Here is a 50,938-nt window from a genome sequence, read left to right on the forward strand (position 1 = left end):
GGCCAGGCGTTCGAGGCCGTAGGTGATTTCGCCGGTGACCGGGTAGCACTCGATGCCGCCCGCTTGCTGGAAGTAGGTGAACTGGGTCACTTCCATGCCGTTGAGCCAGACTTCCCAGCCCAGGCCCCAGGCGCCCAGGGTTGGCGACTCCCAGTTGTCTTCGACGAAACGGATGTCGTGCACCAGCGGGTCGAGGCCCACGTGCTTGAGGGAGCCGAGGTACAGCTCCTGGAAGTTTTCCGGGTTCGGCTTCAGCACGACCTGGAACTGGTAGTAGTGCTGCAGGCGGTTCGGGTTTTCGCCGTAGCGGCCGTCAGTCGGGCGGCGGCTGGGCTGCACATAAGCGGCGTTCCAGGTTTCCGGGCCGATGGCACGCAGAAACGTGGCAGTGTGGAAAGTGCCGGCGCCTACTTCCATATCGTAGGGCTGAAGTACCACGCAACCTTGCTCGGCCCAGTATTGCTGGAGGGCGAGGATCAAGTCTTGGAAGGTACGCACGGCTGGCGTAGGCTGGCTCACGAAATTCACCTGTTTCTTGGGCTGCGATTTAAAGAGCGGGAGTATACCCGATTCGTTCGTGCGCACGCCCCCTGGAGCCTTATGCCACGCTGCTTTTGGTGTTCCGAAGATCCTTTGTACATGGCTTATCACGACCAGGAGTGGGGCACGCCGCTGCGCGATGCGCAGGGTTTGTTCGAGTTGCTTTTGCTCGAAGGGTTCCAGGCCGGGCTATCCTGGATCACCGTTTTGCGCAAACGCGAGCGCTACCGGGAGGTGCTGTACGGCTTCGATGTGCAGCGGGTGGCGCAGATGAGCGACGCCGAAATCGATGAGCTGATGCTCGACCCCGGCATCATCCGCAACCGCCTCAAGCTCAAGGCCGCCCGCCGCAACGCCCAGGCCTGGCTGGCCCTGGAGGATCCGGTGGCGTTTCTCTGGTCGTTCGTCGGCGATAAACCCATCATCAACCATTTCAAGGACCGCAGCGAAGTGCCGGCCATCACGTCCGAGGCGCTGGCGATGAGCAAAGGCTTAAAAAAAGCCGGGTTCACCTTCGTCGGGCCGACCATTTGCTACGCCTTGATGCAAGCTTCGGGCATGGTCATGGACCACACCCAGGATTGCGACCGCTACGCCGAGTTGGTAAACGGCGGTTAGAATAGTCGGCTCGCAACACGGCCCATACATTCAGGAGTGACCTGTGGATAAGTTGAAAGGCGCCTTGCTGGTCGGCGCTCTGCGGTTGTTTGCGCTGCTGCCCTGGCGAGCGGTGCAGGCAGTGGGCTCGGCGATTGGCTGGCTCATGTGGAAATTTCCCAACCGTTCCCGCGACGTGGTGCGGATCAACCTCGCCAAGTGCTTTCCCGAGATGGACCCGACCGAGCGCGAACGCCTGGTGGGCCAGAGCCTCAAGGACATCGGCAAATCCCTGACCGAAAGCGCCTGCGCCTGGATCTGGCCGGCCCAGCGTTCCATCGAACTGGTGCGTGAAGTCGAAGGCCTGGAAGTGCTGAAAGAAGCCCTGGCTTCCGGCAAAGGTGTGGTGGGTATCACCAGCCACCTGGGCAACTGGGAAGTGCTCAACCACTTCTATTGCAGCCAGTGCAAACCGATCATTTTCTACCGCCCGCCCAAGCTCAAGGCGGTGGATGAATTGCTGCAAAAGCAACGCGTTCAGTTGGGCAACAAGGTCGCCGCATCGACCAAGGAAGGCATACTCAGTGTCATCAAGGAAGTGCGCAAAGGCGGCCAGGTAGGCATCCCCGCCGACCCGGAACCGGCCGAATCCGCCGGTATCTTCGTGCCTTTCTTCGCCACCCAGGCCTTGACCAGCAAGTTCGTGCCGAACATGCTCGCCGGCGGCAAAGCGGTCGGCGTCTTCCTCCACGCCCTGCGCCTGCCGGACGGCTCCGGCTACAAAGTCATCCTCGAAGCCGCGCCCGAGGCCATGTACAGCACCGACACCGAAACCGCCTGCGCGGCCATGAGCCAAGTGGTGGAGCGCTACGTGCGGGCTTACCCGAGCCAATACATGTGGAGCATGAAACGCTTCAAGAAACGCCCGCCGGGCGAGGCGCGGTGGTACTGAAGGCAAAGAAACCATTCTGGCAAGCGCCTTACTCGTGGCAAGGGTGCTGATTGTGGCGAGGGGATTTATCCCGCCGGGTTGCGCAGCAATCCTAAGCTCCTCGCCTCACCACTATCCACCGGCGAGCGCTTCGCGCTCGAACGGGGATAAATCCCCTCGCCACAGCTCTCCCTCCTAAAGCTCGGTCCCCTGCTGTCGATAACTCGATGTATCCGCCAATCATGGACCGATGAAATGGAACTCTCCCTCAGTGCTGCCTCGCTTGCACCCGCCAACACCCACCTCACCCGCTCCGATCAGAAGTTGGTCACTCATCCTCCAACAGGCTCTGTAAAGGAACTGGCAAGCGCTGGCCCAGCGGCTATCTACCACCCCAGTGAAGAAACCCAGACCGTGGAGCAGCCACTGGTGGCCATTACCACCTGGGTCGGTCGATCCCAATCGCCAGATTTTCCTCGCTATGTCGCGATCACCGAGAGCGCGAAAAACACGTTGAAAACCTCCTTCGAGGCATTCCAATCAACGCTGTCGACAACCGATCCGGACCTGGCCGGCAAGAAGTACGGCTTCACCGTCGAGGCCGATGGCAAGCTGAAAGTGCTCAACACCGCCGGCCAGCTCAGCACCTCGGAAACCCAGCGCCTCACCGATCTGCTCAATGAATCCAGTGACTTGAAAGCCGCGGCCAGCGCCTTCCGCGACGCCTCCATCGACATGGTGGATGCCGACTCGCCCTGGTCTGGCAGCTACCTGGGCCGCTACAACCTGACCAAGGAAAACTTCGCCAGCACCATCGACCTGGCACCGCTGCTCAAGCGCTCCGGCTCGGTGCCGCCCCAGGAGTTTTCGGACGGGTTGTTTTTCAACCAACTGGCGCGCAAAGGCGAACTGGCGACCCAAGAGACGGAAGCCGCGATGTTTGAACGGCGTGCTGCGCAGCGATTCAGCGCGCAGGCCTGAAAGGCTGTTCAACCAGGTCGAGTGCCGAATCCAGGACGAGATATTGAATGACGAGGGGGATTTATCCCCCGCTGGGCTGCTAAACCCGCCTAAAAAGGCTGGCCAAGCCTGTCGAAGCCAATAGTCGTCCCGCTCACTGCGTCAGCTATCGACATTCGCCAGCAGAAACGCCAGGCGAGGGTCCGCTTTCGATGGGCTCACTGCCACGATCTCGGCCTGCACGACATCTTCCATTACGAATGGGTCGTTGTTGAGTCGATCCTCAAGCTCCGCTAGCGTAACGCCACTGGCCAAAATCATTCCTCCTGCCTGTGGCTGGATGCTGCCAGCCAAGAGGAAAGCACCCTCGTCGAAACCGCACTGCAGCCAATCTTTATGGGCTTGCATCAACCGGCTTGCCTGATCACGTCCTGCTGAGAATCTTAGAAAAACGACGTACATGGTGTCCTCTCCCTGAAAAATCATTGTGTTATCGATTTAAATCCTTGCCTGCGCAGCGATGCCATCAAGCCATGTACACATGCGCTCGGCTTCACGTTGGATGAAGCGTTCGTCTTGAAATGCCTGGGCAAGCAACGCAACACCCTGACTGAATGCCAATACGTGCATCGCGAGTGCGTCCGCGTCCGTTTCGTGCCCGAGCAGAACGAACTGCTGGCATAACCAGGTGCGGAACAAGGCAAAAACCTGGTTGGATTGTGGTTGTGCTGGGTGCCCACTCTTGGCCAGCTCGCTGCACAACGTGCCGACTGGACAGCCATGGCGAATTATTTGCGCTCGGTTCGTGACCACGATGAGGATGAAACTTTTGATGCGCTCGGAGGGGGAATTACTTTGGTTCTCCCATGCGTCCAGCATCCCTGAAGTGCTCATCATGCGTTTTCCGATGACGGCATCGAGGATTTCGTCTTTGCTCTTGAAGTGGTAGTAAAAGTTGCCGCGGGAAATGCCAACGGCATCGGCGATGTCAGAGAAAGAGGTCAGCTCATAGCCTCGTTCATAGATCAGCCTGTCCGCCTCCGCGACAATGCGTTCGCGGGTAGTCATGTCAGCCATCCAGATGCGTCCGATTGCTTCGAATGGAAATTAGGACGGCTGCCCTAATCGTTGGATCGGATCGTAGGACGCTTATCCTAATCGGTCAAGGGCAGGAAAAAAGAGGAGTGCCATCCGGTACAAAAACGATGAACGAGCGCAAAGCCACAATTGTGTCCATGATTAAAGGCTTGCGATATCGATGACGTTGCGATGGCAAATCCATGCCTAAATCCTTCGGATAACCGTCCAGCCATATCGCACACCCTCTGGTTCATTCATAAGGAGTCCCTCCCATGAAAATCGACTTCACCGGCCGTCACGTCCTCGTCACCGGTTCCACCAGCGGTATCGGTTTTGCCACAGCCAAAGGCTTCCTCGAGGCCGGCGCCCACGTGGTTATCAACGGTCGCAGTGGGAGCAGCGTGGAGGACGCGTTGCAGCGCTTGGGCGCCCTCGCTTCAAGAGCCGATGGCTTTGTTGGCGATCTGAGCAACGCGCCGGGCTGCGAGGCACTGATCGCCAAATACCCACGCTTCGATATCGTCATCAACAATCTGGGCATTTTCAAACTGGAAGACTTTTTCGAAACGCCGGACAGCGAATGGCAGCGCTTCTTCGAAACCAACGTAATGTCCGGCGTGCGGGTTTCCAGGGCCTACGCGCCGGGCATGGTCGAGCGGGGTTGGGGGCGGATTGTGTTTGTTTCGTCGGAGTCGGGCGTGAACATTCCTGCCGACATGATTCACTACGGCTTCACCAAGACCGCCCAACTGTCCATCGCTCGTGGCCTGGCCAAGCGCCTGGCTGGTACAGGCGTTACGGTGAACTCGGTGCTGCCTGGGCCGACGCTGTCCGAAGGGGTTGCCCAGATGCTCCAGGCAGACGTCGAGCGCACCGGGGACAGCCTGGAAAAGGTCGCGGCGGATTTCGTCAATGAGCACCGCAGCACCTCGATCATCCAGCGCGCGGCACGCGTCGAGGAAGTCGCCAACATGATCATCTACGCCAGCTCGGAACAGGCCTCGGCCACCACTGGCGCCGCGTTGCGGGTTGATGGTGGGGTGGTGGATAGCATCATTTAGCGCAGTGCATTGCTAAAAGTGGGAGCCTGCTTCCAGGCAAATCGCGCAGGCCGATTGACGACGGCTGCGCCGCCGAGCGGGAGCAAGCTCCCTCGCCACGAGTTGCCGGGCAGCACGGGGCTCGATCGTTCCCGCGCGCCTGCGTGGGGATGCCGTCAGGGACGCTCCGCGTTCCGCTTCCGCAAGGTGACGCAGAGCGTCACGGGATGCATCGATCAAACTTCGTCTGATGATGAAAAGCAAACCCGACTAGGCAACAGCCACTCGATTACGCCCCAACGCCTTCGCCCGGTACAGGGCTTTATCCGCATCGTTCATCAAGCTGTGAAGATCCTTATTACAGGCCTCCGTCGACGCGACGCCGAGGCTGGCTGATATGCAGAGGACAGGCTCGATCATCAAGCCCGCAATCGTATCGATGAGCCGTTCTGCAATCTGGGTGGCAACCTCAATGGAAGTGTTCGGGAGCAGAATGGCGAACTCTTCGCCCCCGAGCCGACCGTGGATATCCGTTGCCCGAAATGACGAACTGATGATCGCCCCCATCTGGCGCAAAACCTGATCGCCGACCTGATGGCCGTAGGTGTCGTTGATGTGCTTGAAGTGATCCATGTCCAACATCACCGCGCACAACCCTTGCCGCTTGGCCTTACATTCGTCGTAAAGCTGCTGGGCATGCTCGAAAAACGCCCTTCGACTCTTCAGGCCGGTCAGTTCGTCGGTTTGAGCGGCGCGGGTTGAAATGCTATTCGCCTGTTCCACTTCACGGGTGAGTCGAAAGGCGATTTCCAGTGCCTGGGACATTTTGTGCGTGGCGCGGGCCGCAAATGCCGCGAACACCAGAATCGAAAGGGCCATGCCGACTTGAATCGGGGAGGGTTGAAACAGCAGCCAGATCGTGCACGGCAACAGCACCACGCCAATGGAGACCAGTGTCATATCGCGATAGGCCGAGTAGCAGGACACCGCACTAACGGACATGCCGACTGTAAAGAGCATGACCAACGCCTGTGACAACAGATCGTCCGCCGGCATGAGAACGAACGCCCCGCCACCCCAGATACTGGCGGATAGCACCAGTGTGACCCAGTATTTGCGCTCCCAATGTCGAGGCGTGCGCTGACTTTCGTCGCTGCGGAAATAGGCAACGAACATCGCGATACGCAACAGCGTCGATGCGGTCAGAATGGCCATCCACCAAAAAATAGCGTCGTGATCAAAACGATCCCAACACAGCCAACTCAGCATGATGGCAGCGAGGTAACTACCAAAAACCGCAGATACGGATTGGCGAAACAGCTGCTGCAATCGGTCGGTGCGCACCTGCTCGGCTATTACAAAATCCTGGCCATTGCGCAATCTTGGGCCATACATTTGAACCACCTGGTTATGACGCAACAAAGAAACGATTGTGGCACCCTGCTATTACCGTAAACAACTGAATTACTGTGGCGAGGGGATTTCTCCCCAAATGCTATGCAGGAACACCCCCGTGGCGAGGGAGCTTGCTCCCGCTGGGCTGAAGCAGCCCCAAGCATTCCAACAGACCAACCGTGTCATAGCCTAAGAAACGAGCAATCAGGCTGGAATCAACCCCGCTTCCCGGTAGCTCGATATCAAATCATCGAACAGACCGACATCCGCTCGAGTCCGCGCAATTAACTGAGCACCCGCAACAGCGGTATAAATGGCCCGCGCTCGGCGTTCACATTCTTCTGCGCTACCTGTTCCAGCATCTGCCAGTACCTGGGCGAGCCACGCCACGTTAACGTCCGCAAAAGCCCTGATCTCTCGCGATACTTCATCGGGAAGGTCTTCGTATTCGGCTGCCATGAAGCTGGACAGACAAAGCCTGTTGCCGTCCTCAAGCGACTTTCGAAAAAGGGATGGGTACAGCTGCAGGCACTTCTTTGGATCGACATTGGCGGCGCGTATCCCTTCAAGCACTCGCAGCGCGTCCTGCCAGTAGCGCTCAGCGACCGCCGCAGCCAGGCCTGCCTTGCTCGGAAAGTGGTAGTAAATGCTGGCGTTCTTGATACCCACCTGGTCGGCAATGCTACGGAAATTGATACCGCTGTAACCGTGCAGTTGGGCAGCGGATTTCGCTGCCGCCAAGATGGCTTCTCGAGCATTTTCGTTCACGTTGCAGCCTCATTTCGAGATTTCGATTCTCAGGTAACCGCGATTCTACGCCCAGAGCTGTTTACCTGCCAATTGACAGGTAGGGGATTGACAGCACCTGAGTGTCGGCTCAATCTTTGCCTACCAATTGACAGGCAGGTGATTGAATCATGACTTCTTCACAGCAGCGCGTTGACGTTTCCACTGTTCCTACGATGAAAATCTACGATTGGTTCAACGGCCCATACCCCGCCCGCGTCCGCATTGCGCTGGCGGAAAAAGGATTGCTGCCGAACATCGAATTCGTACCGGTGAATCTCTGGGCCGGCGAGCACAAGCAACCCGAGTTCCTGGCCATCAATTACTCCGGGACACTGCCCGTGCTGGAGCTGAACGATGGGACGCGGATCGCCGAGTGCACGGCGATCACCCAGTACCTGGATAGCCTGGACGGTCATCCGACGTTGACGGGCGAAACGGCTGTTGAGAAAGGCATCATCCACATGATGACCAAGCGTGCCGAGATCGAGTTTCTCGATGCCGTCAGCGCGTACTTCCACCATGCCACGCCGGGCCTCGGGCCCGATGTCGAGCTGTACCAGAATGCCGAGTGGGGCGCCCGGATGCGCGATAAGGCGATCAGGGGCATGCGCTATTTCGACAACCTTCTCAAAGACCGGCCCTTTGTGGCGGGCGACAAGTTTTCGATGGCCGACATTGCGGTACTGGGCGGCATGATCTTCGCCTCGTTGGTGCAACTCGCCGTGCCTGAAGAGTGCGTGGCGCTTCGAGCATGGCATGCCAGGATGGAGGAACGCTCCAGCGTCCAGGCATGGCGTGCCATGGTCGAGCGCGGTGCTGCGTAGCACTGATCATGACTCGCCTGCGCCAGGCATGAAAAAGGGCAAGGGCGAGTTGAGTTCGTTGCTGGCGAATCGGCTGTTGGATGACGGGTGAACACGCCAAAGAAAAACCCGACGCTTTACGTCGGGTTTTCGTGGGATACGACTGCAAGCCCGACGTTGTTTACGGGTTACTCGACTTGCGACAGCTTGGCGTCGTCGCAACCGGCAGCACGGCACTCACGCTCGACAGCCTTGAGTATGACGATACGCGCCTCGGTCTTCTCATTGGCACAGTCCAGGTAGAGCAGGCCATCGTTGGAACAGGCGCTGTCACGATTTTTGATCCACTGGATCTGAGCAGCTTTCACTTTTTTCTTTTGATCCGGGTTCAGGGCACTCATGGTCTTCTTGTACTGCTCGTTGATTTCCTGATCCGACTGAACCATTTTCAGCGACGCGCAATAGGTCCTGTCATAGGCGTTTCTAGGATTATCGCAACTCATCGCAGATGCCGATGCTGATGCCATTGCCAGCAATGTCCCAACCAACAAAGACTTGATCACTTACTTCTCTCCCTGAATGCCCTCTATTGATTAGAGGTCGCGGCGGGGAATTTATCATGGGGGTTGTAGAACAATGAAGCAGATCCTATGGTTCATTCGGTCCGGACAATGGGCGAATCCTGACAGGGGGTCGGGAGTAAGTAATTGCTGAAAAAGGCTGCATCGCATCCCCCGATGCGACTGCCCCCACTTCCTCTACCCCCCCAATCCCCGTGGCGAGGGAGCTTGCTCCCGCTGGGCTGCGCAGCAGCCCCAAACCAGCCAAACACATTCCTACAGACCAACCCCACCAGCCACGCCGCCCATTCGCAAGCCCCCCTCTATCCCCGAACTACAGGTAATAAACGCCGCCCGTTTATCCTCCAACCCCAACCCTTCCACCAGGCTACCCAACCTTGCGCCTTTGCCTACAACTACGCCAGAATCCGCCCGCTTGTGCGCCTTGTCCCCGGGTTCTATCGTTTCCCTGCCACTGCCCATCAGTGGTCGGGTTTAGTAGCCCGAGGTTTTCCGCAAGATGCATGAGCTCTCCACTCAGGCAGGTGTTCCAATTCCTGTCCTTGATGGTGGCTGTGCGCAGGGCGCTTCGGCGCGCCGGCAATGCTGGAATCCCCGGTCTACTAACCTGCGTACAGCCGCCACCCTTCTTTTAGTAGGGAAGAGGTCGCGGCCTAACTCGAGGATTCCAGCTTATGTTCAAAATAACTCCAAACCCTCCGGAAACGGACCAAGCCCCACCGCACATCAAATCCAAAGCCAAAAAGCACGACGAAGCCACCAAACGCGTCTTGGATCACTACCTGCTACCAAAACCGGAAAAATCCGAAGATGCGTCCCAACCGGGCCAACTCTTCACTGTCGCAAAAAACGCCGACAACGAATCCCTCCTCGCGAACCTCAGCGAAACCTTGGCGGCAGCCGACGCGATGGTCAGCAACCTGGCCTTCGACCTGGAAGGCCCTCGCCGTCATATTGCTCTCGGTATACAGCAATTGATCGAATTGAGTTCATTGCTGGCGAATCGGGTGTTGGATAACGTTGATCCGCGATAGCAGATAAACGTCCTCTCAAAAAGCACACCCGGCATCCTATGTTGGGTGTGCTTTATTTGTGCTCGTTTCAAGGGAACAAAAATCATGAGGGGCATAAGTAGATTGCGAACTTGCGGACTTCGGTAGCCGGCAGAATCAGGCCCGCAAACCCGAAAGCGGGAGGCGTTGTGTACCTTGGATGGTGGCATGAGACGTACTGGCCGAGGTGCCCGAATTCGTCCAGGTACGCGACGTAATGCGTCATAGCGACCGGATTCCTTGTCATAGAAACACGAAAGCCCGCAGAGATTTCTCTCAAGCGGGCCTCGGAAGGTAGGCACGAGAGTCACACCCTCATGCGTTGGGACAATCATTATTGCGGAACAATCGCTATGTCAATCACGGTGATGGATGCCCATGATCCTGAGGGCCTTTCCGTAACGCCGCATATTTCCAAGCAAAAAAAACGGGCCTGCATTCCCACGCAGCCCCGTTTTTTCACCACCCGATCAGATCAAAACGCCGGCAAAACCGCGCCTTTGTACTTCTCAAGAATAAAAGCCTTCACTTCCGGCGTGTGCAGCGCAGCAACCAACTTCTTCATCGCCTCACTGTCCTTGTCATCCTCACGAGCCACCAGAATATTCACATACGGCGAGTCGCTACCTTCGATAACCAGCGCATCCTTGGAAGGATCAAGCTTCGCCTCCAACGCGTAGTTGGTATTGATCAACGCCAGATCCACCTGGGTCAGCACCCGCGGAATGGTCGCCGCTTCCAGTTCACGGAATTTGAGATCCTTCGGGTTCTCAACGATGTCCTTGGTGGTCGACAGGATGTTGTTCGAATCCTTCAACTTGATCACCCCAGCCTTCGCCAGCAGCAACAGCGCACGGCCGCCATTGGTGGCGTCGTTCGGGATCACCACGTTGGCGCCGCCTGGCAATTCTGTAAGTGCCTTGTACTTGCTGGAGTACGCGCCCAGGGGTTCCAGGTGCACACCGGCCACGCTCACCAGGTGCGTGCCCTTGGCCTTGTTGAATTCATCCAGGTACGGCTGGTGCTGGAAGAAGTTGGCGTCCAGGCGCTTTTCCGCAACCTGTACGTTCGGCTGGATGTAGTCGGTGAAGACCTTGACCTTGAGGTCGACGCCTTCTTTGGCCAAGGCTGGTTTGACGAATTCGAGGATTTCCGCGTGCGGCACCGGTGTGGCCGCGACGGTCAGGGTGTCGGCGGCGTGGGCGGAAAACGCTGCGGCAGCAGCGAAGGCAACCAGTAGTTTCTTCATTCAGCTAACTCCTTTTGAGGCGCCTGCTCTCGGCGCCTGCCAGCGAATGGCCGGCTCGTGGTTTATTGGCGCGAGGCCTTATTTTCTAGAGAAATGCACAACCAGTTTGTCGCCCACGGTTTGCAGGACTTGGACCAGCACCAGCAGCAACACCACCGTGACCACCATGACGTCGGTCTGGAAACGCTGGTAGCCGAAGCGGATCGCCAGGTCGCCCAAACCACCGGCGCCGACCACACCGGCCATCGCCGTGTAGGACACCAGCGTAATCGCTGTCACCGTAATCGCGGCAAAAATGCCTGGACGGGCTTCCGGCAGCAAGGCATTGACGATGATCTGCCGCGTGGTGGCGCCCATGGCCTGGGTCGCTTCGATGATGCCGCGATCGACTTCGCGCAGGGCGGTTTCCACCAGGCGGGCGAAGAACGGTGTGGCGCCGACTACCAGTGGTGGGATCGCGCCGGCCACGCCCAGGGAGGTGCCGGTGATCAATACCGTGAACGGGATCATCACGATCAACAGGATGATGAACGGCAGCGAACGCAGGATGTTCACGATCAGCGACAGCAGCGCGTACACGCCGCGGGCTTCGAGCAACTGGCGCGGGCTGCAGAGGAACAGCAACACGCCCAGGGGCAGGCCGAGCAGCACGGTGAACAGCAGCGAACCGAACAGCATCAGGAAGGTGTCGCCGGTGGCCAGCCAGATTTCCAGCCAGTCGATGTTGGAGAAGAACGAACTCATCAGTTCCATTAGCGCAGCACCTCCATGTGGACATCGGCCGCGGTGAAGCGGGCGAACGCCGCCTCCATGTCACCGCCGGTGATGGCGAGGGTCAGTTGCCCGTAGGGGGTGTCTTTGATGCGGTCGATACGACCGGCCAGGATGCTGTAGTCCACGCCGGTTTCCCGGGCGACGGTGCCGAGCAATGGCGCGTAGGTCGCGTCGCCCTGGAACGTCAGACGCACGATGCGCCCGGGCACGTGGGCGAAATCGTCGCGCTGTTCGCTTTCGTCGATCTGCTCGTCTTCCTGGACAAAACGCTTGGTGGTCGGGTGCTTGGGGTGCAGGAACACCTCGGCCACCGGGCCTTGCTCGACGATCACGCCGGCATCCATCACCGCCACTTGATCGCAAACCCGGCGGATCACGTCCATTTCATGGGTGATCAGCACGATGGTCAGCTTCAGCTCGCGGTTGATTTCCGCCAGCAGTTGCAGCACCGAGGCGGTGGTCTGTGGGTCGAGGGCGCTGGTGGCTTCGTCGCACAGCAGGATCTTGGGTTTGGTCGCCAGGGCCCGGGCAATGCCGACGCGCTGCTTCTGGCCGCCGGACAGTTGCGCCGGGTATTTCCTGGCGTGGTCGGACAGGCCCACCCGCGCCAGCAACTCGGCGACGCGCTGGTCGATTTCGCTGCGGGATAATTCGCCGGCCAACGTCAGTGGCAGCGCCACGTTGTCGGCCACGGTCTTGGACGCCAGCAGGTTGAAGTGCTGGAAAATCATCCCGACTTGCTGGCGGAAGCGGCGCAGGCCGCTGGCGTCCAGGGCGGTGACTTCCTCGCCGTCGACGATGATCTTGCCGCCAGTGGAATCTTCCAGGCGATTGATCAGGCGCAGCAAGGTACTTTTTCCCGCACCGGAATGGCCAATCAGGCCGAAGACCTGACCGTTCTCAATCGTCAGACTGGTCGGATGCAGGGCGGGGATATCCCTACCGGCGACTCGGTAGGTTTTATGGACGTCTTGAAACTCGATCACGTAGCGAACCTTGTGGGGCGCGTTGGAAAAGGATCAGCGGTTAGCCGGGCGCGCATTTTAGCCTGTCCGTATAGAGGTTCTTAGCATTTATTTGCGATCAGACCTGTCATTTGGCAATAACGCGATCAAAGGCCATAAAAAAGGAACACGGCCAAACGGCATCGGTCACTCATTAAGCCACTCGAAATGCCGGGGTCATGCACCTGCGGTATCGAACTCAGATTCCTGGCCCCGGCGAGGAACGCAAAGAGGAGTCATGCCTGATGAGTATCAAAAAGCCCACGGTCAACAAGAGCCAACTGGCCGGGACCGACACGCTGGATCGCGGCAACACCAACGCCAAGCTCGAGAGCCTGGAACAGTTTCGCTCCGACGCCACCGAACAGGCGTTGCGCACCAACCAGGGCGTGAAGATCGCCGATAACCAGAACACCCTGCGCGCCGGCCCCCGCGGACCTTCGCTGCTGGAAGATTTCATCATGCGTGAAAAAATCACGCACTTTGACCATGAACGCATTCCGGAACGCATCGTCCACGCCCGCGGGACCGGCGCCCATGGTTATTTTCAGAGCTACGATGCGCATTCGGCATTGACCAAGGCCGGTTTCCTACAAGATCCGAGCAAGAAAACCCCAGTGTTCGTGCGTTTTTCCACTGTGCAAGGCCCACGCGGCTCCGGCGACACCGTGCGGGACGTGCGTGGCTTTGCGGTGAAGTTTTTCACCGACGAAGGCAACTTCGACCTGGTGGGCAACAACATGCCGGTGTTTTTCATTCAGGACGCGGTCAAGTTTCCGGACTTTGTCCACGCGGTAAAACCCGAGCCCCATAACGAAATTCCTACAGGCGGCTCGGCCCACGACACGTTCTGGGATTTTGTCTCGCTGGTGCCGGAATCGGCTCACATGGTGATCTGGGCGATGTCTGACCGGGCCATTCCAAAAAGCCTACGCACCATGCAGGGTTTCGGTGTGCACACCTTCCGCATGATCAACGCCGAAGGCAAAAGCAGCTTCGTCAAATTCCACTGGCGCCCTACGGTCGGCACCTGCTCGTTGGTATGGGACGAAGCCCAGAAGTTGGCGGGTAAGGATACCGACTACCACCGTCGCGATCTCTGGGAGTCGATCGAGATGGGTGACTACCCGGAATGGGAATTCGGCGTGCAGATCGTCGCCGAGGAAGACGAGCATAAATTCGACTTCGACCTGCTCGACCCGACCAAGATCATCCCTGAAGAGCTGGTGCCCATCACGCCCCTGGGCAAGATGGTGCTGAACCGTAACCCGGACAACTTCTTCGCCGAAGTCGAGCAGGTTGCGTTCTGCCCCGGGCACATCGTGCCGGGCATCGACTTTTCCAATGACCCGTTGCTGCAAGGGCGGCTGTTTTCCTACACCGATACGCAGATCAGCCGACTCGGTGGACCGAATTTTCATGAACTGCCGATCAACCGGGCGATCACGCCGGTGCACAACGGCCAGCGTGATGCGATGCACCGCACCACCATCGACAAGGGGCGTGCGTCCTACGAGCCGAATTCCATCGATGGCGGCTGGCCGAAGGAAACCCCGCCCGGCCCGGAAGACGGCGGCTTCGAAAGTTATCCAGAGCGCATCGATGCCTACAAGATCCGCCAACGCAGCGATTCGTTCGCCGACCATTTCTCCCAGGCGCGGCTGTTCTACAGAAGCATGAGTGCCCATGAAAAAGAGCACATCATCGCGGCCTACAGTTTCGAGCTGGGCAAGGTGGGGCGTGAGTTCATCCGGGCGCGGCAGGTCAATGAGATCCTCGCCAATATCGACCTGGAACTGGCCGGGCGAGTGGCGAAAAACCTCGGGTTGCCGGCGCCTACCGCGGGCACCGTCGATGTGCCAACGCCGTCGCTGGAGCAGTCTCCGGCCTTGAGCCAGGCGAATCTGCTGTCCGGAGACATCAAGACGCGAAAAGTGGCGGTGCTGGTGGCTAACGGTGTCGATGCAGCGATCATCGGTGCCCTCAAGAAGGCGCTGAAGGCCGAGGGCGCCCACGCCAAAGTGCTGGGGCCGACTTCCGCACCGGTGACCACGGCCGATGGGAAAACGTTGGCGGTGGATGCGTCCATGGAGGGGTTGCCGTCGATTGCCTTTGACGCGGTGTTCGTGCCGGGTGGGGCGGAGTCGATCAAGGCCTTGAGTCGCGACGGCGTGGCGTTGCATTACGTGCTGGAGGCCTACAAGCATCTGAAAGCCATTGGGCTTCATGGTGAGGCCCGGCAGTTGTTGGTGGAGTTGAAGCTGGAGGTGGATGCGGGATTGATCGAAGACGCGGATACGAGCGGTTTTTCGCGGTTTTTCGCGGCGATTGCTCAGCATCGGGTCTGGGCGCGGGAGGCTAAGGCTAAGGCGGTTCCAGCCTAAAGAGATTTGTTGTCTGGTAGGGCGCTATCGCCAGCAAGCTCGCTCCCACATGGGTTTAGTGATCGACACCTAGCCCTAGTGGAAGCGAGCTGCTCGCGATGCTTTTTAGGGCTTACGCGGTGTCAGCACCATCTGCGCCGGCACACTGCGCAAAATCTGCTTTTGCAGCTTCAAATCAAACCCCGGGTCCAGTTTCTTGACCCGCTTGGTCAGCAACGTCGCCAACCACGGATAATCATCGGTGCGCGGCGCCTGGATGCTGACGTCACACTGATAATTCACCACGTCGGCGGCGATGGCATCCAGTTGCCGACGCATTTGCTGTATATCGGCTAGGTTGAGCGCAACTGTGGTGCTGGGGGCGCTCGGGTCGATCACTTTGGCGACCGGTTTGGCTTCGGCGGCCTTGAGGTCGGCCTCGGCTTTATCCAGGTCGGCCTTGCGGGCTTCGGCAATGGCGCTGTTGACCTCGCCGGTGAGCGCTGGGGCCTTGGGCATCAAGGCTCGGGCACGACTCAGGGCGGTGGCGGCGGCGTTGACATCGCCTTTTTGCAGATCGATCTGGCTGCGGCGCAAATACGCCTCGGCCAGTTGCCGCTGATAGGGTTCCAGCGACCGGTCTTCGGGTGACTGGGCTTGCAAGGCGGCCAACTGGTCTTCGGCGGTGGCCAGCTCATTGCTGGCAAGGCTTTGCTCAAGCTGCGCGATGGCCGGGCCCCGGGTATCGGGAGCCTCGGTGACCGGCGGCGTACTCTGGCAGGCGCCCAGCAGCAGGGAAAACGCGACAAGGAGCAGATAACGGGAGGCGAACGGCTTCATTCCTGCGACTCTCTATTTGCGCAAAAAGCGAGCAAGTCTACACCCCTCGACGAGGTAGGACAAAACTCAGCAGAAACAGCGCGGCGGCGCTGACCACGATCGATGGGCCGGCCGGGGTGTCCTTGAACCAGGAAAGTGCCAGGCCGCCACACACCGCGAGCATGCCCAGCAGGCTCGCGCCCAGGGCCATTTGCTCGGGTGAGCGGGCGTGACGCTGTGCCGCAGCCGCCGGGATGATCAGCAATGACGTAATCAGCAACACCCCGACGATCTTCATCGCCACCGCGATGACCACCGCAATCAGCAGCATCAGTGCCAGTCGCAACCCCAGCACAGGCAGGCCTTCCACCCGGGCCAGCTCCTCGTGCACAGTGACGGCCAGCAAGGGACGCCAGAGTGCCACCAGCAACAGCAGCACCGCGGCGCTGCCGCCGAGGATCCACGACAGGTCCGTCGGACTGATCGCCAGCAGGTCGCCGAACAGATAGGCCATCAGGTCGATGCGCACGTCATGCATGAAGCTCAGCACCACCAGCCCGAGGGACAAGGTGCTCGGCGCGAGAATGCCCAACAACGTGTCGGACGCCAGCGGCTGGCGGTGTTGCAGGGTCACCAGGACCACCGCCAGCAACAGGCAACCGACGGTCACTGCTACCGCCGGGCTGACATCCAGCAGGAACCCCAAGGCCACGCCGAGCAATGCGGCGTGGGACAAGGTGTCGCCGAAATAGGCCATGCGCCGCCAGACCACGAACGAACCCAGGGGGCCGGCGACCAAGGCGAGTGCCAGGCCTGCGAGCAGGGCGTACAACAGAAAATCAGCCATGCTTGCAGCCATCTCCATGAACATGATTGGAAGCGGAAGGGGCGCTGACCACCGAGCCATGCAGGTCATGGGCGTGGTCATGGTGATGGTGATAAATCGCCAGGCTTTGTGCGTTTTTTCCGAATAACTCGACGAAAGCCGGATCGCCACTGACTTGCTCGGGATGCCCGGAACAGCAGACGTGGCGATTGAGGCAGACCACCTGGTCGGTGGTGCTCATCACCAGGTGCAGGTCGTGGGACACCATCAGCACGCCGCAGCCGTGGCGGTCGCGCAAGCGCGTGATCAGGCTGTACAGCTCGGCTTGCCCCGCCACATCGACGCCTTGCACCGGCTCGTCGAGCACCAGCAATTCAGGCTCACGCAGCAGGGCACGGGCCAACAGCACGCGTTGCATCTCGCCACCGGAGACGCTTTGCACCGGGCTGTCGATCACCTGTTCGGCGCCGACTTCGTTGAGCGCGGCCAAGGCGCGGGCGCGGTCCACGCCAGGCACCAGGCGCAGGAAGCGCAGCACGGACAGCGGCAGCGTCGGATCGACGTGAAGTTTTTGCGGCATATAGCCGACGCGCAACCTGGGCTTGCGCCAGACGCTGCCGCTGTCGGGCTTGAGCAAGCCCAGCACGGCGCGCACCAGGGTGGTCTTGCCGGCGCCGTTGGGACCGATCAAGGTCACGATCTGCCCCGGCTCGACGCTCAGGTGGATGTTGTCCAGCACGCTCTGCCCGGCGAACGTCACGGCCACCTGTTCGAGGCGGATCAACGCATTGCTCATCAGGCCCCCTGGCAGCCGGAGCAGAGACCGACCACTTCGACGGTCTGGGTGTCGACCACGAAGCCGACGTCCTTGGCGCTGGCGATGATGGCATCGCTGATGGACTTCTGTTCCAGCTCGATGGCGGCGTGGCATTGCCGACAGATCAGGAACTGGCCTTGGTGGGCGTGCTCCGGGTGGTTGCAGCCGACGAAGGCGTTCAGCGATGAAATGCGATGCACCAGGCCGTTTTCCAAGAGGAAATCCAGCGCCCGGTAGACCGTCGGCGGTGCGGCGCGGCGGCCGTCCTGCTCGCTGAGCACGGCGAGGATGTCGTAGGCGCCCAGTGGCTTGTGGCTTTGCCAGACCAATTCCAGCACGCGCCGACGCAGGGCGGTCAGGCGCAACCCTTGGCGCGCGCAGATGGCGTCGGCCTCGGACAGCGCGCTGTGCACGCAGTGGGAGTGATCGTGGGGACGACTGGCAAGGGGTGTAATAGGCATGGGCAGCGACGAGTTTAGTGAGAGACGTTATTATGTTACCCGTTCTCGCCTCTACGAGTGGTCATCGTGTCCCGATTTTTTTCGCTCTTTGTCGCTTTTGTCGCAAGTTTTCTACTGATTGGCCCGGCCCAGGCCGAGGTCAAGGTGCTCACCAGCATCAAGCCGCTGCAACTGATTGCCGCCGCTGTGCAGGATGGCGTAGCCGTTCCAGAGGTGTTGCTGCCGCCAGGGGCTTCGCCGCATCACTATGCGTTGCGGCCATCGGATGTTCGCAAGGTGCAGTCGGTGGACCTGCTTTATTGGATCGGCCCCGATATGGAAGGCTTTCTGCCGCGGGTGCTCAACGGTCGCACGCTGCCCTCCGTCGCCATCCAGGATTTGCCGGGGCTCAAGTTACGTCACTTCGCCCAGGACAGCGCGTCCCACGAGGACGATGGCCATGACGGCGACGAACACGATCACGACCATCGCCCTGGCACCGTGGATGCCCACTTGTGGCTCTCGCCGCTCAATGCGCGGGTGATCGCCGCCAAAATGGCGGCCGACCTGAGCGCGGCGGATCCGGCCAACGCGGCCCGTTATCAAAGCAACCTCAAGGGCTTCAACCAGCGTCTCGATGCTTTGGACACACGCCTCAAGGCGCGCCTGGTCGGGGTCGCGGGCAAGCCTTATTTCGTCTTCCACGAGGCGTTCGACTATTTCGAAGACAACTACGGCCTCAAGCACGCCGGGGTGTTCGCTGTGGCCGCCGAAGTCCAGCCTGGTGCCCAGCATGTGGCGGCAATGCGCACGCGCTTGCAGGCCGTGGGCAAGACCTGTGTGTTCAGCGAACCGCCCCTGCGCCCGCGCCTGGCCGAAACCCTGGTGGCCGGGTTGCCGGTGAAGCTGGCGGAGCTCGATGCACTGGGCGGCTATACCCCGGCGACGGCGCAGGGATATGAGCAGTTGTTGGAGAAGTTGGGCAATGATCTGGCGGGGTGCCTGGAGTCGCTATAACCCCGTCGATGCACAAACCTGTGGCGAGGGGATTTATCCCCGCTGGGGCGCGTAGCGGCCCCAAGAAATATCTTCCGCCGCGGTCCGTCAGATCCAAAGCATGGGGCTGCTTCGCAGCCCAGCGGGGATAAATCCCCTCGCCACAAGAGCAGCCCGCTTCGCGCTTGTCTGCTGTTACAGGGCGAACGGCAGCAACGCGTGAACCGTCTGCCGCTGCGCCAAGCGCTGCTGGAACTCCATCGGGTCGTGGATCAACACATCCTGCCCGGCAAAGGATTCAGCAGCGATCAACCGCGACAGCCAGAACCGCACGCACGCCACGCGCAGCATGGTCGGCCACAGTTGCGCCTCAGCGGCGGTAAACGGTCGCAGCGTCGCATAGGCGCCCAGCAGCGCTCGCGCCCTGGGTCCATCGAGCACGCCGTTGTCGTCCGAGCACCAGTCGTTCAAGGCAATGGCGACGTCATACAGCATCGGCCCGGAGCAGGCGTTGTAGAAGTCGATCAGCCCGGTCAGGTGCGTGCCTTCGAACATCGCGTTGTCGCGGAACAGATCGGCATGGATGTTGGCGCGCGGCAGCGCCAGGATGCCGACTTTCTGCAACGAGATTTCATTCAGCGCCGCTTCGAGCAACTGACGCGGCTCGGCGTCGAGGTGCGAGATCAGCTTGGCGCCCTCCTCCTGCATCCAGTCCAGGCCACGATCGGTCTTGCGCTTGATCATGTTGTCGCGGGTTGCCAGGTGCAGGTGCGCCAGCAACTCGCCGACCTGAGCGCAGTGCTGCGTGTTGGCCTGCTTGATGTGCTTGCCGGCCAGGCGCGGTTGCAGCAGCGCCGGCTTGCCCGCCAGCTCCCGCAACGCCACGCCGTCGGTGGTGCGCAAGGCGTAAGGCACCGGCAGGTCGGCGTCATGCAGCACGTCCAGCAGTTCGATGAAGAACGGCATTTCCTGCACCGGGCCGCGCTCGACCAGGGTCAGGACGAATTCGCCCTGCTCCAGGCTGATAAAGAAATTGGTGTTTTCGCTGCCGGCGGCGATCCCCTGGAAATCAAGCAGGCGGCCAAGCCCATAAGGGGCGAGAAAGGTTTCCAGCTCGGGCCGAGCCAGGGGCGTGAACACAGACATGGTTAAAACTGCCAGTACGGGCGCCCTTCAGCGGGCGCCGGTTGAAGTCGCGAGCGGTATTACCACTCAAAGATTTTCCACGACGGAATCAGCATATCCGGCTGATCCGAACGGATGAAGTTTGCATCGCTGCCGTCGGCCCGCACCAGGAAATAAGGCTTGCCGTTCTTGGGTGTGACCTTGATCGCGTACAAAAAGCCGTTTTGCCGGTACTCCTGAATGGTTTTATCGCCTTCGGTGCGGATGGTGACATCCGGGTCCGCCGAGGGTGCGTCGTCCGCCGCCATGACGGCCAACGGGGTGATTGCAAACAAGCCAGCCAGTAACAGGCGATTTAGTGTACGCATGATAACCTTGTCCCTTTGTCGTCAACGGTCCCGCTATTCTAGCCCCGGACCCGCCGAAAAGGTTGATCCTGCTCATGAGCCAAGCCCCCCTCGTCCTGGTGGACGGTTCTTCTTATCTGTACCGCGCCTTTCATGCGCTGCCACCGCTGACCACGTCCAAAGGCCTGCCGACCGGTGCGGTCAAGGGCGTGCTGAACATGCTCAAGAGCCTGCGCAAGCAGTATCCGGACAGTCCGTTTGCCGTCGTATTCGACGCCAAGGGTGGGACGTTTCGCGATGCGTTGTACGCCGAATACAAGGCCAACCGCCCGAGCATGCCCGACGACATGCGTGTGCAGATCGAGCCGCTGCATGCCAGCGTCAAGGCCCTGGGCTTCCCGCTGTTGTGCGTGGACAACGTCGAGGCCGATGACGTGATCGGCACCCTGGCCCGCAGTAGCGCGGCGGCCGACCGTCCGGTGGTGATCTCCACCGGCGACAAAGACATGGCGCAATTGGTCGATGGGCACATTACCTTGGTCAATACCATGACCGGTAGCGCCCTGGACGTGGCTGGCGTGAAGGAGAAGTTTGGCGTCGCTCCCGAGCAGATCATCGATTACCTGGCGTTGATGGGCGATTCTTCCGACAACATCCCGGGCGTTCCGGGTATCGGGCCGAAGACCGCTTCCGGCCTGCTGGTGGGCGTCAATGGCGGCCTGACCGAGCTGTACGCGCAACTGGACATCGTCGCCACCTTGCCGATCCGTGGCGCCAAGACCCTGGCCGCCAAGCTTGAAGAGCACAAGGAAATGGCGTTGCTTTCCTACGAGTTGGCAACCATCAAGACCGACGTACCGTTGGATGTCGGCCTCGACGACCTGCAAATGGGCCAACCGGATCACGAGAAGCTCGCCGAGCTGTACACGTTGTTGGAATTCAAGAGCTGGTTCGAAGAAAACCAGCGGGACGCCAAGCGTGCCGGTCAGGAGATCGTTGAAGTTGCCGAAGAACAGCCCGGCGCGGCCGAGGCCAAGTACGAGGTCATCCTCGATCAGGCGCGCTTCGACGCGTGGCTGGCCAAACTGGACAAAGCGCCGCTGTTTGCCTTCGTCACCGAAACCAACGGCGGCGATGCCCAGCATTCGCAACTCGTCGGCTTGTCGTTCGCCGTGGCCCCTTTCGAGGCTGCCTACATCCCGCTGACCCATTCCTACATGGGTGTGCCGGAGCAACTGGACCGCGACACGGTGCTCAAGGCCCTCAAGCCGCTGCTGGAAAACCCGAACAAGCTCAAGGTCGGCCAGCACGCCAAGTTCGAAACCAACATCCTGGCCAACTGCGCCATCGATGGCGATCAGAATAACGGTATCCTGGTCCAGGGCATCGCCTTCGACACCATGCTCGAATCCTACGTGCTGGACTCCACCGCGACCCGCCACGACATGGACAGCCTGGCGCTCAAGTACCTGGGCCAGAGCAAGACCGATTTCCAGGACATCGCGGGCAAAGGGGTCAAGCAACTGACCTTCGACCAGATATCCCTGGAACTGGCCGGCCCTTACGCCGCCGAAGACGCCGACGTGACCTTCCGCCTGCACCAGGCCCTGCAGGAAAAACTGGCGGCCACGCCAAGCTTGGGCACCGTGCTCAATGACATCGAAATGCCGCTGATGCCGGTCCTGGCGCGCATCGAGCGCCAGGGGGCGCTGGTCGATGCCAACCTGCTGGGTGTGCAAAGTGTCGAGCTGGGAGAAAAACTGGTGGCGCTGGAGCGTGAGGCGTTTGCCATCGCCGGCGAGGAGTTCAACCTGGGTTCGCCGAAGCAATTGGGCGTGATCCTGTACGAAAAACTTGGCTTGCCGGTGCTCAGCAAAACCGCCAAGGGCCAGGCGTCCACCGCCGAAGCGGTGCTCGCCGAGCTGGCGGAGCAGGATTACCCGCTGCCCAAGGTGCTGATGCAGTATCGCTCGCTGAGCAAGCTCAAGAGCACCTACACCGATCGTTTGCCGGAGCAGATCAATAGCCGCACCGGCCGTGTCCATACCAATTATCAACAGGCCGTCGCCGCGACCGGGCGCCTGTCGTCCATCGACCCGAACCTGCAGAACATTCCGATCCGCACGGCCGAAGGTCGACGTATTCGCCAGGCCTTCATCGCGCCGAAAGGTTACAAGCTGCTGGCGGCGGACTACTCGCAGATCGAACTGCGGATCATGGCGCACCTGGCCAAGGATGAAGGTCTGCTCCATGCGTTTCGCAATGATCTGGACGTGCACCGGGCCACGGCCGCCGAGGTGTTCGGCGTCGACTTGGACGCGGTCACCCATGACCAGCGCCGTAGCGCCAAGGCGATCAACTTCGGCTTGATCTACGGCATGAGTGCGTTCGGCCTGGCCAAGCAGATCGGCGTCGATCGCAAACAGTCCCAGGCTTATATCGACCGCTACTTCGCCCGCTACCCGGGTGTGCTGGCGTACATGGAACGCACCCGCGCCCAGGCGGCCGAGCAAGGTTTTGTCGAAACCATTTTCGGTCGCCGGTTGTACCTGCCGGACATCAACGCGAAAAACCCGGCCCTGCGCAAAGGCGCCGAGCGCACGGCCATCAACGCGCCGATGCAGGGCACGGCGGCTGACATCATCAAGAAAGCCATGGTCGCCGTGGATCGCTGGCTGAGCGCGTCAGGGTTGGATGCCAAAGTCATCCTGCAGGTACACGACGAATTGGTGCTGGAAGTGCGTGAAGACCTGGTCGACCAGGTGCGCGAGGAAATCCGCCAGCACATGAGCGCCGCCGCCACGCTGGACGTGCCGCTGCTGGTGGAAGTGGGCGTGGGCAATAACTGGGATGAGGCGCATTGAGTCGTAACAACTGGAATTGAACGGACCTGTCTGGAGCGGGGACAGGTTGAACCCTGTGGCGAGGGGATTCATCCCCGCTGGGCTGCGCAGCAGCCCTAAGACCCTTGGCCTTGGTGTGTCAGGCTGATTGCTTTCAGCCTTTTTGGGGCTGCTGCGCAGCCCAACGGGGATAAATCCCCTCGCCACATCGGATCATCCGGTTCGTTAGTTCGGAAAATTCCTAAGGCTATTTCCAAAAATAATCTGAACTAAACCCGTCAAATGCCACTCAGAGATTTTGAATGGCTGGTGAAGCCCTTCAATGCTCCTATGTTGTGTTAAGTGTTGGCAGATATCTGGACCCCGCCCTAGCGGTCCGGAACTTGGACCCCGAACTTCCCCCTCCCCATAAGAAGTCCGGGGTTTTTTTTGCCTGCGATCTGGCTTATTCGGCCTCTTCGCTGCCCTTGTCCGCCAATTCCATCCAGTCGGCCAGCACCGTGTAGGCTTCTTCCAGGCCCATGCGCTTGGGCGCCGAGAACAGCTGGATGGTGATCGCGTCACCCCAGCCTTTGCGAATTTCCGACTGCACTTTGAGCAGGGTATTTTTGGCCGCGCCGTAGGTGAGCTTGTCGGCCTTGGTCAACAGGATGTGCATCGGCATGCCGCTGGCGACCGCCCAATCGAGCATCAACAGGTCGAAGTCGGTCATCGGATGGCGAATGTCCATCATCAGGATCAGGCCTTTCAAACTTTCGCGGCTGCCCAGATAGGCTTCCAGGTGACGCTGCCAGTGTTGCTTGAGCGGGATCGGTACCTTGGCGTAGCCGTAGCCGGGCAGGTCGACCAAACGCCGTTCATCGTCTAGCTTGAAGAAGTTCAAGAGTTGCGTGCGACCCGGGGTTTTCGAGGTGCGTGCCAGGCTTGCATGGGTCAAGGTGTTCAGCGCGCTGGATTTGCCGGCATTGGAGCGCCCGGCAAAAGCCACTTCGAAGCCTTCGTCGTCTGGGCATTGATCGACTTTGGCGGCGCTGAGCATGAAGGTGGACTGTTGGCACAGGCCGAGGATGGGGTTCTTCAGTTGCATGGGATTTCCGATGTGGGCGGCGTCGGGAATGGACGCGGCAAGCTGTGTCGTTTCCGTTTCAGTGACGCCAGTATATAATGCCGCAGATTTTGTGTGCGCTTTGTCCCAGCGTAGGATGAAGCTCACGGGAGCGACCGACCGAAATTGCGCGTTAGAACGCAGCTCGTTCCCAACCCTGAAAAGGTCGTTTTATGACGAAATGGCTGCTAGCTGCCGGTGTCTTGATGCCGCTTTACAGCGCTCAGGCTACACAGGATCCGGAAGCTGTGTACAACCGTGTTTGTGGTGCCTGTCATTCCGGCCAACTCCCCATGGCGCCCCGCAAGGGCGATCAGGAAGCTTGGACGCCGAGGTTGGCGAAAGGTATGGAGACGCTGGTGCAACACGTGACCCAGGGTTTCAAGGCGATGCCGCCGCGTGGTTTGTGCATGGACTGCAGTGCCGAGGATTACCGAGCCATCATCCAGTGGATGAGCGAGTGAACCCGGTCCATAACTCTTTAACCCTTAGCCGTAGTTGGATTAGCTGATGAACAAACTGATCGTGAGTCTGCTGTTGACCTTGGGGATATCCGGCGTAGCCCACGCCGCTGGCGATGCCGCTGCCGGTCAGGCGAAGGCGGCCGTATGCGGAGCCTGCCACGGCCCGGATGGCAATAGCATGGCGCCCAACTTTCCGAAACTGGCGGGCCAGGGCGAACGTTACCTGAACAAGCAACTGCACGACATCAAGTCCGGCAAGCGCACGGTGCTGGAAATGACCGGCCTGCTGACCAACCTGAGCGATCAGGACCTGGCGGACATCGCGGCGTATTTCGCCAGCCAGAAGGGCAGCGTCGGCGCTGCCGATCCGAAACTCGTGGCCCGTGGTGAAGCGCTCTTTCGCGGTGGCAACCTGGACAAAGGGCTTCCAGCCTGCACCGGCTGCCACTCGCCTGACGGCAAAGGCAACGCGGCAGCCGGCTTCCCACACTTGGGCGGCCAGCATGCCCAGTACGTAGGCAAGCAATTGACCGACTTCCGCAAAGAAGAGGGTGGCCGGACCAACGACGGCGATACCAAGCCGATGCAGAGCATTGCGAAAAAGCTGAGCGACGAAGATATCGCTGCGGTATCCAGCTACATCCAGGGCCTGCACTGAGGCCTTTGGCTGGCGTTGCAAGGGGCGTACATCCCTTGCAACGTTAACGCTCGATTAATCTGTCGATGCGAGCATCAAAAGGGTGGCTTTGGCCGCCCTTTTTTGTGGCCGCTGCCGTTACACTAGAGAACTTGAACCCGCCACGGTCTGTCTTAGAAGCAGGCCTCGCGAGGCCCCCTCATTGTCCAGGAGTAAAGCATGCGTAATCTGATCATCAGCGCCGCGCTCGTCGCCGCCAGCCTGTTCGGCGTAACTGCCCAAGCGGCTGAAAAGCCCGCCGCACCTTATGTCGAATTGACCAACCCCGTTCCGGTGGCGGCGCCTGGCAAGATCGAAGTCGTGGAGCTGTTCTGGTACGGCTGTCCGCATTGCTACGCTTTTGAACCGGTTATCAACCCATGGGTCGAGAAACTGCCTTCGGACGTTAACTTCGTGCGCATCCCCGCCATGTTCGGCGGCCCGTGGGATGCCCACGGCCAGATGTTCCTGACACTCGAGGCCATGGGCGTCGAGCACAAGGTCCACGCTGCCGTTTTCAACGCGATCCAGAAAGAACACAAAAAGCTGACCGACAAGGAAGACATGGCCGACTTCCTGGCGACCCAGGGTGTGGACAAGGAGAAATTCCTGGCCACCTTCGACTCCTTTGCCATCCAGGGTCAGATCAAGAAGGCCCGCGAGTTGGCGAAGAAATACGAGATCACAGGTGTACCGACCATGATCGTCAACGGCAAATACCGCTTTGACATCGGCTCCGCCGGTGGCGCAAATGAAGCCCTGCAACTGGCCGACCAGCTGATCGCCAAAGAGCGAGCGGCCACCAAGGCTGCTGCCAACTAAGCGCGGCCCACGCCCATGGCCCGCTGGAGCACCGAACGCATCGTTGGCCTGCATGAACCGCGGGTCAACGAGCATCATGTCATGTCCGCGGGCCTGCCTGGCGATAGCCGCTTGCGGCTGCTCAGCTTCAATATCCAGGTGGGCATCAGCACTGAGCGCTACCGGCATTACCTGACTCGCGGCTGGCAACATTTGCTGCCGCACACCGGGCGTGCCGGTAACCTGCAGAAAATCGGCGACCTGCTCAAGGACTTCGACCTGGTGGCCCTGCAAGAGGCCGACGGCGGAAGCTTGCGCTCAGGCTACGTCAATCAGGTGGAACACCTGGCCCAATTGGGCGCCTTTCCCTACTGGTACCAGCAACTCAATCGCAACCTCGGTCGCCTCGGCCAACACAGCAATGGCGTGTTGAGTCGCTTGCGTCCGTGGGCGATCGAAGATCACCCGTTGCCCGGCCCCAAGGGGCGCGGTGCGATCCTGGCGCGTTTTGGCGAAGGCCCGGAGGCGCTGGTCGTGGTCATGATGCACCTGGCGCTCGGGGCGCGTACCCGGACGATGCAGCTGGCGTACATTCGCGAATTGATCGGTGGCTACAAGCACCAGGTGTTGATGGGCGACATGAACACCCATGCCACCGATTTGCTGCAGACTTCGCCCCTGCGCGATCTCGGCCTGCTCGCTCCACAACTGGAAGCGACATTCCCCAGCTGGCGCCCCCAGCGCTGCCTGGACCATATCCTGTTGAGCCCGACCCTGACCCTCGAACGCGTCGAGGTGCTGGCCCAACCCATTTCCGATCACCTGCCGGTCGCGGTAGAAATTCGTTTGCCAGGTTCGCTCACGGCCGATGCATTCCCCGCGCTGAGTCCTGCACCTCGCGGATCCGATGAATGAGCGACGACGCCGAACGCTGGAGAGAGAAGTACCTCAAGAGTATCGAACAGCAGGAAAAGCTTGAGCGCCGTTGGGAGGCTCGGCTCGACTTGCTGCGTCGTGGCCTGGTGCGCAGCACCCTGGCCGCCGAGGGCACTGACAGGGCTGTCGATCAATGCATGAAAGAGATGCGCGAGGTGGTGCGCACCAATGACATGGATGCCGGCCTCGCTGCCCTGCTGCCGCGCCTGGAGAAAGCCGTACTCGATTCCGAGCAGCGCCGCGAGACCCGGGTCGAGCAGACGAGCGCCGCGTTGACCGCCCTGGTTGCCCAGTTGCAGAGCCTGCCGCTGCCCAAGGAAGTCAGGCGGCCGCTGAAGAAATTTGCCAAGCAACTGGAGGATCGGGCCGGCCAGGCTCGGGAGATTCCGCTGCTGCTCAGCGAACTGAGCGGCTTGCAAGGCAAGGCACTCAGTGCCCTGGATGCCCCTGTCGAACCGAGTCGCCCCGGCCTGCTGCAACGGCTGTTTGGTGGCCAGGGCCATGAGGACGCGACGCCCCAGCCCCACGACCCTGCCCAGGCCCGCGTGGCACCTGCGTCAGAAATGGCCCTGCCCGTAGCCGTGGCGCCGGCAACGGCCGCAGAACCCGTCGCACCGGCACCCTCGGTGGCGGAGCAAGCGCCCGCCTTGGAGACAACGCCCGAACCGGTTGCCCCGACTGCACCGCAGATCGAGATCGTTCCCGCGCCCGCTCCAGCACCGGCAGCCGAAGTGGTTCAGCCCGCCAGTGAATCGGACGACCAGGCAACCGAGCCCGCGCCGCTGCCGACGCCGCTCGCCGAATTACCCGCGATTGTGGCGCCCGCACTCGAGAATCCCGACGAGCTGATGCCCGAGGAGCCTACCCAGGCCCTGCCCGCCCCTTCGCTACCGCCTGCGGAGCTCGACGAGCCCCTGGAAGGCGCCGATGTGGCTGACGCCCAGTACGCCCTGCCCGACTCGCCGGAGCCGTCCTACAGTTCGGTCGCCAAGCATATCGAAGACACGCTGTTGGGCCTCTTGGGCGACCTGACCTTGCCCGAGCGTCATCGACCACAAGCCGAAGCCATGTGTGAGCGTCTGCGCAATGGCTTGAACTGGTACGAATTGCTGCCGATCCTCGATGACCTGGCCGTGCTGATGCTGGCCATCACGGACACCGGCCAGCATGAATTCGAGGCGTACTTGCAGCGCCTCAACGATCGGCTCGAGTCATTCCAGAGCAGCCTGCAGGCCGCCAGTGAAGACCACGCCGAAAACCTGTCGGCCTCCAGGGAAATGGACACCCAGATTCGTGAGCAAGTGGACGGCCTGCAAAGCAGCGTGAAGGAAGCCGATGACCTGGAAGGCCTCAAGCAGGTGCTCGAGGATCACCTCGAAGGCTTGCTCGGTACGATGAACCACCACCGCCAGCAACGTGATCAACGCGAGCAGGAGGTCTCGGCTCGCCTGAAAAGCCTGGCCGATCGCGTTGCGCTGATGGAGCAGGATGCCCAGGTCGTGCGGGAGAATCTCGAGGAACAGCGGCAAAAAGCCCTGATCGATCCGCTCACCGGGCTGCCCAATCGCGCCGCCTGGTCCGAGCGCCTGGAGCATGAAGTCGCCCAGTGGCAACAACACGGCAACAGCTTGCTGCTGGCCATGCTCGATCTCGATCATTTCAAGCGCATCAATGACAACTATGGCCATCTGGCCGGTGACCGGGTGTTGAAACTCATCGCCTCGGTCCTGCGTAAACGCCTGCGTAGCGGCGATTTCATTGCGCGTTTTGGGGGCGAGGAGTTTGTGCTGCTGGTGCCCAATACCTCCCTGGCTGCTGGCGCCAAGCTGGCCGAGGCGCTGCGCCTGGCCATCGAAGGCTGTCCGTTTCATTTCAAGGGCGAGCCGGTGACGGTGACGGTATCCATCGGCCTGACCGCTTTCAAACCCGGCGAACACAGCGACTTGGTGCTTAAAAGAGCCGATCAGGCGCTTTATCGGGCGAAAAGTTCCGGGCGCAACCATGTGGAATTGGGCTAGGGGGCTAATTGTTCCAATTTGTTTAATATCGCCGCGCGCACCGGATCATCGCGAGGCGATACGTTACACTGTTGCATTACTCCCAGTGCGTATTGCCTTCCGCCATGAAATTTTTCTCGCTCATTGTTTCTTTATTTATCCTGGCCGGCTGTGCGAGTGGCCCGCGACTCGACACCCGTCATCCTTCCGTCAACCATGACAACCGTATCCAATTCGTGGTGGTGCATTACACCTCGGCTTCCCTGGAGCGCTCGCTGGCCCTGCTGACCCATGGCGAAGTCAGTGCCCATTACCTGATCGGCGACGATAAAGGCGCGACCATTTACAAACTGGTGGATGAAAGCCAACGCGCCTGGCATGCCGGGGAAAGTGAATGGGAAGGCCGGACCTGGCTCAATTCCAGTTCCATCGGCATCGAAATCGTCAATCCGGGTTTTGTCGACACGCCTACCGGGCGCCTTTGGTATCCGTACAGCGAAGCCCAGGTCCAGGCCTTGATCGTATTGCTCAAGGACATCATCCAGCGCAACGGCATCAACCCGCGCAGCATCATCGGTCACAGCGACATCGCGCCCCTGCGCAAACTCGATCCGGGCCCGCTGTTCCCTTGGAAGCGCCTGGCGCAAGCGGGTTTAGGAGTCTGGCCAGACGAACAGGCCGTCGCCCGCCAGCAGGCCGTCTTCGCGCCGCAGCTGCCGCCTGCCGTTTGGTTCCAGGCCGAGCTGGCCCGCCTGGGCTACCCGACGCCGCAGACCGGCGAGTGGGACGTGGCCACCCACCATGTACTGGCCGCCTTCCAGATGCACTACCGACCGGCCCGCTTCGATGGCATGCCGGATGCGCAAAGCGCGGCGATTCTGCAGGTGCTCAACCAGACAAAATAATGACGCCCGTCTGACGAATCGGGTCAAATCCAAATCAGAAGCTATAACTCATTGGTAACTTTCGGATTACCCATGATGACGGCCACCCGCGAAACCCTACACAGCTGGCTCCATCGCCCCGTTTTCCTGGCGATGGTGGCAACTGCCCTAAGTACCGTCCTGCTGCTGGCGGGGAGTCTGTTCGTGGTCGTGCAGCAGATCCAGCAGCGCGAAAGCGACCAGATGAATGCCCAGGGCGAGCGCTTTCTGCAGCGCCTGGAACAGCTTTTCGGGCAACTGCGTGAAAGCCTCGACGACTTGCAAAACCAGCCGTTGCGCGGATGCAACGACGACATGATCGCCACATTGCGACAGGTCAGCTTCAACTACCGTTTTGTCTACGAGGCGGCGTATATCGATGGCAGCGGCGTCTGCTCCAATCGTCCACGCCAGGGCGGCTTGTCAGTGACCCGCCCGCCCGACATCCGCGGGCCGACCTACAATTACTGGCTCAACACCACCACCGAGCCTGACGAAGACCGCGCCGCATTGATGCTGGGCCGCGGCAACTTTCGGGTGGCCACGTCCCGCGGGCATTTGACCGATGTGGTCGATTTACCACCGGGCAGCAGCCTGCTGGTCGTCCTGGATAACGGTAAACGGGCCATTCCCGTGCTAGGGACGGACCAACACTGGCCGCCGGTCGAGCCTTGGCCGCCGAAAAGCCACAATGCCTTGCAAGTGACGCAGAACCGCTTGATCTATCGGATGCCGACCGACAGCCCGGTCTATCAACTGGTGCTTATCGCCCAGCGCAGCGGTTTTAGGGTTCCGGCCAATGCCTGGTGGATGCTGCCCATCAGCCTGATGCTGGGCCTGGGGATTGGTTTCCAGGTGTTTCTGCTGGCGCGTCAGCGCCAGTCCATGGACGCCGAACTGCATGGGGCTATCCGGCGTGGTGAATTGCAGGTGCTTTACCAGCCTATTTTCGACCTGAGCAGCCGTAACTGTGTCGGGGCGGAGGCCTTGCTGCGCTGGCGACGACCGGACGGCACCCTGACCAGCCCGGACCTGTTTATCCCGATGGCCGAGAACACGGGGCAGATCCGCCAGATCACCGATTTCGTGTTGCAGCGGCTGTTCGATCAATTGGGCCAGCTGTTGCGGGCCAATCCGCAGCTGTATATCTCGGTGAATCTGGCGGCCTGCGATGTGATGGTGCCGCGTATTGGCGAAGTGATCGCCCGCCTGCTGGCGCTGCATCGCGTGTCGGCGCACCAGATTGCCTTCGAAGTGACCGAGCGTGGGCTAGTCGATGTGTTGGTCGCCCGGGATAACCTGCAATCGCTGCGCGACGTCGGGCATCAGGTGTTGATCGACGATTTCGGCACCGGTTATTGCAGCCTGGCCTACCTGCAAACGCTGCCGGTAGACTGCCTGAAAATCGACAAGGCCTTCATCGACGCCTTGGGCCACGACGCCGCCAGCAGCGGCGTGGCCCCGCATATCATTCGCATGGCCCATGCGCTGCAACTCAAGGTGATAGCCGAAGGCATCGAGCATGAAGCCCAGGCTTCCTATTTGAGCAGCGAAGGGGTGAGGTTCGGCCAGGGCTGGCTGTTCGCCCATGCCCTCAGCGCGGTTCAGTTCATTGAACTGATTACCCGTGGCCGGCGCCTGCGTGGTCGGCGCCTCGATGACGAAGCCTGAGTCTCCTCAGGCCATGAGCTCAGACTGCTAGCGCCATGTAGAACTGCGTGCCCTGCCCCGGCCTTGAATAAACGCCCATGCGCCCGCCGTGGAGCTGGACGATCTCCTTGCACAGCGCCAGGCCGAGGCCCGCACCCCCCTTCTTGCGCCCGACCTGGACGAAAGGTTCGAAGATCCGTCCCTGCTGGCCGTAGGCAATGCCTTCACCGTTGTCTTCGACACTGATGATCACCCGCTCGCCATGACGTCGGGCCTGCAAGCGGATCTGGCCGTTTTCGGCGGTGTGGCGCATGGCGTTATCGATCAGGTTATCGAGTACGCGATCCAGTTGCGCAGCGTCTGCATGCAGGCGCGGGAGCGGGCCCTGGATCGCCACGAGCAGCTCGATACCCTTGGTTTGGGCCTGCTCGGCAAACCGCAGCCGGGCCGCTTCCAGTAGATCGTCGATGGAGCAAGGCGCCAGGGTCAGCTTCTGCAGGCCGTTCTGGTAGCGAGAGAAGTTCAGCAGGTCATTGATGAGTTGCATCAGTCGCTGCATTTCTTCTGTGACGGTGTTGAGCAGGTCGGCTTCGCGCGACTCTTCTGAAAAATGCAGGCGCTCCTGTAACAGGCCGAAGGCCATGTGCATGCCTGTCACGGGCGTGCGCAGTTCATGGGAGGCACGCAAGACGAACTCGCTGCGCACCCGTTCGAAGGCGCGCTGCTCGGTGACGTCATGCAGCACCATGACCGCGCCGAGAATGTGGCCCTGGGTATGGCTGACCGGGGTGAGGCTGTAGGTGAGCACCCGCGACTCGCCATCCACTTCGACGCTCAGGTCTTCCGGCGCGCGCTCCAGGCTTCCACCGCGCAGCACCAGGTGCAATTCTTCATCCAGTTCAAGGCGTCCCAGCGCCTCGCCCAGTCCTTGGCCGAGGCGTTCCTCATCCCAGCCCAATTGACGCTGGGCCACCGGGTTGAGGTGCTCCAGCTGACCTTTGCGGTCGATCATCAGCAAGCCGTCGTCGATGCTGTCGAGCACGGCTTGCAAACGTTGCTGACCGGCGAGCAGCTCATCGATGTTGGTGGCCTGATGCTCACGCAAGGCCTCGGCCATGACCCCGAAGCGACGGGTCAGCAGATTCAACTCAGCGGCCGAGGAAACGGGTAGCGTGACCTCGAATTTACCTTGGCCGATGTCGTCCGCCGCTGCGGCCAGTACCTCGATCGGCGCGCCGAAACGCCGGGCAATGCCATGGGCCGTGATAAACCCGATGATCAGCACCGCAAACCCCACCAACCCCAGCAGTCCGGAAATCCACATTGCGCGCTCACGGGCGCGATCCTGGGTTTCACTGATGTTGGTCAGGGCCCGGCGATAGCCCTCGATCAGTCCATTGCGCAGCACATTGAATTTTTCGGTGAGGTCCTTGATGTTCGCGAGCTGGCTCGGCTGCTGGCGAGACGCGGTGAAGGCTTCAAAAAACTCAATGTAGTCGGCCTTGGCCCTGCTGAAGCTGACTGCCGCTTCATCCAGCCCCTGTTCGTGGGCGATGCCTTCGTCGATCAGCGCCAGGTATTGCTGCTTGGAGGCCTCCAGCACAGCCAGGTCGGGCTTGTCGTCGAGCATGATCATCAACTGATCGCCGAGCGTCTGGCGCAGCTTGAGGCCCAGGTCCAGCAGGATGAAGTTGTCGCGTACCGATTGTTCCTGGGTATTGGCCATCTGCATCACACTGACCAGGCCAAGCACCAATCCCAGCAGGGCCACGGTGATCAGGGCCGAGATACTGAGAAACAGTCGTGTGCGCAGCTTCATCGCCAGTTTCATAAGGTGTCGCTCACAGGTTGTACTGCTTGCGTTTGCGGTACAGCGTGGAAGCATCGATACCCAAGGTCTTGGCCGCCTGGTCGAGGGTGTCGGCCGTGGCCAGCACCGCGCCGATGTGGGCTTTTTCCAATTCGTCGAGGCTCAGCGCGGCACCGATGCGTGGCGCATTGTTGACCGGTTGCTCGGCCATGCCCAAGTGACTGATTTCGACCTTTTCCTGAGGGCAGATGATGCTGGCGCGCTCGACCACATTGCGCAGTTCCCGGATGTTGCCCGGCCAGCGATAGCCTAGCAGCGCTTCGCGCGCTTCATCGCTGAAACCCCGGGCCGGGCGCGCGTACTCCTTGACGAAGCGGGCCAGGAAGCGGTCGGCCAGGGTCAGGATGTCTTCGGCACGCTCTCGCAATGGCGGCAGGTGCAGGGTGATGACGTTCAGGCGATACAGCAGGTCTTCGCGAAAGCGTCCGTCGCGCACCATGTCTTCGAGGTTGAGGTTGGTCGCTGCGAGAATCCGTACGTCGGCGCGACGGGTGACTGGATCTCCTACCCGCTCATATTCCTTGTCCTGGATGAAACGCAATAACTTGGGTTGCAATGTCAGAGGAAAATCGCCGATCTCGTCGAGAAACAGCGTGCCGCCGTCGGCCTGGTTGACCCGACCCAACGTACTCTCGCTGGCCCCGGTGAAAGCCCCACGGCTATGGCCGAACAATTCGCTTTCCATCAGTTCAGCGGTCAGCGACGGGCAATTGATGGTGACGCAGGACTTTTTCGCCCGCTTGCTCCAGCCATGGATCGCCTGGGCCAGCTCGCCCTTGCCGGTGCCGGACTCGCCGAGGATCAGGATGTTGGCGTCGGTGCTGGCGACCTGGCGCGCGGTTTCCAGGACGACTTTCATCGCTGGGCTGTGGGAGTCCAGGCCATCCTTGGGTTTGCGCACTTCCCCTTCAAGGGCTTCGAGCCTTGCCGACAGCTGGCGTACTTCCAGTTGCTTGGCGGTCGCCAGGCGCAATTGATCGGGGCTGCACGGCTTGACCAGATAATCGGCCGCCCCGGCCTGGATCGCATCGACCGCGGTATCGACTGCCGAGTGAGCGGTGACGATGACCACGCGCATCCAGGGTGCCTGGATACGCATTTGTGCCAGGACATCCAGGCCGTTGTCCTCCCCCAGGCGCAGGTCGAGGAAACACAGGTCGAACACCTGGCGTTGCAGCAGTGCGTCGGCCTGGGCGGCGCTGTTGGCGGTGGCGACGCTGTAGCCTTCGTCTTCCAGGCAGTATCGGAATGTACGCAGGATGGCGGACTCGTCGTCTACCAGCAGAATGCGGCCTTGGTGCTCAGTGGCGGATTCCATTTTTCCTACGCTCCTTTAATGAATGATGTTGGTTAGTGTCAGAAAAATCGGGCAAGTTGCATGGTCGATTCTGAGGGGATATTACTCATCAAGAATGGCCCTGTGGACGTCTGACTCCTAAAAGCCTGATTTGAGTTCCTTTTTTTACGAATCGTCCGGTTCGGACGGTTCGCATCGCTCATTCCGACAGCTGTGTCTGACAGCCAATTCAAAAACAATCTAACGACTTTTCCTGCTGATTCGTGCAATACGCACGACCGACGCCTGCGCCATCGTGCAGGATGCGCTCCCGGCATGTTGCACTTATTTATTAAATTATTGATTTTAAAGGTTTTTATCTGGCAAAAAATCCTGGCACGACGACTGCAATGCTCTGATCAACGTGGCGTAGCGCGCCTCAACCAGATCACCGCACTCGGGTGGGGAGGAATTTCAGGATGAATCGTCAAAGTGTCACTCAATTTGGCTCCGCCCACTTCAAAAGTGCCGCCCCATTGCGCCTCTCTTCCCTGCACGTCCAGCAGGGCGCATGGGCTGCCTTGGCGCTGCTGGTCACCCTCGTAACGGGCCAGCAATGGTCGCTCTGGTATCAGAGCCAACAGCCCCAAGCGCCGCAGGTTTCGATTCACCGTGCCCCACAGACCCATTTCAGTGCCGTCAGCAGCCTTGAAGAAGCGTCCGCTTCAATGCGCATGATGGATGTCGACCAGGCCCAGCCATTGAGCGCCATGCCGCGTGAAGAGCGCTGGGTGTTTTAACCCGATGAACCGGTCGTCCATTGCGCCGGAACCATCACCGCAAGACCTTCACTAAATAGAAAAGCGTAAGGAGAATCACCATGTTGAGCTGGGCAATTACCTTCCTGATCATTGCCATCATCGCCGCCGTACTGGGCTTCGGTGGTATCGCAGGCACCGCCACGGGCATCGCCAAGATTCTCTTTGTTGTGTTCCTGGTGATGTTCATCGCTTCCTTCTTCTTTGGCCGTCGTGGCCGAGGCTGACCATGAGCGTTTCACTCAAAGGACTGGCCGCCGCCCTGTTGCTGGGCGGCAGTGCCATGGCAATGGCTGCCAATGACGGGCAGATGCGCGTCAATCAGTTGCTGCAGGCCGACCCGCAATACCGCGAGACCTGGCAGCACGTCGTGAAAAAGGAAGAACGTCTACCCGAATGGGTGATGAACCTGTCGGGCGATTCGGACCAGATGAATGCTGTCGAAGAAGATGGCGACAAGTATTTGGTGGGGCCGCTGTGTGAAACCCAGGCTACGTGTCGCAGCAAGCGTCTGATCGTCGCCTTCAGTTTCGACAAGGACGAAGCCTATGCCATGTTGGTGGAAGTCCCTGCGGGGCTGCCAGCCGACAAGTCCCCGACGCGGCATGCCGACTACCGATTCCTCGGCAAGCCCGATGAAGGTATGCAGAAACTGTTAATGGAACAACTCAAGAAAGATCCGAACTGGTACTGATTCTGAAAATGGGAAAAGCAGCCCTGCTTTTCTCTGCTGCACAGCCCGAGGAGGGCCAGTGCATGACCAAGGGGCTGGGACGTTCTGACTGATGAGAGTTGGAGTGACCTACGGGCACAAGGGGTGCCTGCGAAAGGGCCGGGTCAGGTAAAAGCTGCGACGCAAGTTCGCAAAGCCATCGCGGCTTGGCGAACTTGCGTAGAGCTTCTTGTTCGCAAAATGCGTACGCCAGAGCGGTTGGTGGATTGGCCGCGGCAAGTCCTTCGGCGATGCGGCATTTTGTCTCCTTCCGCCGATTTATCCCCCTTTGCCCAACCGTATATCGGAGAATGCCGAGGTAATTTCTCCCATGGGCCGCGTCTTGAGCCGCTGCCGTTTCATCGGTTCCCCCCACTTGCGAGAGAAAGCCCAGCTACGCTGAAACGGCCGGTTCACGGCACTTATGCCTGCATAAATGTCGCATTCGAACCGCTTGGAAGGCGGGTTTCGTTTGAAAAATCTCATGCCGATTCGGCATGGGGTAGGCGTTTATGGCATTAGACGAGCCCCCCTTGCATCGCAATAGTTGCGCCTTTTTTCGCCTGCCAGTAAGCCGCTAACGCGCTCGGGGTGACCTTATACGGGGGCAGGGGCATGAGTGTTTTTCGTCATCGACGATCCATTCGCGCCACTGTCCGAGTCCAACTGAAGTAAGGGTAACAATATGAAGAAGGCACGACTAAGCCTCGCCTGGCAGATCCTCATCGGTCTGGTGCTCGGGATTGCATTGGGCGCGCTGCTCAACCATTTCAGTGCCGAGAAGGCCTGGTGGATCAGCAATGTGCTGCAACCGGCGGGCGATATCTTTATCCGTCTGATCAAGATGATCGTGATCCCGATCGTGATTTCCTCGCTGATCGTCGGCATCGCCGGGGTCGGTGATGCCAAGAAGCTCGGGCGCATCGGTCTCAAGACCATCCTTTACTTCGAAGTCGTCACCACCATCGCCATTGTCGTCGGCCTGCTGCTGGCCAACTTCTTCCAGCCGGGCAGCGGCATCGACATGAGCACCCTGGGTACGGTGGATATCTCCAAGTACCAGGCCACGGCCGCGGAAGTCCAGCATGAACATGCGTTCATCCAGACCATCCTCAACCTGATCCCGTCGAACATCTTCGCCGCCGTTGCGCGTGGCGAGATGCTGCCAATCATTTTCTTCTCCGTATTGTTCGGCCTGGGCCTGTCCAGCCTGCAATCGGACCTGCGCGATCCGCTGGTGAAAATGTTCCAGGGCGTGTCGGAAAGCATGTTCAAGGTCACCCACATGATCATGCAATACGCCCCCATCGGCGTGTTCGCCCTGATCGCGGTGACCGTCGCCAACTTCGGTTTCGCCTCGCTGCTGCCGCTGGCGAAGCTGGTGATCCTGGTTTACGTCGCCATCGCCTTCTTCGCCTTCGTGGTGCTGGGCCTGATCGCCCGCCTGTTCGGCTTCTCGGTGCTCAAGCTGATGCGCATCTTCAAGGATGAGCTGGTGCTGGCCTATTCCACCGCCAGTTCCGAAACCGTGCTGCCACGCGTGATCGAGAAGATGGAAGCCTACGGCGCGCCGAAAGCCATCTGCAGCTTCGTGGTACCCACCGGTTATTCGTTCAACCTCGACGGTTCGACTCTGTACCAGAGCATCGCGGCGATTTTCATCGCCCAGCTGTACGGCATCGACCTGTCCATCAGCCAGCAATTGCTGCTGGTGCTGACCTTGATGGTCACCTCCAAAGGCATCGCCGGTGTGCCGGGCGTGTCGTTCGTGGTGCTGCTGGCGACCTTGGGCAGCGTTGGCATTCCGCTGGAAGGCCTGGCCTTCATTGCCGGTGTCGACCGCATCATGGACATGGCCCGTACCGCGCTGAACGTCATCGGCAACGCCCTGGCCGTGCTGGTCATCTCCCGTTGGGAAGGCATGTACGACGATGCCAAGGGCCAGCGCTACTGGAACTCCCTGCCGCACTGGCGCAGCAAAGAGCCGCTGCCAGCAGGGGAACCTTCCAGCCATTGATGCGCCGCTCCCACAGGGGGCTACGCAGTGACTATTAAACCCCGGAGCAATCCGGGGTTTGTCGTTTCTGCCAGCCCCGCTATCATTCGCGGCATCTTCGGGGGATTTAACTGATGCTCAATGGCCTTTGGCTTGGCTTCTTTATCGTGGCTGCCGTGTCGGCGCTGGCGCAGTGGTTGATCGGTGGCAACGCCGGGATCTTCGCGGCCATGGTGGAAAGCATTTTCGCCATGGCCAAGCTGTCGGTGGAGGTCATGGTACTGCTGTTCGGCACCTTGACCCTGTGGCTGGGCTTCCTGCGCATCGCCGAAAAGGCCGGCATCGTCGACTGGCTGGCCAAGGCCCTCGGGCCGCTGTTCTTACGCTTGATGCCGCAAGTGCCTGCCGGCCACCCGGCGATCGGCCTGATCACCCTCAACTTCGCCGCCAACGGCCTGGGACTGGACAACGCAGCCACCCCCATCGGCCTCAAGGCCATGCGCGCCCTGCAAGATCTCAACCCCAGCCCGACCATCGCCAGCAATGCGCAGATCCTGTTCCTGGTGCTCAACGCCTCGTCGCTGACGCTGCTGCCGGTGACGATCTTCATGTACCGCGCACAGCAAGGCGCGCCGGACCCGACCCTGGTGTTCCTGCCGATCCTGATCGCCACCAGCGGCTCGACCCTGATGGGGTTGTTGTCCGTGGCGTTCATGCAGCGCCTGCGTCTCTGGGATCCGGTGGTGCTGGCTTACCTGATTCCGGGAGCGCTGGCGCTGGGCGGCTTCATGGCGTTGCTGGCGACGCTCTCGGCCACGGCCCTGGCGGGGCTGTCATCGATCCTGGGCAACCTGACCCTGTTTGGCCTGATCATCCTGTTCCTGGTGGTGGGCGCGCTACGCAAGGTCAAGGTGTACGAGGCCTTCATCGAAGGCGCCAAGGAGGGCTTCGACGTTGCCAAGAACCTGCTGCCGTACCTGGTGGCGATGCTCTGCGCCGTCGGCGTGCTGCGGGCTTCGGGGGCGCTGGATTTCGGCCTCGACGGCATTCGGCACCTGGTGGAGTGGGCCGGCTGGGACACGCGTTTTGTCGATGCCTTGCCGACCGCCATGGTTAAACCGTTCTCCGGCAGCGCCGCCCGGGCGATGTTGATCGAGACCATGAAGACGTCCGGCGTGGACAGCTTCCCGGCCCTGGTGGCGGCGACTATCCAGGGCAGCACCGAGACCACGTTCTACGTGCTGGCGGTGTACTTCGGCGCCGTCGGCATCCAGCGGGCGCGCCACGCCGTGGGTTGCGCGCTGTTGGCCGAGCTGGCGGGGGTTCTGTCGGCGATCGGCGTCTGCTACTGGTTCTTTGGCTGAGGTTTCAGGGCGCCGGCGTTACAAAGCGCTGGCCCTGCTCCAACGTCCAGTTCACCACCTCGGCGGTCAGCCGGTCACTGGCCCGGCCAAAGCCGTCCACCACTGCCGGCACCTTCACGTCATTCAACGGCTGGCGCACTTCAAAACGGCGACTGGCCAGGATGCGCTGGTCGAAGCCGCGCACCAGCAGCGCGTCCAGGCGAATCACCACGCTGGCCGCAGTGCCCAGGTATTCGGTCTGGAACGCCTGCAATTGCCCGCCCAGTTCCAGATCCGCTTGCAGGTTGCTGTCGGCGACGCTCAACAACCTGACGCGCCCATCCTGGGCGAAGCCATCGAGCAGGCGGTTGCGCAGCAGCACGGGGGCTGGGTCGCTCCAACGCGAGGCGGCGTAGCTGCTGAACAGGTTGCCTTGGGGAATGACCGCGATTTTCGGGCTGTTGAGCACTTCGCTGGCCTGGGGGCTGGCCAGGCGCAGCGACCAGCTCACCGCCGGGCCCGCAGACGCGGGGGCCTGGGTGACGGGCAAGCGATACACATCCGAGGGTTCGGCCTTGGGCAAAATCGAGCAACCGCCCACCAGGAGCAATCCTGCCAGTAAGAGAATAGGGCGGATAAACTGGTTGCACGGCTTCATGGCGTGAACTCCTTGTCCTTGTCGTTGCCCAGCAAATAGCCGCTGGGGTTGGCATCCAGGCGCCGGGAGATTCCCCGCAGGGCGCTCAGGGTTTCGCGCAGTTCACGCACGGCTGGCGCCAGGGCATTGAGGCCCTGCATGCCGTTATTCAGCGAGTCGCGGTTGTCGTTCAGCAGTTTGTCGAGGGTCGCCGTGCTGCGGGCCAGGGACTGCATGGCCTGGCCGGCGTTGCCGAACGCCTGTTTGCCCTGGTCGTTGAGCAAACCATTGGCGTTGCGCATCAACGCCGTGGTCTGTTCCAGCGTGGCGCTGGCCTGTTTGCCGATGGACGCCAGTTGCTGCATGGCCTGGCGAATATCGCCGCGCTGCTCGGCAATGACCCCGGTGGTTTGTTCCAGATGCTCGAGCGTCTTGCCCAGGCTTTGGACGTTGTCCGAGGAAAACACCTCATTGGCGTTGTGCAGCAGCAGGTTGATGCTGGTCATCAAGTCATCGCTGTTGTTGAGCAGGCGGGCAATAGGCGAGGGCGCGGCGATGATCACGGGCGGTTCCCCGTCGTGCCCGGTCAGTGCCGGGCTCTGGGGCGTACCGCCACTGAGCTGGATAATCGAGGTGCCGGTGATGCCGGTCAGTGCCAGCTTGGCCTGGGTGTCTTGCTTGATTGGCGTTTCCCCGCTCAAGCGCACCCGCGCCAGAACCCGGCGCGGGTCGTTCGGGTCCAGGCGCAGGTTGACGACGTCGCCGACCTTGATCCCGCTGTATTCCACCGAGCTGCCCCGGGACAACCCGCTGACCGCCTCGTTGAACACCACTTCGTAATACTTGAATTCGCTGTCCACGTTGGACTTGGCCAGCCACAGGCCAAACAACAGGGCGCCAGCCACCACAATGACGGTGAACAGGCCGATCAGCACATGATGGGCTCGGGTTTCCATGTCAAACCTCGTTCGATTGTGTAGCGGCCGATAACGCCGCGCGGCCGCGAGGGCCATGGAAGTATTCGTGAATCCAGGCATCGTCGGTTTCCGACACCTTGTCGATGACATCGGCCACCAGGACTTTTTTCTGCGCCAGTACCGCCACCCGGTCGGTGATGGTGTAGAGGGTGTCCAGGTCATGGGTGACCAGGAACACGCTCAGGCCCAGGGCATCGCGCAGTGTCAGGATCAATTGGTCGAACGCCGCCGCACCGATGGGATCGAGGCCGGCGGTGGGTTCGTCGAGAAACAGGATGTCCGGGTCCAGGGCCAGCGCACGGGCCAGGGCGGCGCGCTTGATCATGCCGCCGGACAGCGAGGCGGGGTACTTGTCGGCGGCCGATAACGGCAGGCCGGCCAAGGCCAGCTTCACAGCCGCCAAGTGCTCGGCGTCGGCCCGGCTGAGCCCGGCGTGTTCGATCAGTGGCAGGGCGACGTTTTCTGTCACGGTCAATGATGAGAACAGCGCGCCTTTCTGGAACAACACGCCAAAGCGCCGTTCCACCCGCGAACGTTGTTCCGGGGGCAGGCTCGGCAAGTCCTCGCCGAACACCCGCACAGAACCTTCGCTGGGCCGGTTCAGGCCGACGATGCTGCGCAGCAGCACCGATTTGCCGCTGCCGGAGCCGCCGACCACGGCAAGGATCTCGCCCTTGTACACGTCCAGGTCGAGGTTTTCATGCACGCTCTGGCGGCCAAAGCGATTGCACAGGCCGCGCACTTGAATCACCGCCTCGGTGGGCGGTCGCAAGGGTTGGCTCACCAGTTCATCTCCATGAAAAACAGCGCGGCCACGGCATCGAGCACAATCACCACGAAAATCGACTGCACCACGCTGGACGTGGTGTGAGCCCCGACCGATTCGGCACTGCCACTGACCTTGAAACCTTCCAGGCAGCCCACGGCAGCGATCAGGAAGGCAAAGATCGGCGCCTTGACCATCCCCACCAGGAAATGCTGCACGCCAATGTCCGACTGCAACAGCGTGAGGAACATGGCCGGTGAAATACCCAGCGACAAAGCGCAGACCACGCCGCCACCGATAATGCCCGAGAGCATGGCCAGGAAGGTCAGCATCGGCAGCGCCACCAACAGCGCCAGCACCCGTGGAATCACCAGCAACTCGACCGGATCGAGGCCCAGGGTGCGGATCGCGTCGATTTCTTCGTTGGCCTTCATCGAGCCAATCTGCGCGGTGAACGCGCTGGCGGTGCGGCCCGCCATGAGGATCGCCGTCAGCAACACGCCGAATTCACGCAGGAACGAGAACGCCACCAGGTCCACGGTAAAGATGCTGGCGCCGAAATCGGCCAGCACCGTTGCGCCGAGAAAGGCCACCACTGCGCCCACCAGGAACGTCAGCAGGGCGACGATGGGGGCTGCGTCCAGGCCGGTCTGTTCGATGTGAACGACCATCGGTGTCATGCGCCAGCGCCTGGGGCGAAACAGGTTGCGGGCCAGGGTTTCCAGAATCAGGCCGACAAAACCCAGCAGTTGCAGGGTGTCTTGCCAGACTTTTTCCACGGCGCGGCCGATACGCGTCAGCAGTTGTGTCAGCACGCTGACCTGCGGCTCTTTCACCGGTACACAGAAGTCCGTCAGCGAGCAATAGACCGTCTGCAACAGCGCCCGCTCGGCGGCGGGCAAGCTGCAATCGGGGTGGTCGGTGGTCTTGCCCAGCCGTTCGGAGCCCAGCAGTTCCACCAGCAACGAAGCCCCGGCGGTGTCGAGGGCGCCGAGGCCGTTGAGGTCGATCAGGGTGTTCTCGTCGTATTGGCCGCGCAAGGATTCGCTCAAGCGCTTGAGCTGCGCGTAATGGGCCAGCGTCCAGTCGCCGCCGACCCAGAGCCGGGCCGGAGAGCGAGACGTGTCCAGCCGGGCTGTGCCAGTGTGGGATCCGGGGGTCATAAGCTCCATGCTCGTTCGACTTGAACAGCGCTACCTAATAGCATGGTCGCCGTTATTTTGCCTCGGGTGCGTCAGCGCTCACGTTGAAACGCAACACGCCGATCATCTGACCATTTTCCGTCAGCACCCGCACCTGCCATTTGCCTGTCGGGTCTTGCGGGAAGTTCTGCTTGTGGGTCCAGGCGCGATAGCCTTCCTTGCGCCCGCCGTGGATGTCCAGGGCGATGCGGTCGACTTCTTTACCGTTGAACTGCCAGACATGATAAATCCGCTCATCAAGCCCTCGCGGTGCGTTGATGGCGGTGTAGGCGTACAGGCCGTTGCCGCGAATCTGGGCCGCGCTGACTTCCTTGAGGCTGGCGCCCGGCGTGCGATCTTCCAGTTGCGTGCTGATCGCCACTTCGGTCATCCACAGCGTGGCCGGTGGCACCCAGGAGCGCAGCACCCAGCCGGCGGCGCCAATCCCCAGGGTGATGCACAGGATCGCCAGGGCATTGCGCACGGTGCGGATCGGGAAGATCGAGGCCAGGCTGGGAAACGACAGCAGCATCGCAATGCCCAGCGCCAGCTTGAAGCTTTGGTCGGTGGTCAGGTGCAGGATCACCGGCAGCGCGGTGAGCAGGGCGGCGAACAGCGTCAGCGTGTGCAAGGCCAGGAACGCCCAGCGCCGAGGCGCCAGCCATTTGTAGTACAGCGGGTCGGTGATCGAAATCAGCGCCGCGATCGTCAGCAGGCCGGTGAAAATCAGCTGGCTGCTGTTCCAGGTGGTGGTGATGAAGAAAAACGGCAGGACGAAAAACAGGCTTTCCTGGTGAATCATCTGCGTGGCGTAGCGCAACAGCGGCTGGGGGATTTCCCGTTTGAAAATCCGCGCGAACAGCCGGGTCATACTGTTCTCGACCATCAGCCAGAGCCAGCTCACCAGCATCATGATGGCGATCCAGGTCGCCAGGCCCTGCTGGCGATCCACCAGCATGAAGCTGCCGACCCCGGAAATGAAGCCACCGAGCGCAATGACCCCTGGATAGCGCTTCATCAGTTCAAGGAGGCGCTGGATATAGACCGTCAGGTTTTGCATTCGGTAGTTTCGCAGTAAGTCGTAGGAAATATCCCTGACAGAGTATCGTCAGGGCAACGTTGTGACGAGCGTGCTTTTGTGGTGAGGGGATTTATCCCCGTTGGGTGAAGCAGCCCCACTAAGTAAAATCGAGCCGTCCTTGATAGCGACTGCTGCACAGTCGAACGGGGATAAATCCCCTCGCCACAGAGGCGCATGCCGCGAGGTCATTGGTCGTTCGGTCGGGCCCGCCGACGCACTTGCCACACCACCAACCCAAGCAACAGCGCCCCCAGCAGACCGCCCAGCCCCCAGACGAGCTCATCGTCACTGAGCAATGGCTTTTCGATGCGCAGGTAACCCGGGTCCTTGAGCAGTTCGCGCAGGGCCACGTTGGCCTGTTCCAGGCTCACCTCCTGCAGGCGCAGGGCCGGGTTGGCGAAACGGCCGTCTTCATAATCGCCCAGGGCGCCCCAGTAGTAATCGGCCAGTGCGCTGTTGCCTTGAACCGCCCAGGACTGATGGGCGATGGCCGCACGTTTGATGCGCACGAAATCGGCGGGGTCCAGGCCATCCTTGAGCAATCTCTTGCGCAGTTCTTCCAGCGCCTGTTCGGCTTCGGGCAAGTCTTCGCGGGACAGGTCCGCGTTCAGGCTGAAGAAGCCGACGCCGCCGAACACCTCGCGCTCGGTCCACGGCCCGTAGGACAAGCCACGGGCCAGGCGCAATTGGCGATAGAGCGCCCAGTCCAGGTAATCCTTGAGCAGGTCGAAGGTTTCGTCATGCTGCTCATCCAGCACCGGCTCCGGGAACAGCCAATGAAGCTTGGCGCTATTGCCGACCAGGCCATGGATCAGGTTGCGCTTGGTGACCGCCTTGTAGCGGATCTGTGGCAGCGCCTCGTGTGGGCTGGGCTCCACCGGCTCGAGTTCGCCAAAGGCGCGCTCCAGGTAGGCCGGCAACAGTCGGTCGAGGTCGCCGACCACGATCAGGGTCATGTTGTTCGGTGCATACCAGGCCTTGCGCACTTGTTCGAGTCGGGCGAGGGTATGGCGCTCGACCTCGGCCCGTTCCGCGCAGCGCAGGCCCAGCTCAACCGCCAACTGGTTGCTGGCCTTGTGGCCCAGGTCCTGGTGATCGAGCCAGCGTTGCAGGTGGGTGTAGTGGCCGCCGTCCTCGCGTTCCACCACCCGCTTGGCCGCCTCCAGGGCTTTTTCATCGATGCGGGTGCGGGTCAACAGCGCCAGCAGCAGGTCCAGGATCTTGCGTTGATTGCGTGCCGGCGCCTCGATCACGAACGTGGTGTCGGCGTTGCTCGTGAAGGCATTCCACTCGCCACCCAAGGCCTGCATGCGCTCTTCCAGGCCGCCTTCACCGCTCTCATCGACGCCGCTGAACAGCAGGTGTTCGAGCAGATGCGGCAGTTCCTTGTCGGCGCAACTGAAGTCGTCCAGGCCCACGCCGACCACCAAGCGGATCGCCACATGCCCGCGCTCGCTGCCCGGCTTGAGCATCAGCTGCATGCCGTTGGGCAACGTATAGCCTTCGACCTGGAACCGGTCCAGGGCGACCACGGGCAGTGAGCCGAGTAAAAGAAAGGCGAACAACAGACAACGCATAAGGGCTTCCTGGCGGCTGAGTGGAGGTCCATGGTGCCGGGCAGGCCGTCATCGGCGGATCGTCGCCCGGAGCCGGCTCGCTCCCCCTATCGAATCTATGCGGTGTTCATGACAACGGGAGCAGGCGGGCCGGTGAACGGTTTCAGGCCCGAGCCAATGTTACTGACTGACCAATGCGCCAGTCGTTCACGGCGAATGGGTAATGTCGCTAATTTCATCCGCCGCCAGTGCGCCGATCTCGGCGGTCTCCAGGACCACATAGGCACTGCCGCAAAACAGCGAATTGAGGCGCCTCATGTCGGCAATCAGCTCCAAGTGAAGGGAACTGGTCTCCAGGCTTTGCACGACCTTGCGCTGCAGGCGGCTGACGTGGGCATGGGCCATGCGCCGTTCCTGCGCCCGAAAGCGACGTTTCTCACGCAGCAACTGGCGGGCGCTTTCCCGGTCGGCGCTGAGGAATACCGACAGCCCCAGCCGCAAGTTGGCGATCAAGTGGCTATGCAGCCCCGTCAATTCCTCCAGGCCCACCTCGGAAAAGGAGCGACGTTGCGAGGTCTTCTGTTGCTGGACCTTGCGCAACATGCGCTCGATCAGGTCGCTGGCCAGTTTCAGGTTGATCGCCAGCTCGATGATTTCCGCCCAGCGGCGGCTGTCCTGCTCACTGAGGTCCTCACGGGGCATTTGCGCCATGTACAACTTGATTGCACTGCACAGCGCCTCGACATCATCACTCATGCGCCGTACGTCCTGGGTCACCGCCGTCTGCGTACCCCGCAGCACGCCCAGCATGGCTTCGAGCATGTTTTCGATCAGATCGCCGATACGCAAGGTTTCCCGGGCCGCGTTCGCCAGCGCCAGGCTCGGAGTGGCGAGGGCGGTAGGGTCCAGATGTCGCGGCTTGGCCGTGCCGTTGGTGTCCGGACGTTCCGGCAACAACCCGGCACAGAGCCGCGCCATGGGGCCGACGCTGGGCAGCAGCACCAGGCAACGCACGGTGTTATAGAGCAGATGGAAACCAATGACTGTTTCCTGGGGGCTGAAATCCAGGCTGTCCAGCCAGCCCACCAGCGGATCGAGTACCGGAATGATCAGCAACAGGCCGATCAGCTTGTACAACAGGCTGCCCAACGCCACCTGGCGCCCGGCGGCGTTCTGCATGCTGGTGCTGAGAAAGGCCAATACGCCGCTACCAATGTTGGCGCCAATCACCAGGCCGATGGCCACCGGCAGGCTGATCACCGCAGCGCCGGCCAGTGTGGCGGTCAACAGCACGGCCGCCAGGCTGGAGTAGGAGATCATCGCGAACATCGCGCCGACCAACGCATCGAGCAGGATGTCGCCCGTCAGCGAGGCGAAGATCACTTTCACGCCCTGGGCATGGGTGATGGGCGCCGCGGCTTCGACGATCAATTGCAGGGCCAGGATGATCAGGCCCAGGCCGATGCCGACCCGACCCATTTGCCCGACGCGGGTCTGTTTGCGCGACAGGAAAAAAATCACCCCGAGGAAAATCAGCAGCGGCGACAGCCACGACAGGTCGAGGGTCAGCACCCGCGCCATCAGCGCGGTGCCGACGTCAGCGCCGAGCATGGTCGCCAGGGCCGGGGTCAGCGCCATCAGGCCCTGGCCGACGAACGAGGTGACGAGCATGGCCGTGGCGTTGCTGCTCTGGACCATGGCCGTGACCATGATGCCCGCGACAAAGGCGAGCCAGCGCCGGGACATGTTCTGGCCGATGACATGGCGCAGGTTCGAGCCATAGACCCGCAAGATGCCGGTACGGACGATGTGCGTGCCCCAGATCAGCAGGGCGACGGCGGAGAGCAAATTCAGCAGGGTCAGCATGAGGAGCCCCCTGTTAGCGTCCCAAAGGGACAAATTGACGATGCCACATTCTTCTTTCTTGTACTTAAGCTGTAGTTGGCGAACGGTTCGGGCGCCAGCATTGCACAGCTAAAGAATCGTTTGAAACAAAACTGTCATAAAAAACACCACAGCCCCTGTGGGAGCGAGCTTGCTCGCGATAGCGGCCTGACAGTCAAAGATAATGTTGGATGTCATGGCCTCATCGCGAGCAAGCTCGCTCCCACAGGTTTTGCATCCGGCCCCTTTTTCGCGGGCATGAAAAAGGGGCTTCAAGAGCCCCTTCATTCATTGCCCTATACCGTTACTGCCCCGGCATGTCCTTGCGCAGTTTCACCGGGTCCTGCTGCTTGCGCTTGCGTGCAATCGCGGTGCGCATCTTGATGTTGATGGCTTCCACCGCCAGGGAGAACGCCATGGCGAAGTAGACGTAGCCTTTTGGCACATGCACGTCGAACGACTCGGCGATCAGCACGGTACCGACCACCAGCAGGAACGACAGCGCCAGCATCTTCAGCGACGGGTGCTTGTCGATGAACTCGCTGATGGTGCCCGAGGCCGCCATCATCACCAGCACGGCGACGATGATCGCCGCCACCATCACCGGCACATGAGAGACCATGCCGACAGCGGTAATGACCGAGTCCAGGGAGAACACGATGTCGATGATCGCGATCTGGATGATGGTGTAGATGAAGTTGCCACCCTTGCCCGAAGGTTCGTCGTTGGTTTCATCTTCGCCTTCCAGGGCGTGGTACATCTCCTGGGAGCTTTTCCACAGCAGGAACAGGCCACCGAAGAACAGGATCAGGTCACGACCGGAGATGCCCTGGCCGAACACTTCGAACAAATCGGCGGTCAGGCGCATGACCCAGGTGATGGACAGCAGCAACAGGATCCGCGTGACCATGGCCAGCGCCAGGCCGAAAATCCGGGTGCGCGCCTGCATGTGCTTGGGCATGCGGCTGACCAGGATCGAAATCATGATGATGTTGTCGATGCCCAGGACAATTTCCAGGGCGGTCAGGGTAAAGAAGGCAACCCAGATTTCCGGGTTGGTCAGCCATTCCATGTGAGTTCCTTTGAGCGAGTGTTAAGCCGCGCCGACGAGCGGCGCAGCAGGCATTGCTTTTATAGAGTGCTGAACAGCGGAAAAATCCCCATCAGCAACGCGGCGAACATTATGCACAGGCAAACCAGCACTGCCCACTTCAGGGTGAAGCGTTGGTGATCGCCGAACTCGATCCCGGCCAGCGCCACCAGCAGGTAAGTCGACGGAACCAGCGGGCTTAGCAGGTGGACGGGTTGGCCGACGATCGAGGCACGGGCCATTTCGACGGCGGTGATGCCGTAGTGGCTGGCGGCTTCGGCGAGAACCGGTAACACCCCGTAATAAAATGCGTCGTTGGACATGAAGAACGTGAACGGCATGCTGACCAGCGCGGTAATCACTGCCAGGTACGGGCCGAGGAAGTCCGGGATCACCGCCAGCAGGCTCTTGGACATGGCGTCGACCATGCCGGTGCCGGACAGGATGCCGGTAAAGATACCAGCCGCGAAAATCAGCCCGACCACCGCCAAGACGCTACCGGCATGCGCTGCAACGCGGTCTTTCTGCTGTTGCAGGCACGGGTAGTTGACGATCATCGCGATACTGAAGGCCACCATGAACAGCACCGGCAGCGGCAACAGGCCGGCGATCAGGGTGCCCATCAGGCCCAGGGTCAACGCGCCGTTGAACCAGATCAGCTTCGGACGACGGGCGTCCGGGAACTGGGAAACGCTGATTTCGCTGTGGTCGATTTCATCACCGACCAGATGCAATTCACCCAGGCGTGCGCGCTCGCGCTTGCCGTACATGTAGGCGATCGCCAGGATCGCCACCACGCCGGCCAACATGGCGGGAATCATCGGCACGAAGATGTCGGACGGGTCCACGTGCAGTGCACTGGCGGCACGGGCCGTCGGGCCGCCCCACGGGGTCATGTTCATCACGCCGCCGGCGAGGATGATCAGGCCGGCCATGATGCGTGGGCTCATGCCGATACGGCTGTAGAGCGGCAGCATCGCCGCTACGCAGATCATGTAAGTGGTCGCGCCGTCACCATCAAGGGAAACGACGAGCGCCAGAACGGCGGTACCGACCGAAACTTTCAACGGGTCGCCCTTGACCAGCTTGAGGATCTTGCGCACGGCCGGGTCGAACAGGCCGGAGTCGATCATCAAGGCAAAATACAGAATCGCGAACATCAGCATCACCCCGGTCGGGGCGAGCTTGGTGATGCCTTCGAGCATCATCGGGCCGATTTTCGGTGCAAAACCACCGAACAGGGCGAACAGGATCGGGATGATGATCAAGGCGATCAGCGCGGACAGGCGCTTGGTCATGATCAGGAACATGAACGTGATGACCATGGCGAAGCCAAGGAAAGTCAGCATGGGAAATACTCCAGGCGTGGCGCGGCGGGCAAAGGCGAACCAGACAGGTCAGCGCAGGATGCAAAGCTCGGGACGGACGGATGGAGTGGGTGCAGCGGGACGGGTAGCAGCGGACATCAGAATCACCATTGTTGTTGTTAAAAGGGCCGAACGAGCCTTGAAGACTCGCTTTTGGCCGACCGGTCTTTTGCCGGTAGTGGGGGTGATCCTAATCGCGCTAGCTTTCAGCAAGCTTTCGCAGGGTAAATGGGTGACGAGCCGCAGATGATGACCTATTAAGCAGCATTCCTGTGGCGAGGGGATTTATCCCATAGGCGCTAACCAAACTCCAAAAATAGTAAACTGATCCGCAATTGAGATGAGTTGCAAGGAAAGCAAGTGTGACACCAGGACTAGATGAAGATTGGCCAAAGCTGTTAGCGCTATTGCCTGCGGGATGGGAAGCCAAGGCCAGGGAATTGGGGGCGTTGAAGTTCGGG

Annotated in this window: 48 protein-coding genes (1 of these 48 running past the window's edge); 21 read left to right on the plus strand and 27 right to left on the minus strand. The window is 60.7% G+C overall.

The window, feature by feature from the left end; translation table 11 throughout:
* Positions 1–519, minus strand: partial view of a glycine--tRNA ligase subunit alpha gene (gene glyQ / locus BT116_RS12190; RefSeq protein ID WP_022641565.1) — the 5' portion only. It extends 435 nt beyond the left edge of the window; only the first 519 of its 954 coding nucleotides appear in the window; the start codon lies at positions 517–519; its stop codon lies beyond the left edge, outside the window.
* Between the two features lie 81 nt (positions 520–600).
* Here glyQ and BT116_RS12195 point away from each other — a divergent pair, with 81 nt between their 5' ends.
* From BT116_RS12195 to BT116_RS12205, 3 genes are all read left to right on the plus strand, one after another.
* Positions 601–1,158: a DNA-3-methyladenine glycosylase I gene (locus tag BT116_RS12195; RefSeq protein WP_072343747.1), complete on the plus strand. Its 558-nt coding sequence runs from the start codon at positions 601–603 to the stop codon at positions 1,156–1,158.
* Positions 1,159–1,201: 43 nt separating this feature from the next.
* Positions 1,202–2,089, plus strand: coding sequence for a lysophospholipid acyltransferase (locus BT116_RS12200; protein WP_072343750.1), 888 nt, complete (start codon positions 1,202–1,204; stop codon positions 2,087–2,089).
* A gap of 234 nt (positions 2,090–2,323) precedes the next feature.
* Positions 2,324–3,049, plus strand: a complete 726-nt coding sequence (locus tag BT116_RS12205) for a hypothetical protein (RefSeq protein ID WP_072343753.1) — start codon at positions 2,324–2,326, stop codon at positions 3,047–3,049.
* 141 nt (positions 3,050–3,190) lie between these two features.
* Here the strand turns inward: BT116_RS12205 and BT116_RS12210 are convergent, their stop codons facing one another.
* Positions 3,191–3,490 carry a YciI family protein gene (locus tag BT116_RS12210; RefSeq protein WP_072343901.1) on the minus strand — a complete coding sequence of 100 codons (300 nt, stop codon included), beginning with the start codon at positions 3,488–3,490 and terminating at the stop codon, positions 3,191–3,193.
* A 36-nt stretch (positions 3,491–3,526) separates the two neighbouring features.
* Entirely contained in the window at positions 3,527–4,096 is a 570-nt protein-coding gene (locus BT116_RS12215; protein ID WP_218189672.1) for a TetR/AcrR family transcriptional regulator, read from the minus strand.
* A 284-nt stretch (positions 4,097–4,380) separates the two neighbouring features.
* Between BT116_RS12215 and BT116_RS12220 the strand changes: the two genes are divergently transcribed.
* Entirely contained in the window at positions 4,381–5,169 is a 789-nt protein-coding gene (locus BT116_RS12220) for an SDR family NAD(P)-dependent oxidoreductase (RefSeq protein WP_072343759.1), read from the plus strand.
* A 249-nt stretch (positions 5,170–5,418) separates the two neighbouring features.
* Here the strand turns inward: BT116_RS12220 and BT116_RS12225 are convergent, their stop codons facing one another.
* A complete protein-coding gene (locus tag BT116_RS12225) occupies positions 5,419–6,543 on the minus strand; it encodes a GGDEF domain-containing protein (RefSeq protein ID WP_072343762.1) in 1,125 nt (374 codons plus the stop codon).
* 204 nt (positions 6,544–6,747) lie between these two features.
* Complete coding sequence (locus BT116_RS12230) at positions 6,748–7,311, minus strand: TetR/AcrR family transcriptional regulator (protein ID WP_072343765.1); 564 nt, start codon at positions 7,309–7,311, stop codon at positions 6,748–6,750.
* A gap of 149 nt (positions 7,312–7,460) precedes the next feature.
* Here BT116_RS12230 and BT116_RS12235 point away from each other — a divergent pair, with 149 nt between their 5' ends.
* On the plus strand, positions 7,461–8,156 hold the full coding sequence (locus tag BT116_RS12235; protein WP_072343768.1) for a glutathione S-transferase: 696 nt from the start codon (positions 7,461–7,463) through the stop codon (positions 8,154–8,156).
* A 167-nt stretch (positions 8,157–8,323) separates the two neighbouring features.
* Here the strand turns inward: BT116_RS12235 and BT116_RS12240 are convergent, their stop codons facing one another.
* Positions 8,324–8,698 carry a lysozyme inhibitor LprI family protein gene (locus BT116_RS12240; RefSeq protein WP_083569132.1) on the minus strand — a complete coding sequence of 125 codons (375 nt, stop codon included), beginning with the start codon at positions 8,696–8,698 and terminating at the stop codon, positions 8,324–8,326.
* Positions 8,699–9,390: 692 nt separating this feature from the next.
* Here BT116_RS12240 and BT116_RS12245 point away from each other — a divergent pair.
* Positions 9,391–9,750 (plus strand): DUF6124 family protein, encoded by a 360-nt coding sequence (locus tag BT116_RS12245; protein ID WP_072343771.1) that lies wholly within the window; start codon positions 9,391–9,393, stop codon positions 9,748–9,750.
* A gap of 493 nt (positions 9,751–10,243) precedes the next feature.
* On the opposite strand, the gene BT116_RS12250 is transcribed toward BT116_RS12245, so the two are convergent.
* The 3 genes from BT116_RS12250 to BT116_RS12260 form a co-directional block, all read right to left on the minus strand.
* A complete protein-coding gene (locus tag BT116_RS12250) occupies positions 10,244–11,017 on the minus strand; it encodes a MetQ/NlpA family ABC transporter substrate-binding protein (protein WP_063323628.1) in 774 nt (257 codons plus the stop codon).
* 78 nt (positions 11,018–11,095) lie between these two features.
* On the minus strand, positions 11,096–11,770 hold the full coding sequence (locus tag BT116_RS12255) for a methionine ABC transporter permease (protein ID WP_072343774.1): 675 nt from the start codon (positions 11,768–11,770) through the stop codon (positions 11,096–11,098).
* Entirely contained in the window at positions 11,770–12,777 is a 1,008-nt protein-coding gene (locus BT116_RS12260) for a methionine ABC transporter ATP-binding protein (RefSeq protein WP_063323627.1), read from the minus strand. Before BT116_RS12260 ends, BT116_RS12255 begins: the two co-directional genes overlap by 1 nt.
* 263 nt (positions 12,778–13,040) lie before the next feature.
* Here BT116_RS12260 and katE point away from each other — a divergent pair, with 263 nt between their 5' ends.
* Positions 13,041–15,179, plus strand: a complete 2,139-nt coding sequence (katE, locus tag BT116_RS12265; RefSeq protein ID WP_072343777.1) for a catalase HPII — start codon at positions 13,041–13,043, stop codon at positions 15,177–15,179.
* Between the two features lie 105 nt (positions 15,180–15,284).
* Here the strand turns inward: katE and BT116_RS12270 are convergent, their stop codons facing one another.
* From BT116_RS12270 to zur, 4 genes are read right to left on the minus strand one after another with little or no spacing between them, the layout of a single operon-like run.
* The gene (locus BT116_RS12270) at positions 15,285–15,998 is read right to left on the minus strand and encodes a PA5502 family lipoprotein (protein ID WP_072343780.1); all 714 of its coding nucleotides are present in this window, start codon (positions 15,996–15,998) and stop codon (positions 15,285–15,287) included.
* A gap of 37 nt (positions 15,999–16,035) precedes the next feature.
* Entirely contained in the window at positions 16,036–16,824 is a 789-nt protein-coding gene (znuB, locus tag BT116_RS12275) for a zinc ABC transporter permease subunit ZnuB (RefSeq protein ID WP_003196213.1), read from the minus strand.
* On the minus strand, positions 16,817–17,599 hold the full coding sequence (gene znuC, locus BT116_RS12280; RefSeq protein ID WP_063323624.1) for a zinc ABC transporter ATP-binding protein ZnuC: 783 nt from the start codon (positions 17,597–17,599) through the stop codon (positions 16,817–16,819). Before znuC ends, znuB begins: the two co-directional genes overlap by 8 nt.
* On the minus strand, positions 17,599–18,081 hold the full coding sequence (gene zur / locus BT116_RS12285) for a zinc uptake transcriptional repressor Zur (protein ID WP_063323623.1): 483 nt from the start codon (positions 18,079–18,081) through the stop codon (positions 17,599–17,601). Before zur ends, znuC begins: the two co-directional genes overlap by 1 nt.
* Before the next feature lie 66 nt (positions 18,082–18,147).
* Between zur and BT116_RS12290 the strand changes: the two genes are divergently transcribed.
* Complete coding sequence (locus BT116_RS12290) at positions 18,148–19,077, plus strand: zinc ABC transporter substrate-binding protein ZnuA (RefSeq protein WP_072343783.1); 930 nt, start codon at positions 18,148–18,150, stop codon at positions 19,075–19,077.
* 174 nt (positions 19,078–19,251) lie between these two features.
* Here the strand turns inward: BT116_RS12290 and BT116_RS12295 are convergent, their stop codons facing one another.
* Entirely contained in the window at positions 19,252–20,202 is a 951-nt protein-coding gene (locus BT116_RS12295) for a homoserine kinase (protein ID WP_072343840.1), read from the minus strand.
* A 59-nt stretch (positions 20,203–20,261) separates the two neighbouring features.
* Positions 20,262–20,549: a DUF2782 domain-containing protein gene (locus BT116_RS12300; protein WP_025211087.1), complete on the minus strand. Its 288-nt coding sequence runs from the start codon at positions 20,547–20,549 to the stop codon at positions 20,262–20,264.
* A gap of 74 nt (positions 20,550–20,623) precedes the next feature.
* Between BT116_RS12300 and polA the strand changes: the two genes are divergently transcribed.
* Entirely contained in the window at positions 20,624–23,392 is a 2,769-nt protein-coding gene (polA, locus tag BT116_RS12305; RefSeq protein ID WP_072343850.1) for a DNA polymerase I, read from the plus strand.
* 424 nt (positions 23,393–23,816) lie between these two features.
* Here the strand turns inward: polA and yihA are convergent, their stop codons facing one another.
* Positions 23,817–24,458 (minus strand): ribosome biogenesis GTP-binding protein YihA/YsxC, encoded by a 642-nt coding sequence (gene yihA, locus BT116_RS12310; protein WP_003196227.1) that lies wholly within the window; start codon positions 24,456–24,458, stop codon positions 23,817–23,819.
* A gap of 191 nt (positions 24,459–24,649) precedes the next feature.
* On the opposite strand from yihA, the gene BT116_RS12315 reads away from it, so the two are divergent.
* The 7 genes from BT116_RS12315 (at position 24,650) to BT116_RS12345 (ending at position 31,944) form a co-directional block, all read left to right on the plus strand.
* Entirely contained in the window at positions 24,650–24,940 is a 291-nt protein-coding gene (locus tag BT116_RS12315; RefSeq protein WP_003196231.1) for a c-type cytochrome, read from the plus strand.
* Positions 24,941–24,986: 46 nt separating this feature from the next.
* A complete protein-coding gene (locus tag BT116_RS12320; protein ID WP_072343853.1) occupies positions 24,987–25,598 on the plus strand; it encodes a c-type cytochrome in 612 nt (203 codons plus the stop codon).
* Positions 25,599–25,796: 198 nt separating this feature from the next.
* Positions 25,797–26,438 (plus strand): thiol:disulfide interchange protein DsbA/DsbL, encoded by a 642-nt coding sequence (locus BT116_RS12325; protein WP_063323617.1) that lies wholly within the window; start codon positions 25,797–25,799, stop codon positions 26,436–26,438.
* 15 nt (positions 26,439–26,453) lie between these two features.
* Positions 26,454–27,332: an endonuclease/exonuclease/phosphatase family protein gene (locus BT116_RS12330; protein ID WP_072343856.1), complete on the plus strand. Its 879-nt coding sequence runs from the start codon at positions 26,454–26,456 to the stop codon at positions 27,330–27,332.
* On the plus strand, positions 27,329–29,371 hold the full coding sequence (locus BT116_RS12335) for a GGDEF domain-containing protein (protein WP_072343859.1): 2,043 nt from the start codon (positions 27,329–27,331) through the stop codon (positions 29,369–29,371). The genes BT116_RS12330 and BT116_RS12335 overlap by 4 nt, the downstream gene beginning before the upstream one ends.
* Positions 29,372–29,475: 104 nt before the next feature.
* Positions 29,476–30,255 (plus strand): N-acetylmuramoyl-L-alanine amidase, encoded by a 780-nt coding sequence (locus BT116_RS12340; RefSeq protein WP_072343861.1) that lies wholly within the window; start codon positions 29,476–29,478, stop codon positions 30,253–30,255.
* A gap of 75 nt (positions 30,256–30,330) precedes the next feature.
* Positions 30,331–31,944, plus strand: coding sequence for an EAL domain-containing protein (locus tag BT116_RS12345; RefSeq protein WP_072343903.1), 1,614 nt, complete (start codon positions 30,331–30,333; stop codon positions 31,942–31,944).
* 19 nt (positions 31,945–31,963) lie between these two features.
* Here BT116_RS12345 and BT116_RS12350 read toward each other — a convergent pair whose 3' ends face one another.
* Together BT116_RS12350 and algB are read right to left on the minus strand one after the other, a co-directional pair.
* The gene (locus BT116_RS12350) at positions 31,964–33,754 is read right to left on the minus strand and encodes an ATP-binding protein (RefSeq protein ID WP_072343863.1); all 1,791 of its coding nucleotides are present in this window, start codon (positions 33,752–33,754) and stop codon (positions 31,964–31,966) included.
* A gap of 10 nt (positions 33,755–33,764) precedes the next feature.
* Positions 33,765–35,111 (minus strand): sigma-54-dependent response regulator transcription factor AlgB, encoded by a 1,347-nt coding sequence (algB, locus tag BT116_RS12355; RefSeq protein WP_063323612.1) that lies wholly within the window; start codon positions 35,109–35,111, stop codon positions 33,765–33,767.
* A 437-nt stretch (positions 35,112–35,548) separates the two neighbouring features.
* Here algB and BT116_RS12360 point away from each other — a divergent pair, with 437 nt between their 5' ends.
* The 5 genes from BT116_RS12360 to BT116_RS12380 all read left to right on the plus strand — a co-directional run bounded on the left by BT116_RS12360 (position 35,549) and on the right by BT116_RS12380 (position 39,959).
* Complete coding sequence (locus tag BT116_RS12360; RefSeq protein WP_072343865.1) at positions 35,549–35,869, plus strand: hypothetical protein; 321 nt, start codon at positions 35,549–35,551, stop codon at positions 35,867–35,869.
* Positions 35,870–35,949: 80 nt separating this feature from the next.
* Complete coding sequence (locus BT116_RS12365) at positions 35,950–36,114, plus strand: DUF1328 domain-containing protein (protein WP_003177151.1); 165 nt, start codon at positions 35,950–35,952, stop codon at positions 36,112–36,114.
* Positions 36,115–36,116: 2 nt separating this feature from the next.
* A complete protein-coding gene (locus BT116_RS12370; protein WP_072343867.1) occupies positions 36,117–36,581 on the plus strand; it encodes an inhibitor of vertebrate lysozyme family protein in 465 nt (154 codons plus the stop codon).
* Positions 36,582–37,284: 703 nt separating this feature from the next.
* Positions 37,285–38,616, plus strand: a complete 1,332-nt coding sequence (gene gltP / locus BT116_RS12375; protein ID WP_072343870.1) for a glutamate/aspartate:proton symporter GltP — start codon at positions 37,285–37,287, stop codon at positions 38,614–38,616.
* Positions 38,617–38,729: 113 nt separating this feature from the next.
* A complete protein-coding gene (locus tag BT116_RS12380; protein ID WP_063323608.1) occupies positions 38,730–39,959 on the plus strand; it encodes a nucleoside recognition domain-containing protein in 1,230 nt (409 codons plus the stop codon).
* 4 nt (positions 39,960–39,963) lie between these two features.
* Here the strand turns inward: BT116_RS12380 and BT116_RS12385 are convergent, their stop codons facing one another.
* The 9 genes from BT116_RS12385 to BT116_RS12430 all read right to left on the minus strand — a co-directional run bounded on the left by BT116_RS12385 (position 39,964) and on the right by BT116_RS12430 (position 50,459).
* Positions 39,964–40,596 carry an ABC-type transport auxiliary lipoprotein family protein gene (locus BT116_RS12385; RefSeq protein ID WP_072343873.1) on the minus strand — a complete coding sequence of 211 codons (633 nt, stop codon included), beginning with the start codon at positions 40,594–40,596 and terminating at the stop codon, positions 39,964–39,966.
* Positions 40,593–41,531, minus strand: a complete 939-nt coding sequence (locus BT116_RS12390; protein ID WP_072343875.1) for an MlaD family protein — start codon at positions 41,529–41,531, stop codon at positions 40,593–40,595. The genes BT116_RS12385 and BT116_RS12390 overlap by 4 nt, the downstream gene beginning before the upstream one ends.
* Before the next feature lies 1 nt (position 41,532).
* Entirely contained in the window at positions 41,533–42,336 is an 804-nt protein-coding gene (locus tag BT116_RS12395) for an ABC transporter ATP-binding protein (RefSeq protein WP_063323605.1), read from the minus strand.
* On the minus strand, positions 42,333–43,481 hold the full coding sequence (locus BT116_RS12400; protein WP_072343878.1) for an ABC transporter permease: 1,149 nt from the start codon (positions 43,479–43,481) through the stop codon (positions 42,333–42,335). Before BT116_RS12400 ends, BT116_RS12395 begins: the two co-directional genes overlap by 4 nt.
* Before the next feature lie 52 nt (positions 43,482–43,533).
* Positions 43,534–44,559 (minus strand): DUF5924 family protein, encoded by a 1,026-nt coding sequence (locus BT116_RS12405; protein ID WP_063323603.1) that lies wholly within the window; start codon positions 44,557–44,559, stop codon positions 43,534–43,536.
* A 206-nt stretch (positions 44,560–44,765) separates the two neighbouring features.
* Complete coding sequence (locus BT116_RS12410) at positions 44,766–46,157, minus strand: M16 family metallopeptidase (RefSeq protein WP_072343880.1); 1,392 nt, start codon at positions 46,155–46,157, stop codon at positions 44,766–44,768.
* A gap of 186 nt (positions 46,158–46,343) precedes the next feature.
* Positions 46,344–48,002, minus strand: coding sequence for a Na/Pi cotransporter family protein (locus BT116_RS12415; RefSeq protein WP_072343882.1), 1,659 nt, complete (start codon positions 48,000–48,002; stop codon positions 46,344–46,346).
* Between the two features lie 322 nt (positions 48,003–48,324).
* On the minus strand, positions 48,325–49,092 hold the full coding sequence (locus BT116_RS12425; RefSeq protein WP_072343886.1) for a TerC family protein: 768 nt from the start codon (positions 49,090–49,092) through the stop codon (positions 48,325–48,327).
* Between the two features lie 59 nt (positions 49,093–49,151).
* Positions 49,152–50,459: a CitMHS family transporter gene (locus BT116_RS12430; protein ID WP_072343889.1), complete on the minus strand. Its 1,308-nt coding sequence runs from the start codon at positions 50,457–50,459 to the stop codon at positions 49,152–49,154.
* Positions 50,460–50,938: the final 479 nt, after the last annotated feature.

This window comes from Pseudomonas sp. NFACC16-2, from assembly GCF_900119205.1.
Taxonomy (GTDB): Bacteria; Pseudomonadota; Gammaproteobacteria; order Pseudomonadales; family Pseudomonadaceae; genus Aquipseudomonas; species Aquipseudomonas fluorescens_Q.

Excerpts from the sequence above, each read along its gene's own strand:
- BT116_RS12195 (WP_072343747.1), top strand. The coding sequence starts at position 601 with ATGCCACGCTGCTTTTGGTGTTCCGAAGATCCTTTGTACATGGCTTAT.
- BT116_RS12205 (WP_072343753.1), top strand. The coding sequence starts at position 2,324 with ATGGAACTCTCCCTCAGTGCTGCCTCGCTTGCACCCGCCAACACCCAC.
- BT116_RS12210 (WP_072343901.1), bottom strand. The coding sequence starts at position 3,490 with ATGTACGTCGTTTTTCTAAGATTCTCAGCAGGACGTGATCAGGCAAGC.
- BT116_RS12215 (WP_218189672.1), bottom strand. The coding sequence starts at position 4,096 with ATGACTACCCGCGAACGCATTGTCGCGGAGGCGGACAGGCTGATCTAT.
- BT116_RS12220 (WP_072343759.1), top strand. The coding sequence starts at position 4,381 with ATGAAAATCGACTTCACCGGCCGTCACGTCCTCGTCACCGGTTCCACC.
- BT116_RS12225 (WP_072343762.1), bottom strand. The coding sequence starts at position 6,543 with ATGTATGGCCCAAGATTGCGCAATGGCCAGGATTTTGTAATAGCCGAG.
- BT116_RS12235 (WP_072343768.1), top strand. The coding sequence starts at position 7,461 with ATGACTTCTTCACAGCAGCGCGTTGACGTTTCCACTGTTCCTACGATG.
- BT116_RS12245 (WP_072343771.1), top strand. The coding sequence starts at position 9,391 with ATGTTCAAAATAACTCCAAACCCTCCGGAAACGGACCAAGCCCCACCG.
- BT116_RS12250 (WP_063323628.1), bottom strand. The coding sequence starts at position 11,017 with ATGAAGAAACTACTGGTTGCCTTCGCTGCTGCCGCAGCGTTTTCCGCC.
- BT116_RS12255 (WP_072343774.1), bottom strand. The coding sequence starts at position 11,770 with ATGGAACTGATGAGTTCGTTCTTCTCCAACATCGACTGGCTGGAAATC.
- katE (WP_072343777.1), top strand. The coding sequence starts at position 13,041 with ATGAGTATCAAAAAGCCCACGGTCAACAAGAGCCAACTGGCCGGGACC.
- BT116_RS12270 (WP_072343780.1), bottom strand. The coding sequence starts at position 15,998 with ATGAAGCCGTTCGCCTCCCGTTATCTGCTCCTTGTCGCGTTTTCCCTG.
- znuB (WP_003196213.1), bottom strand. The coding sequence starts at position 16,824 with ATGGCTGATTTTCTGTTGTACGCCCTGCTCGCAGGCCTGGCACTCGCC.
- znuC (WP_063323624.1), bottom strand. The coding sequence starts at position 17,599 with ATGAGCAATGCGTTGATCCGCCTCGAACAGGTGGCCGTGACGTTCGCC.
- zur (WP_063323623.1), bottom strand. The coding sequence starts at position 18,081 with ATGCCTATTACACCCCTTGCCAGTCGTCCCCACGATCACTCCCACTGC.
- BT116_RS12295 (WP_072343840.1), bottom strand. The coding sequence starts at position 20,202 with ATGTCTGTGTTCACGCCCCTGGCTCGGCCCGAGCTGGAAACCTTTCTC.
- BT116_RS12300 (WP_025211087.1), bottom strand. The coding sequence starts at position 20,549 with ATGCGTACACTAAATCGCCTGTTACTGGCTGGCTTGTTTGCAATCACC.
- polA (WP_072343850.1), top strand. The coding sequence starts at position 20,624 with ATGAGCCAAGCCCCCCTCGTCCTGGTGGACGGTTCTTCTTATCTGTAC.
- yihA (WP_003196227.1), bottom strand. The coding sequence starts at position 24,458 with ATGCAACTGAAGAACCCCATCCTCGGCCTGTGCCAACAGTCCACCTTC.
- BT116_RS12315 (WP_003196231.1), top strand. The coding sequence starts at position 24,650 with ATGACGAAATGGCTGCTAGCTGCCGGTGTCTTGATGCCGCTTTACAGC.
- BT116_RS12320 (WP_072343853.1), top strand. The coding sequence starts at position 24,987 with ATGAACAAACTGATCGTGAGTCTGCTGTTGACCTTGGGGATATCCGGC.
- BT116_RS12325 (WP_063323617.1), top strand. The coding sequence starts at position 25,797 with ATGCGTAATCTGATCATCAGCGCCGCGCTCGTCGCCGCCAGCCTGTTC.
- BT116_RS12330 (WP_072343856.1), top strand. The coding sequence starts at position 26,454 with ATGGCCCGCTGGAGCACCGAACGCATCGTTGGCCTGCATGAACCGCGG.
- BT116_RS12335 (WP_072343859.1), top strand. The coding sequence starts at position 27,329 with ATGAGCGACGACGCCGAACGCTGGAGAGAGAAGTACCTCAAGAGTATC.
- BT116_RS12340 (WP_072343861.1), top strand. The coding sequence starts at position 29,476 with ATGAAATTTTTCTCGCTCATTGTTTCTTTATTTATCCTGGCCGGCTGT.
- BT116_RS12345 (WP_072343903.1), top strand. The coding sequence starts at position 30,331 with ATGACGGCCACCCGCGAAACCCTACACAGCTGGCTCCATCGCCCCGTT.
- BT116_RS12350 (WP_072343863.1), bottom strand. The coding sequence starts at position 33,754 with ATGAAACTGGCGATGAAGCTGCGCACACGACTGTTTCTCAGTATCTCG.
- algB (WP_063323612.1), bottom strand. The coding sequence starts at position 35,111 with ATGGAATCCGCCACTGAGCACCAAGGCCGCATTCTGCTGGTAGACGAC.
- BT116_RS12360 (WP_072343865.1), top strand. The coding sequence starts at position 35,549 with ATGAATCGTCAAAGTGTCACTCAATTTGGCTCCGCCCACTTCAAAAGT.
- BT116_RS12365 (WP_003177151.1), top strand. The coding sequence starts at position 35,950 with ATGTTGAGCTGGGCAATTACCTTCCTGATCATTGCCATCATCGCCGCC.
- BT116_RS12370 (WP_072343867.1), top strand. The coding sequence starts at position 36,117 with ATGAGCGTTTCACTCAAAGGACTGGCCGCCGCCCTGTTGCTGGGCGGC.
- gltP (WP_072343870.1), top strand. The coding sequence starts at position 37,285 with ATGAAGAAGGCACGACTAAGCCTCGCCTGGCAGATCCTCATCGGTCTG.
- BT116_RS12380 (WP_063323608.1), top strand. The coding sequence starts at position 38,730 with ATGCTCAATGGCCTTTGGCTTGGCTTCTTTATCGTGGCTGCCGTGTCG.
- BT116_RS12385 (WP_072343873.1), bottom strand. The coding sequence starts at position 40,596 with ATGAAGCCGTGCAACCAGTTTATCCGCCCTATTCTCTTACTGGCAGGA.
- BT116_RS12390 (WP_072343875.1), bottom strand. The coding sequence starts at position 41,531 with ATGGAAACCCGAGCCCATCATGTGCTGATCGGCCTGTTCACCGTCATT.
- BT116_RS12400 (WP_072343878.1), bottom strand. The coding sequence starts at position 43,481 with ATGACCCCCGGATCCCACACTGGCACAGCCCGGCTGGACACGTCTCGC.
- BT116_RS12405 (WP_063323603.1), bottom strand. The coding sequence starts at position 44,559 with ATGCAAAACCTGACGGTCTATATCCAGCGCCTCCTTGAACTGATGAAG.
- BT116_RS12410 (WP_072343880.1), bottom strand. The coding sequence starts at position 46,157 with ATGCGTTGTCTGTTGTTCGCCTTTCTTTTACTCGGCTCACTGCCCGTG.
- BT116_RS12415 (WP_072343882.1), bottom strand. The coding sequence starts at position 48,002 with ATGCTGACCCTGCTGAATTTGCTCTCCGCCGTCGCCCTGCTGATCTGG.
- BT116_RS12425 (WP_072343886.1), bottom strand. The coding sequence starts at position 49,092 with ATGGAATGGCTGACCAACCCGGAAATCTGGGTTGCCTTCTTTACCCTG.
- BT116_RS12430 (WP_072343889.1), bottom strand. The coding sequence starts at position 50,459 with ATGCTGACTTTCCTTGGCTTCGCCATGGTCATCACGTTCATGTTCCTG.